This is a genomic window from Curtobacterium sp. VKM Ac-2861, assembly GCF_013204965.1.
Lineage (GTDB): Bacteria > Actinomycetota > Actinomycetes > Actinomycetales > Microbacteriaceae > Curtobacterium.
This window is the reverse complement of the sequence record NZ_JABMLA010000001.1, coordinates 230687-288357: the sequence shown is the minus strand read 5'-3', so window position 1 is coordinate 288357 and position 57671 is coordinate 230687. Positions and strand designations below refer to the sequence as shown.

General features: G+C 71.2%; 53 protein-coding genes and 2 tRNA genes (2 of these 55 running past the window's edge). 17 read left to right on the top strand and 38 right to left on the bottom strand.

All coding sequences use genetic code 11. The features are described 5' to 3' along the window. Positions 1 to 748: the 5' portion of a hypothetical protein gene (locus HQQ88_RS01260; protein ID WP_173168410.1), read on the bottom strand. Its footprint begins 152 nt before the window's first position; the window shows 748 of its 900 coding nt (coding positions 1-748); its start codon is at positions 746 to 748; the stop codon falls past the left edge of the window. A 259-nt stretch (positions 749 to 1007) separates the two neighbouring features. Here HQQ88_RS01260 and HQQ88_RS01255 point away from each other — a divergent pair, with 259 nt between their 5' ends. The 3 genes from HQQ88_RS01255 to HQQ88_RS01245 are packed head-to-tail and all read left to right on the top strand — an operon-like array spanning position 1008 to position 3124. Continuing rightward, entirely contained in the window at positions 1008 to 1535 is a 528-nt protein-coding gene (locus HQQ88_RS01255) for a hypothetical protein (RefSeq protein WP_111085686.1), read from the top strand. A gap of 60 nt (positions 1536 to 1595) precedes the next feature. Next, positions 1596 to 2576 (top strand): aldo/keto reductase, encoded by a 981-nt coding sequence (locus HQQ88_RS01250; protein WP_173168409.1) that lies wholly within the window; start codon positions 1596 to 1598, stop codon positions 2574 to 2576. Further along, on the top strand, positions 2573 to 3124 hold the full coding sequence (locus HQQ88_RS01245) for a hypothetical protein (protein WP_123292588.1): 552 nt from the start codon (positions 2573 to 2575) through the stop codon (positions 3122 to 3124). The genes HQQ88_RS01250 and HQQ88_RS01245 overlap by 4 nt, the downstream gene beginning before the upstream one ends. Positions 3125 to 3138: 14 nt before the next feature. On the opposite strand, the gene HQQ88_RS01240 is transcribed toward HQQ88_RS01245, so the two are convergent. Continuing rightward, the gene (locus HQQ88_RS01240) at positions 3139 to 4722 is read right to left on the bottom strand and encodes a phenylacetate--CoA ligase family protein (protein ID WP_367916962.1); all 1584 of its coding nucleotides are present in this window, start codon (positions 4720 to 4722) and stop codon (positions 3139 to 3141) included. Further along, positions 4719 to 5756: a hypothetical protein gene (locus HQQ88_RS01235; protein ID WP_173168408.1), complete on the bottom strand. Its 1038-nt coding sequence runs from the start codon at positions 5754 to 5756 to the stop codon at positions 4719 to 4721. The genes HQQ88_RS01240 and HQQ88_RS01235 overlap by 4 nt, the downstream gene beginning before the upstream one ends. Positions 5757 to 5859: 103 nt before the next feature. Here HQQ88_RS01235 and HQQ88_RS01230 point away from each other — a divergent pair, with 103 nt between their 5' ends. The 5 genes from HQQ88_RS01230 (at position 5860) to HQQ88_RS01210 (ending at position 10390) form a co-directional block, all read left to right on the top strand. Further along, positions 5860 to 6237, top strand: coding sequence for a holo-ACP synthase (locus HQQ88_RS01230; RefSeq protein ID WP_131920443.1), 378 nt, complete (start codon positions 5860 to 5862; stop codon positions 6235 to 6237). 124 nt (positions 6238 to 6361) lie between these two features. After that, positions 6362 to 6670: an acyl carrier protein gene (locus HQQ88_RS01225; RefSeq protein ID WP_123292585.1), complete on the top strand. Its 309-nt coding sequence runs from the start codon at positions 6362 to 6364 to the stop codon at positions 6668 to 6670. Then, a complete protein-coding gene (locus HQQ88_RS01220) occupies positions 6667 to 7842 on the top strand; it encodes an acyl-CoA dehydrogenase family protein (protein ID WP_207895428.1) in 1176 nt (391 codons plus the stop codon). The genes HQQ88_RS01225 and HQQ88_RS01220 overlap by 4 nt, the downstream gene beginning before the upstream one ends. Further along, positions 7839 to 8807: an amino acid--[acyl-carrier-protein] ligase gene (locus HQQ88_RS01215; RefSeq protein ID WP_131846202.1), complete on the top strand. Its 969-nt coding sequence runs from the start codon at positions 7839 to 7841 to the stop codon at positions 8805 to 8807. The genes HQQ88_RS01220 and HQQ88_RS01215 overlap by 4 nt, the downstream gene beginning before the upstream one ends. Beyond that, positions 8804 to 10390 carry an alpha/beta fold hydrolase gene (locus tag HQQ88_RS01210; protein WP_173168407.1) on the top strand — a complete coding sequence of 529 codons (1587 nt, stop codon included), beginning with the start codon at positions 8804 to 8806 and terminating at the stop codon, positions 10388 to 10390. Before HQQ88_RS01215 ends, HQQ88_RS01210 begins: the two co-directional genes overlap by 4 nt. A 172-nt stretch (positions 10391 to 10562) precedes the next feature. On the opposite strand, the gene HQQ88_RS01205 is transcribed toward HQQ88_RS01210, so the two are convergent. Together HQQ88_RS01205 and HQQ88_RS01200 are read right to left on the bottom strand one after the other, a co-directional pair. Continuing rightward, the gene (locus HQQ88_RS01205) at positions 10563 to 11489 is read right to left on the bottom strand and encodes an alpha/beta hydrolase (protein ID WP_173168406.1); all 927 of its coding nucleotides are present in this window, start codon (positions 11487 to 11489) and stop codon (positions 10563 to 10565) included. Between the two features lie 53 nt (positions 11490 to 11542). Continuing rightward, complete coding sequence (locus tag HQQ88_RS01200; RefSeq protein WP_111085695.1) at positions 11543 to 12031, bottom strand: peroxiredoxin; 489 nt, start codon at positions 12029 to 12031, stop codon at positions 11543 to 11545. A 240-nt stretch (positions 12032 to 12271) separates the two neighbouring features. On the opposite strand from HQQ88_RS01200, the gene aceE reads away from it, so the two are divergent. From aceE to HQQ88_RS01170, 6 genes are all read left to right on the top strand, one after another. Then, complete coding sequence (aceE, locus tag HQQ88_RS01195) at positions 12272 to 15016, top strand: pyruvate dehydrogenase (acetyl-transferring), homodimeric type (RefSeq protein WP_123292581.1); 2745 nt, start codon at positions 12272 to 12274, stop codon at positions 15014 to 15016. Between the two features lie 37 nt (positions 15017 to 15053). Continuing rightward, on the top strand, positions 15054 to 16268 hold the full coding sequence (locus tag HQQ88_RS01190) for a CdaR family transcriptional regulator (protein ID WP_111085717.1): 1215 nt from the start codon (positions 15054 to 15056) through the stop codon (positions 16266 to 16268). A gap of 78 nt (positions 16269 to 16346) precedes the next feature. Continuing rightward, positions 16347 to 17288, top strand: coding sequence for an ACP S-malonyltransferase (locus HQQ88_RS01185; protein ID WP_132100547.1), 942 nt, complete (start codon positions 16347 to 16349; stop codon positions 17286 to 17288). Then, on the top strand, positions 17285 to 18289 hold the full coding sequence (locus HQQ88_RS01180; RefSeq protein WP_111085698.1) for a beta-ketoacyl-ACP synthase III: 1005 nt from the start codon (positions 17285 to 17287) through the stop codon (positions 18287 to 18289). The genes HQQ88_RS01185 and HQQ88_RS01180 overlap by 4 nt, the downstream gene beginning before the upstream one ends. 120 nt (positions 18290 to 18409) lie before the next feature. Then, positions 18410 to 18658 carry an acyl carrier protein gene (locus tag HQQ88_RS01175; protein ID WP_017886710.1) on the top strand — a complete coding sequence of 83 codons (249 nt, stop codon included), beginning with the start codon at positions 18410 to 18412 and terminating at the stop codon, positions 18656 to 18658. An 83-nt stretch (positions 18659 to 18741) separates the two neighbouring features. Beyond that, positions 18742 to 19986 (top strand): beta-ketoacyl synthase, encoded by a 1245-nt coding sequence (locus tag HQQ88_RS01170; RefSeq protein WP_123292578.1) that lies wholly within the window; start codon positions 18742 to 18744, stop codon positions 19984 to 19986. A gap of 87 nt (positions 19987 to 20073) precedes the next feature. On the opposite strand, the gene HQQ88_RS01165 is transcribed toward HQQ88_RS01170, so the two are convergent. From HQQ88_RS01165 to HQQ88_RS01140, 6 genes are all read right to left on the bottom strand, one after another. Then, positions 20074 to 20574 (bottom strand): DUF3145 domain-containing protein, encoded by a 501-nt coding sequence (locus tag HQQ88_RS01165; protein ID WP_235035923.1) that lies wholly within the window; start codon positions 20572 to 20574, stop codon positions 20074 to 20076. A gap of 170 nt (positions 20575 to 20744) precedes the next feature. Continuing rightward, positions 20745 to 21575 carry a DUF1684 domain-containing protein gene (locus HQQ88_RS20030; RefSeq protein WP_173168405.1) on the bottom strand — a complete coding sequence of 277 codons (831 nt, stop codon included), beginning with the start codon at positions 21573 to 21575 and terminating at the stop codon, positions 20745 to 20747. Next, positions 21572 to 22696 carry an AI-2E family transporter gene (locus tag HQQ88_RS01155; protein WP_173168404.1) on the bottom strand — a complete coding sequence of 375 codons (1125 nt, stop codon included), beginning with the start codon at positions 22694 to 22696 and terminating at the stop codon, positions 21572 to 21574. Before HQQ88_RS01155 ends, HQQ88_RS20030 begins: the two co-directional genes overlap by 4 nt. A gap of 7 nt (positions 22697 to 22703) precedes the next feature. After that, a tRNA-Ile gene (locus HQQ88_RS01150) sits at positions 22704 to 22778 on the bottom strand. A 10-nt stretch (positions 22779 to 22788) separates the two neighbouring features. Beyond that, positions 22789 to 24000: a glycosyltransferase gene (locus HQQ88_RS01145; protein ID WP_173168403.1), complete on the bottom strand. Its 1212-nt coding sequence runs from the start codon at positions 23998 to 24000 to the stop codon at positions 22789 to 22791. Positions 24001 to 24147: 147 nt separating this feature from the next. Further along, a complete protein-coding gene (locus tag HQQ88_RS01140) occupies positions 24148 to 25059 on the bottom strand; it encodes a DMT family transporter (protein WP_173168402.1) in 912 nt (303 codons plus the stop codon). Positions 25060 to 25098: 39 nt separating this feature from the next. On the opposite strand from HQQ88_RS01140, the gene def reads away from it, so the two are divergent. Continuing rightward, positions 25099 to 25674, top strand: coding sequence for a peptide deformylase (def, locus tag HQQ88_RS01135; RefSeq protein ID WP_173168401.1), 576 nt, complete (start codon positions 25099 to 25101; stop codon positions 25672 to 25674). 59 nt (positions 25675 to 25733) lie between these two features. Here the strand turns inward: def and HQQ88_RS01130 are convergent, their stop codons facing one another. From HQQ88_RS01130 to dusB, 13 genes are all read right to left on the bottom strand, one after another. Then, positions 25734 to 26222, bottom strand: coding sequence for a hypothetical protein (locus HQQ88_RS01130; RefSeq protein WP_173168400.1), 489 nt, complete (start codon positions 26220 to 26222; stop codon positions 25734 to 25736). A gap of 64 nt (positions 26223 to 26286) precedes the next feature. Continuing rightward, the gene (locus HQQ88_RS01125; protein ID WP_367916961.1) at positions 26287 to 26994 is read right to left on the bottom strand and encodes a pentapeptide repeat-containing protein; all 708 of its coding nucleotides are present in this window, start codon (positions 26992 to 26994) and stop codon (positions 26287 to 26289) included. Continuing rightward, positions 26991 to 28523 carry a hypothetical protein gene (locus tag HQQ88_RS01120; protein WP_173168399.1) on the bottom strand — a complete coding sequence of 511 codons (1533 nt, stop codon included), beginning with the start codon at positions 28521 to 28523 and terminating at the stop codon, positions 26991 to 26993. Before HQQ88_RS01120 ends, HQQ88_RS01125 begins: the two co-directional genes overlap by 4 nt. A 97-nt stretch (positions 28524 to 28620) precedes the next feature. Further along, positions 28621 to 28693, bottom strand: a tRNA-Asn gene (locus tag HQQ88_RS01115). A 126-nt stretch (positions 28694 to 28819) separates the two neighbouring features. Then, positions 28820 to 29821, bottom strand: a complete 1002-nt coding sequence (locus HQQ88_RS01110) for a D-isomer specific 2-hydroxyacid dehydrogenase family protein (RefSeq protein WP_367916960.1) — start codon at positions 29819 to 29821, stop codon at positions 28820 to 28822. Then, positions 29818 to 30747 carry an ATP-binding cassette domain-containing protein gene (locus HQQ88_RS01105; protein WP_123292572.1) on the bottom strand — a complete coding sequence of 310 codons (930 nt, stop codon included), beginning with the start codon at positions 30745 to 30747 and terminating at the stop codon, positions 29818 to 29820. Before HQQ88_RS01105 ends, HQQ88_RS01110 begins: the two co-directional genes overlap by 4 nt. Before the next feature lie 175 nt (positions 30748 to 30922). Next, positions 30923 to 32599, bottom strand: a complete 1677-nt coding sequence (locus HQQ88_RS01100; protein WP_173168398.1) for an ABC transporter ATP-binding protein — start codon at positions 32597 to 32599, stop codon at positions 30923 to 30925. Beyond that, positions 32596 to 33600 carry an ABC transporter permease gene (locus tag HQQ88_RS01095; protein ID WP_123292570.1) on the bottom strand — a complete coding sequence of 335 codons (1005 nt, stop codon included), beginning with the start codon at positions 33598 to 33600 and terminating at the stop codon, positions 32596 to 32598. Before HQQ88_RS01095 ends, HQQ88_RS01100 begins: the two co-directional genes overlap by 4 nt. 2 nt (positions 33601 to 33602) lie before the next feature. Continuing rightward, entirely contained in the window at positions 33603 to 34679 is a 1077-nt protein-coding gene (locus tag HQQ88_RS01090) for an ABC transporter permease (protein WP_123292841.1), read from the bottom strand. A gap of 117 nt (positions 34680 to 34796) precedes the next feature. Continuing rightward, the gene (locus HQQ88_RS01085; RefSeq protein ID WP_123292569.1) at positions 34797 to 36428 is read right to left on the bottom strand and encodes an ABC transporter substrate-binding protein; all 1632 of its coding nucleotides are present in this window, start codon (positions 36426 to 36428) and stop codon (positions 34797 to 34799) included. A gap of 382 nt (positions 36429 to 36810) precedes the next feature. Next, complete coding sequence (gene dnaG / locus HQQ88_RS01080) at positions 36811 to 38724, bottom strand: DNA primase (RefSeq protein WP_173168397.1); 1914 nt, start codon at positions 38722 to 38724, stop codon at positions 36811 to 36813. Positions 38725 to 38810: 86 nt separating this feature from the next. Continuing rightward, the gene (locus HQQ88_RS01075; protein WP_173168396.1) at positions 38811 to 40124 is read right to left on the bottom strand and encodes a deoxyguanosinetriphosphate triphosphohydrolase; all 1314 of its coding nucleotides are present in this window, start codon (positions 40122 to 40124) and stop codon (positions 38811 to 38813) included. Continuing rightward, complete coding sequence (dusB, locus tag HQQ88_RS01070) at positions 40121 to 41275, bottom strand: tRNA dihydrouridine synthase DusB (RefSeq protein WP_123292566.1); 1155 nt, start codon at positions 41273 to 41275, stop codon at positions 40121 to 40123. Before dusB ends, HQQ88_RS01075 begins: the two co-directional genes overlap by 4 nt. A gap of 47 nt (positions 41276 to 41322) precedes the next feature. Between dusB and HQQ88_RS01065 the strand changes: the two genes are divergently transcribed. Continuing rightward, positions 41323 to 41808 carry a YbaK/EbsC family protein gene (locus tag HQQ88_RS01065; RefSeq protein WP_173168395.1) on the top strand — a complete coding sequence of 162 codons (486 nt, stop codon included), beginning with the start codon at positions 41323 to 41325 and terminating at the stop codon, positions 41806 to 41808. Positions 41809 to 41948: 140 nt separating this feature from the next. On the opposite strand, the gene HQQ88_RS01060 is transcribed toward HQQ88_RS01065, so the two are convergent. The 4 genes from HQQ88_RS01060 to HQQ88_RS01045 all read right to left on the bottom strand — a co-directional run bounded on the left by HQQ88_RS01060 (position 41949) and on the right by HQQ88_RS01045 (position 45578). Continuing rightward, positions 41949 to 42158 (bottom strand): hypothetical protein, encoded by a 210-nt coding sequence (locus HQQ88_RS01060; RefSeq protein ID WP_173168394.1) that lies wholly within the window; start codon positions 42156 to 42158, stop codon positions 41949 to 41951. Next, entirely contained in the window at positions 42155 to 42889 is a 735-nt protein-coding gene (locus HQQ88_RS01055; RefSeq protein ID WP_133938223.1) for a DsbA family protein, read from the bottom strand. The genes HQQ88_RS01060 and HQQ88_RS01055 overlap by 4 nt, the downstream gene beginning before the upstream one ends. A 140-nt stretch (positions 42890 to 43029) precedes the next feature. Next, positions 43030 to 44415 (bottom strand): glycine--tRNA ligase, encoded by a 1386-nt coding sequence (locus HQQ88_RS01050; RefSeq protein WP_123938268.1) that lies wholly within the window; start codon positions 44413 to 44415, stop codon positions 43030 to 43032. 107 nt (positions 44416 to 44522) lie between these two features. After that, a complete protein-coding gene (locus HQQ88_RS01045) occupies positions 44523 to 45578 on the bottom strand; it encodes an aminotransferase class V-fold PLP-dependent enzyme (protein WP_173168393.1) in 1056 nt (351 codons plus the stop codon). Between the two features lie 70 nt (positions 45579 to 45648). Between HQQ88_RS01045 and HQQ88_RS01040 the strand changes: the two genes are divergently transcribed. Further along, positions 45649 to 46620 carry a LysR family transcriptional regulator gene (locus HQQ88_RS01040; RefSeq protein WP_173168392.1) on the top strand — a complete coding sequence of 324 codons (972 nt, stop codon included), beginning with the start codon at positions 45649 to 45651 and terminating at the stop codon, positions 46618 to 46620. Positions 46621 to 46628: 8 nt separating this feature from the next. Here HQQ88_RS01040 and HQQ88_RS01035 read toward each other — a convergent pair whose 3' ends face one another. The 10 genes from HQQ88_RS01035 to ybeY form a co-directional block, all read right to left on the bottom strand. Continuing rightward, positions 46629 to 47426 (bottom strand): isoprenyl transferase, encoded by a 798-nt coding sequence (locus tag HQQ88_RS01035; protein WP_131846220.1) that lies wholly within the window; start codon positions 47424 to 47426, stop codon positions 46629 to 46631. Next, complete coding sequence (gene recO, locus HQQ88_RS01030) at positions 47423 to 48289, bottom strand: DNA repair protein RecO (RefSeq protein ID WP_131920522.1); 867 nt, start codon at positions 48287 to 48289, stop codon at positions 47423 to 47425. The genes HQQ88_RS01035 and recO overlap by 4 nt, the downstream gene beginning before the upstream one ends. Positions 48290 to 48574: 285 nt before the next feature. Then, complete coding sequence (gene leuA, locus HQQ88_RS01025) at positions 48575 to 50350, bottom strand: 2-isopropylmalate synthase (protein ID WP_123292557.1); 1776 nt, start codon at positions 50348 to 50350, stop codon at positions 48575 to 48577. A gap of 373 nt (positions 50351 to 50723) precedes the next feature. Next, positions 50724 to 52124: an ABC transporter permease gene (locus tag HQQ88_RS20025; RefSeq protein ID WP_173168391.1), complete on the bottom strand. Its 1401-nt coding sequence runs from the start codon at positions 52122 to 52124 to the stop codon at positions 50724 to 50726. After that, entirely contained in the window at positions 52121 to 52873 is a 753-nt protein-coding gene (locus HQQ88_RS01015; protein ID WP_111085736.1) for an ABC transporter ATP-binding protein, read from the bottom strand. Before HQQ88_RS01015 ends, HQQ88_RS20025 begins: the two co-directional genes overlap by 4 nt. A 111-nt stretch (positions 52874 to 52984) precedes the next feature. Then, positions 52985 to 53674 (bottom strand): response regulator transcription factor, encoded by a 690-nt coding sequence (locus tag HQQ88_RS01010; protein WP_111085737.1) that lies wholly within the window; start codon positions 53672 to 53674, stop codon positions 52985 to 52987. Further along, complete coding sequence (locus HQQ88_RS01005; protein ID WP_367916959.1) at positions 53671 to 54993, bottom strand: sensor histidine kinase; 1323 nt, start codon at positions 54991 to 54993, stop codon at positions 53671 to 53673. Before HQQ88_RS01005 ends, HQQ88_RS01010 begins: the two co-directional genes overlap by 4 nt. A 67-nt stretch (positions 54994 to 55060) precedes the next feature. Continuing rightward, entirely contained in the window at positions 55061 to 55999 is a 939-nt protein-coding gene (gene era / locus HQQ88_RS01000; RefSeq protein ID WP_123292554.1) for a GTPase Era, read from the bottom strand. Continuing rightward, a complete protein-coding gene (locus HQQ88_RS00995) occupies positions 55996 to 57315 on the bottom strand; it encodes a hemolysin family protein (RefSeq protein ID WP_173168390.1) in 1320 nt (439 codons plus the stop codon). Before HQQ88_RS00995 ends, era begins: the two co-directional genes overlap by 4 nt. Before the next feature lie 3 nt (positions 57316 to 57318). Beyond that, a protein-coding gene (gene ybeY, locus HQQ88_RS00990) for an rRNA maturation RNase YbeY (RefSeq protein WP_111085740.1) crosses the window boundary here: on the bottom strand, positions 57319 to 57671 show its 3' portion. Its footprint extends 109 nt past the window's final position; only the last 353 of its 462 coding nucleotides appear in the window; its start codon lies off the right edge, out of view; its stop codon occupies positions 57319 to 57321.

The following is a 57671-nucleotide window of genomic DNA, read 5'->3' as shown; positions in this document are numbered from 1 at the left end:
CGTGCTGGAAGGTCCGGCGGTCACGGTGGTGGTCACCGTCGTACTCGAGCGCGATCCGGAGCGTCGGCCAGGCGAGGTCTGCTCGGCCGAGGAACGAACCGCGGTCGTCTACGACGTCGACGTTCACCTCGGGTTCCGGGAATCCGGCGTCGACGACTCCGAGCCGGAGACGGGTCTCCATGGGCGACTCGACTCCGGTCCGCACCCTGTCGAGTGCGGCTCGTGCTCGTCGTGCCGAGCGACTCCCGGCAACGATCGCGGCCGCCAGTCCGTCGATGGTGGCGAGCCCGCTCGGACCGACGAGGTGGTCACCCAGGACGACGAGTTCGACGGCGGTCAGCACTGACGCGGATTCGAACCACGCGCGCGCTGGCGGACTGACCGGGATGCCGCGGACGAGTTCCGGCCGGAAGCCCTCGATCCGAAGCCGGTGCGGGATGACCTGGGGGCGGCGCATGATCGGCGCGGTCCCGATCGCCGTCACGTGCACGAGTTCGTCGTCGAGCCGTGACGGGAGCGGCGCTCCCCAGAGCCGAGCGGCCGTGGTGTGGCTGACGAACTGGTCGCTCCGGAGGACGACGGCGATCGCTTCCACGACCGTCACGGGGACGTCCGCTCGGACGCGGACGCCGTGGACCGGAGCCCTGAGGTCACGACGGGTCAGCCACGCAGGGCTCGCTCCGGCCGCGATGGCCTGCCGCACCAGGAACGGCCTCGGCGAGTGGTCGTGTCGTGCTCGGCTCCCCATGACGAGAGCATCGCGCACGAGGCGCCGGGCCCGACCGCGGTCGGACGCATCTGTGGAGAACGACGTGGGACGGGCCTCCAGTCCGAACCCGGAGGACGCGGTGAGGTTCCACGACATGCCGCGCGATGATCACCGAGGTGCCGATCCCGGGCGAACAGCGGCCCGAGATGCCGAGATTTCGGAACCTCGGGGCACACCGCGGAACTTCGTGGCACACCCGCACCCGAGAACCCCGGGGGTGGCGGGTACCCTCTCCCTCGTGAACGGTGCCGGTGTCCTCGACGAATCCGGGCGGCTGCGGCTCCTCGGCTCCGGGGTGACGGGTGCCGCGTTCGCGGTCGTCCTCGTCATGCTCGTGCTGTCGTCGTGGACCGAGGCGACCACCACCGTCCTGGTCTCCGTCGGCATCCCGTCCGCGGCGGCAGGTGCCGCGATCGCCGTGTACCTGCAGCTCCGGTCCTGGCGCGCCGAGGGCGGGTACGAGAACTCAGTCCTGGTCCGCGACTGGGTCGCCGAGGGCCAGATCCCGGTCGGAGTACCCGCCGAGCTGTGGATCCCGCTCGTCCAGGCGCAGGCCGACCGCGAAGGAGCCGGCTGGGGCAAGGTCGTCCTCGGCACGCTGTGGATCGCGATGACGTGGTCGATGCGTGACCAGCACGACGCCCTCATCACGACGATGTTGATCCTGCTCTGGGCCGGCATGGTCCTGTGGGCGGCGGTGTGGGTCATCCCCCGTGCTCGAGCGGCCCGTGCGCTGCTCCGCCGCGGCGTCTCCACGATCGGCTGAGCGACCGCGCGGGACCATCGGCTGAGCGACCGCCGGAGCCCGCTGACTACGCTCGGCGGCATGCAGAGTCGCACCCTCGGTCGCACCGGCCGCGAAGTCTCCCCCATCGGTCTCGGTACGTGGCAGTTCGGCGGTGACTGGGGTCCGGTGAGCGAAGCGGACGCGAACGCCGTGATGGACGCCTCGGTCGCGTCCGGTGTCACGCTCTTCGACACCGCCGACGTGTACGGCGACGGTCGCAGCGAGCAGCTCATCGGTTCGTGGCGCGCATCGAACCCCGACGTTCCGTTGACGGTCACGACGAAGATGGGTCGGCGTGCCGAGCAGGTCCCGGCGAACTACGTCGCGGCGAACTTCCGCGAGTGGGTCGACCGTTCCCGCACGAACCTGCGGCAGGACACGCTCGACCTGGTGCAGCTGCACTGCCCGCCGTCCGAGGTCATCGGCGACGACGCCGTGTACGACGCCCTCGACGCGCTGGTCGCCGACGGCTCGGTCGCCGCCTACGGCGTCAGCGTCGAGACGGCCGACCAGGCACTCGCAGCGATCGCCCGGCCCGGCGTCGCGAGCGTCCAGATCATCCTCAACGCGTTCCGGCTCAAGCCGCTCGATCGCGTGCTGCCGGCGGCCCTGGAGGCAGGGGTCGGCATCCTCGCGCGCGTCCCGTTGGCCTCGGGGTTGCTGTCCGGCAAGTACACGACGGAGACGTCGTTCGCCGAGGGCGACCACCGCAACTACAACCGCCACGGCGAGGCCTTCGACCAGGGCGAGACGTTCAGCGGTGTGGACTACGACGACGGCGTGCGCGCGGCACAGACCTTCGCAGCGTCGCTGCCGGACGCCGTCTCGGTGCCGCAGGCGGCGCTCGCCTGGGTCATCGCGCAGGACGGCGTGACCGCGGCGATCCCCGGAGCCCGCAACCCGGAGCAGGCCCGGTCGAACGCGGCGGCCGGCGACCTGCCGGAGATCGACGGCCTGGACGCCACGGTGCGCGACCTCTACGACACGTGGTTCCGCGCCACGATCCACGACCGCTGGTGAGGACCCGCGTCGTCGCGGTCGCGGTGGCCGCACTCCTGCTGCTGTCGGGCTGCGCAGCGCCGGGGGCGGGGGCGTCGCGCGACGCTCCGCCCTGGCCGCGGCCGACCGACCTGTCCGCCCGTGCCGACGCTGCGGGGCTGCGGAACGTGTGGGGCGAGCGGCTCGCCGAGCACGTCCACACCCACCTGACGATCCTCGACGGCGACACCCCGGTGACGGTCCCGGCGAACATCGGGCACTCGGACCGGGGGAAGTTCGCCGCCGAGATCCACACGCACGACACCTCGGGCATCGTGCACGTCGAGTCCCCCACCGAGCAGACGTTCACGCTCGGTCAGTTCTTCGACGAGTGGGGTGTCTCGCTCGGTCCGGAACACGTCGGCGGCCTGCGCGGCGAGCTCACGGTGTGGGTGGACGGGCGCCGGACGATCGGCAACCCACGCTCCATCGAGCTGACGAACCGGCGCGAGGTCGTCCTGATCGTCACGACGATCGGCGAGGTCCCGCGCCTGCCAGCCCCCTTCGACTGGCCGCCGCAGTACGGCTAGCCGGCACCGCCCGCTCACGCCTCCTTCGGCGCGACCCACGCCAGGTCGAGCTCCCACTGCTCCACGGAGCCGGCAGGCAACTGCCACACGTACTCGTTCTTGAGCTTCTTGCCGTCTTCGCGGAACGGCCCCGTCCGGTACGGGTAGAACGCCACCGTCGGCAGCGTGCCGGGCGGCGCCGTCCGGATCGCGTTCGAGAAGTCCTTGTTCAGCCGCCGCAGTTCGGCGATGACCGCGGGGCGCGCCGCGTCCGAGTCGAAGGACCCGGCGCCCGCAGCGAGCTGGAACGCGATGTGGAGCTGGCGGTCGCCCCGGTCGTCCTCGTAGCTGATGAGCCGGTGGTTCTCGACGGCCTCGAGCAGCTCCGGGTCGCCGTAGACCACGTCGCGCACGACGTCGGGTGCGACGACCGCGCCGTTGTAGTCGACGGACAGGTCGGACCGGCCGTAGTGGAACAGCAGCGGCAGGTCGAGCTCGGCGGCGGCGGCGAGCTCGTCGAAGCCGTGTGCGCGGAGCGCCTGCCGCAGTGGACGCATCCGCACGACGTGCCCGCGGTCGTGGATGTTGTACCGGATCCGCGGACTGATGTTCTCGGACCGGGTGATCGTGACGACGAGTTCGCCGAGTTCGTTCGTCTCGATCAGGTACCCGAACGGGTTGAACTGGAACACCATCGGCAGCACGCCGTACTCGGCCTGCTTCGTCAGCGCGGCGGACAGCTCGGGCGACGCCGCGATCGCCCGGCGCAGCTGCACGCTGAACGGCGTCTCGATGCCGAGGTTGATCTCCAGGTCGCTCGCCCCGTACGAGCCGAGGACGGCCTGCGCGTACTGCTCGATGTGGGCGCGCATGTTCTCGCTGATGCCCTCGCCACCGAACGCCGCGACGATCGTGTACTCGCTCCAGTCGAGCCGGTCGTCCTCGAACAGCGCCTTCAGGAACGGCGGGTAGCTGCAGATGATGTACGTGAAGTCGGTGCCGAACTCGCGCATCGTCTGCACGATCTTGTCGCGGTCGGGCCCGATCGACTTGATCATCGACGACTCGGTGAGCGACGCCGTCACGTTCATGCCGGTGGCCCACGCCCCGAGCGAGAACGCGTTGAGCACGAACGGCTGCTTCGGCAGGTCCTTCGCGGTGCGCGAGAACCCGAGCTGCAGCAGTTGCCGTGTGGCCTGCCGTTCGTCGGGACCGCGCACCCAGCTGGTCGGCGTGCCGCTCGACCCACTCGACTCGTCGACGACGACCCCGCGCCGTGGCAGCCGTCCGTCGACGCAGCGCTCGGGGATGCTCCACCGCTTGACGTACGACTCCTTGTCCATCTCGGGCAGCCCCGAGATCGCTGCGGCGATCCCGCCACGCGTGTCGAGACGGAACGGACGGGAGGCCCGCCCCGCCTCCGCCAGGAACGCCCCGTACGCAGGCACCCGCTTCGCAGCCCGCTCCACGGTCCGCCAGGCACGCCAGCGTCCGAGGGTCCAGCGGAGCGGCTCGATGCCCGGCGTGAGCAGGAGCTTGTGGGTGCCGACGCGCGGCATGAACAGCGCCACGAAGGTCTCGACGACCCAGACGACCGAGAACACCGCGGCGCGCTTCACCGTGCACCCCCGAGCGTCATGGCGGCCGCGGGTCTGCGGTGTGCCAGGGGTGGTGGCGCGCTGTGCCCGAAGCGGAAGAGCATCCACGCCATCCGGCCGTCGGACTCGTCGACGCCGGCCTGTTCGACGAAGGCGGCGTGCGAGCGCGGGTTCGTGATCACGGTGCCGAACGGGTGCAGGGCGATCCCCCGCGCGGTGAACTCGAGCCAGATCCGCATGAACACCCGGCCGGCCTCGACGTACTCGGCCGGCGTGCGGAACGGCCCTTCGAGCCAGCCGAGCTGCCGGACCCCGCGCATGGTCGACAGGTACACGCGCTTGAAGACCCCGCCGACGCCGGGGGCTTCCCACAGCCCGCGGTGCTCCATCGCGAACCGGAGCACCGGTCCGGGCATGAGCATCGTCTCGGCCGACAGACCGTCGCCGGTCGTCGCGGCCTGCCGCTTCGAGAACCGCAGCCAGTGCAGGATCTCGTCGTGCACGGCGTCGTGCTGCAGGTCGTCGAACAGCGTCTCCTGGTTGACGCGCACGATCTCGTCGACGGTCGGCCGGTCAGACGTGGTGCGGAAGCGCTGCCCAGCGGCCGACGCGATGGCGGACGCGGCCTCGATCGCTGCGTCGTCCACCAGGGTGGCGTCGTAGGGCCTGCGTGAGGTGCGCCGCGCGAGGAAGCGGGCCAGGGCCTCCCGGTCGTCCGCCGTGACCGCCCGCGGACGCAAGGTCACGCTGCCCAAGCGGTGCAGACGGTCATCGGCCGCGCCGTCCAGCCGGCCGAAGTCCATCTCGGCGTGGTCGAGCCGCTCCTGCACGGAGAAACCGTGTGCCCGGGCGACGACCTCGAGCCCGGCCAGGAACACCCCCGCGCAGACGTGCCCGAACGGGATGCCGAACGACTCTGCCGGCAGCCCCCGTCGCAGGTCGTAGAACACGGTCGCGGTGCGGTCGTCCTCGACGCGCACGACGATCGGTTGCGAGTTGTGCGGCGACGGGTAGTGTCGCGCGTCCTCGATGATGCCAGTCCACGGTGATGCCATCGGTTCCCCCTCGGTGGTCTCTGGCACCGATCATACGAACACCCTCCGACGCCCATGCCGCTGCCGGCATGCGGGGTCGCCGCGACCTGCGTAGCCTGCTGCCATGGGCACGATCCGGACCGGCACCGACCTCGCCGCGGTCGAGGACGTCGTCGCGGGCATCTCCGCCCACGGTGAGCGGTACCTGGACCGGCTCTTCACCGTGCGGGAGCGCACCGACGCGGGCGACGACCCGGAGCGTCTGGCGGCACGGTTCGCGGGCAAGGAAGCGGTGGTGAAGCTCCTCCGCCCCGCTCCGGACCAGGCGATCCCGCTGCGCGACGTGGCGATCGTCCTCGACGACCGCGGGGCGCCGACGGTCGAGCTGACCGGGGCCGCCGCCGCGCTGGCCGAGTCGGTCGGGTGCGGCCCGATCGCGGTGTCGCTCGCGCACGAGCGGGGGCTCGCGGTCGCGACGGCGGTCGCGCTGTCCGACCGCTGACGGGGCGCACCGGCACCACCACCCGCGCCACCCTGTACCACCGCACAGGGTCGTCGGACGCCGTGCGGTTTCGCGCACCCGCACGGCGGTTTCCCGAGGCCCGGTCTTCCTTATCGTTGCCGTCATGGACCAGGAACCACAGCTCTCCAGCACGACCGCACCGACGGCGACCACGACCGCGACGCTCGCCGACCCGGCGATCGAGCAGGCCGTCCGCCGCGCCCTCGCCGACCACGGGCGCCTGACCGTGGACGCGCAGGACGTCGCCTCGATCGCCGACCTGTACGCGCTCGGGCTGTCGTCGCACGCCACGGTGAACGTCATGCTCGCCGTCGAGTCCGAGCTCGACGTCGAGTTCCCCGACTCGGTCCTGAACCGGTCCACCTTCGCCACCGTCGAGTCGATCGTGGCCGCTGCGGAGCTCGCCTCGTGACCCTGACCATGGCGGCGACCGCGGTCGTCGACCGGTTCGCCGAGCGTGCCGCCGCCGTCGCCGCGGTCGCGGCGCAGTTCGCGGACGAGGTCGACCGCGACGCCCGTCCGCCGCGCGAGGCCATCGCTGCGATGCGCGAGTACGGTCTGCTCGCCGCTGCCGTCCCCGCCGAGCACGGTGGCGAGGGCGCTTCGGTGTCCGAGCTCTCCGCGATCGCCACCGAACTCGGTCGGGCCTGCGCCGCGACCGGCATGGTGTTCGCGATGCACCAGGGCCAGGTCATGGCGCTCTGGCGGCACGGCGGCGACGGTGCCGGCGTGCTCGAGACCATCGCTGCGGTCCGCGACGGCGCACTCGTCGCCTCGGCCACCACCGAGCGCGGTGTCGGTGGCGACGCCCGCCGTTCCACGTGCTCGATCGAGGCCACCGACGACGGCCGGATCCGCCTGCGCAAGGACGCGCCGGTGATCTCGTACGCCACCGAGGCCGACGCGGTGTTCGTCACCGCCCGCCGCGACCCGGACGCCCCGGCCTCCGACCAGCGGCTGCTCATCTGCCGGACCGACTCGATGGTGCTGTCGCAGACCTCCACCTGGGACACCATGGGGCTGCGCGGGACCTGCAGCAACGGCTGGATCCTCGACACCGAGACCACCGTCGACCGGGTGTTCCGCGACGACTACGCCGCCATCTCGGCGCAGACGGTCCTGCCGGTCTCGCACGTGCTCTGGGCCTCGGTGTGGCTCGGCATCGCCGCCTCGGCGAGCGAGCGCGCCCGGACCGCCGTCCGCAAGCAGGCCCGCGCCGCGATCGGGACGACCCCGCCCGGAGCACTCCGGCTCGCCGAACTCCTGGTCGACCTGCAGGCCCTCGCCGACTCCGTCCGGCACGCCGCCGAGCGGTTCGACGCCGCGGCCGACGATCCCGAGGTGCTCGCCTCGAGCGCCTACGCCCTCGCCGCGAACGCCCTGAAGATCGGGGCGTCCGAGCGCGTCACCGACATCGTCACGAAGGCGATGCGGATCGTCGGGATCGCGGGCTACGCGGCCTCCGGCCCGATGAGCATCGCCCGACACCTCCGAGACGCCCACGGCGCCGCCGTCATGGTGAGCAACGACCGTCTCCTCAAGAACGACGCCGACCTGGCCCTCATGACGGGAGTGATCCTGTGACCCTCACGGACCCCACCACCAGCACGACCAGCACGACCAGCCCCACCGCTCCGGACCTCGACGCCGCCCGCGCCGCACTCCGTGCCCGCCTGCTCGCCGACCGCGTGCTCATCGACCTCGGCTCTCCCGGGCTGTACGGCCGCACCGGCGTGTTCGAGCGCGTGTACACGGCGGTCGACGCCGCAGCCGTGCGCAGCCAGCAGGACCTCGACGCCGAGGTGCTGCGGTTCCCGCCGGTCGAGCCGCTCGCCGCGTTCGAGCGCACCGACTACATCGCGTCGTTCCCGGACCTCGCCGCGTCGATCTCCGGCTTCACCGGCGACGACCGCACGCACCGGGCACTGCTCGCCGCACGCGAGCGCGGTGAGCGCTGGGAGGGCTTCCTCGAGCCGGCCGACCTCATGCTCACCCCCGCGGTCTGCCACCCGGTGTACGGCCTGGTCGGCGACACGATCCCGCAGGAGGGCCGCTTCTTCGACATCGTCGGCGACTCCTTCCGCCGCGAGCCGTCGCTCGACCCGATGCGCCTGCAGGCCTTCCACATGCACGAGTTCGTGCACATCGGCACGCCGGCGTCGGCCCAGCAGCACCGCGACGGCCGGATCCCGGTGATGCGCGAGCTGCTCGAGTCGTTCGGGCTCGAGATCGACGTCGTCCCCGCCAACGACCCGTTCTTCGGCCGCGTCGGGCAGATGCTCGCCCGCAACCAGGTCGAGCAGGCGCTCAAGTTCGAGTTCGTCACGCCGGTCTACGGTGACGACCACCCGACCACGGCGATCAGCTCGGCGAACCTGCACGAGGACCACTTCGGCACCTCGTTCGGCCTCCGCACCGCCGACGGCGAGGTCGCCCACAGCGCCTGCATCGCCTTCGGCCTGGAGCGCATCACCATCGCCCTGTTCGCCGCACACGGCACGGACGTCGACGCCTGGCCGGCGTCGGTCCGCGCGGCACTCGAGCTGTGACGACGCTGCACGGATGGTCCGGTTCGCCGGCCGTCCGCGCCGCCGTGCAGCTGCCGCCCGCGGCGCGGGCCGGCGTCGTCATCTGCCCGCCGCTGGGACAGGAGGGCGTGATCGCGTACCGCACGCTCCGCCTGCTCGCAGACCGCCTGGAGGCCCGTGGCATCGCCTCGGTGCGCTACGACCCGTCCGGACGTGGTGACGGCGCACCCGACACCGACCCCGACGCGCAGGTCCGGTCCGCACGCCACACGGCCGCCGTGCTCCGCACGTCGGGAGTACAGCACGTCGCGTTCGTCGGACTCGCCTCCGCAGCCCTCGTCGCCGCGGCCGCCGCGGAGGACACCGACGCCCTGCTCGTCTGGGACGCCCCGGCGTCCGGTCGGGGCTGGCTCCGTCGGCAACGTGCCCTCGCGACGATCACGATCGGCAGCGAGCGGATCGTGGACGGCGTCGAGAGCCTGATCGGCATCGAGGTCGAACCCGACGAGGCGACGGCGCTCTCCGCCCTCGCCTTCGCGCCGCGCACCGGTCCGACCGTGGCGCTGGTGCGGCCCGAGACCCGCGCGCCGAAGGCCCTCGGACCCGTCGAGACCGTCGAGGTGCCCGGCAGCGCCGAGTTGCTCGACGGCACGAGCATCCACGCCCGGATCCCCGGAGCCGCGGTCGACCGAGCCGTCGCCTGGCTCGACGCCTGGGCGCCGACCGCTGCGGCGCCGGTGGTGCCGCCCGTGCTCGACGAGGTCCTGGACGTCGACGGCCGCGTGTCGGAGCGCATCGTCCACCTCGGCCCCGACGCGCTGTTCGCCGTCGAGACCGTGTCGTCCGCCCAGCACCACGACGCCCCGCTCGTCGTCCTGCACAACGGCGCCGCCGAACACCGGGTCGGCGCCACCGACTACCAGGTCGACCTCGCCCGTGCGCTCGCGCGAGACGGCGCCCGCGTCGTCCGGGTCGACCGCCGTGCCACCGGCGAGAGCACCAGCGTGCGCGAGGACGAACGCAGCTTCCTCTTCGCCCAGGAGTGGGTGGAGGACCAGTCCGCCGTCGTCGCCGACCTCGGCACCCCCTCGGACCGCCTGGTGCTCGTCGGCATGTGCGCCGGCGCGTGGCTCGCCGGTCGGTCGGCGGACGAGGCTCCGCGCCTGGTCGTCGAGATCAGCCCGAACGACTACCGCCGGCAGCCGGCGGCCCCCGGCAGCTACGAGGACGCCGTGCGGGCGATCGACGCCCCCTCGGCCGGTCGCCTGTGGGTCCGCCAGCGGTACAACGCCGTCGTGCCGAAGGCCCTGCGCGAGTGGATCGCTCGGCGGGACCGGGTCGGCGGCGTCGTCGAGCACGTCCGACCGCTCGTGGAGCACGGCACCGACGTCGTCGTGATCGCCGCCCCGGACGACGCCGCCCTGTTCGACCGGCTCGGCGGACAGAAGGCCCTGCGCCGCTACGGCGGTGTCGGTCGGCGCGGTTCGGTGTCGATCGTGCGGGTCGAGGACGGCGACCACTCGCTGTTCTCCCCCGTGATGCGTCGCGCCGTGCGAGCCGAGGTGCGTTCCCGCGTCGCGGCGACGTTCCCCGTCCCCGCCTGACCCTGGCGTCCCGACTCCGAACGACACCCTCGACGTCGTACGACAGCGAGGGTGTCGTAGCCGCGCGACCGCAATTGTTGCGGCCACGCGGGGACGACATGGTCGACGTCGTACGACAACCGCTTTGTCGCGCGGGGCGCGCCCGGATCGAGCGCATCGGCGCCGGACGCAGTCAGGCGAGCCCGAGCTCCCGGGCCACGGCGTCCGGGTGCTCGACGTGCGCGAAGTGCCCGCAGTCGTCGAGCAGCAGCGTGCGGACCTGCGGCACGAGCTCCCGCAGGGCCTCGAGGTCCGAGACGCGCGCGAACACGTCGTCGCGCCCGGCGATCGCGGTGACCGGGCAGGTGATCCCCCGCCAGCGGCCGAGGTCGTAGCCCGCGGCGGTCCGCGCCGCGTCGGTGAACCGGGTCGGCCGGAGTTCCTGGACGAAGGCGTCGAGCACGCTGCGGTCGAGGCGTCGCACGTGCGTGAACACGGGCGCGGCGAGCAGCGGCAGCAGCCCGACGCGGGACAGCGCCCGGAGCATCGGCCGCGCGGCCTCGCCGGTGATCGACAGGCCAGCACGCAGCAGGGTGAACGACGGCAGCGTCCGGAGCCCTCGGAGCGGGTGCCGTGCGGCGTCCGCGGTCGCGACGGTCGTGCCGGACACGAGGGCCACCGAGCGCACGCGCCGGGGTGCGACGACCGCCAGGTGCATGCCGACGAAGGCCCCCATCGAGTGCCCGACGACGTCCACCGTCGTGATCCCGAGCGCATCCAGCACCGTGACCAGCGACACGGTCACGTCGTCGAGGTCGAACGCACCGCTCGGCGCCGGCGACGATCCCCATCCCGGCAGGTCGACGAGCACCAGGCCACGGGCACCGACGCCGCGCGCCGCGGTCAGCAGCGGGGTCCACGTCGACCAGGAGCCCGCGACGCCGTGCAGCAGCAGGAGCGGGTCGGGACCCGGGCGGTGGTGCACCACGACGGGTCCGGCGGGCGTCAGGACCTCGGTGCGCCGGAGGTGCCACGTGGCGGGCGTGGGCGACACCGGGTAGGGGGCGTAGGCCTCGGTGGTGACCACACGGTCACGTGCGTCCGTGTCGATGGCGTGCACCGGGCCTCCTGTCCGCTGTCGACGCGGATGCGTCGCAGGAGGGATTCGGAACGCTAGCCGACCGGGACGGGTGCGGTGCAGGCGGCGAGGCGGTCAAGCGCGGCCTTGTACTCGGCGACGTCGCGCTGCAGGCCGGGCTCGGTGATGATCGAGGCCTTGATGCGGCCCTGCACGTCGATGACGAAGGTCGCGCGGGTGGCGAAGCCCTTGTGCTCGAGGAAGACGCCGTACTCCTTCGAGACCGCGCCGTGCGGCCAGAAGTCGGCGAGGAGCTCGAAGTCGTAGCCGTTCAACTCGGCGAACGAGCGGAGCGTGGCCTTGGAGTCGACCGAGATGCCGATCAGCTCGACGCGCTGGTCCTGGAACATCGCGACGTTGTCCTGCAGGGCGCAGAGCTCGTTGGTGCAGTTCGACGAGAACGCGAGCGGGAAGAAGACGAGTGCGACCGGGCGGTTGCCGCGGAAGTCGCTGAGTCGGACGTGCTCACCGAACTGGTTCGGGAGCTCGAAGTCCGGCGCGAGAGAGCCGATCTCGAGAGCCATCGGGACGTGTGCTTCTTCCTCGGGTTGGGGTGTACCCGTCGGGTCCGTGCGCACGCGGGTCGCGTGTGCACGATCGGCCATGCTACGCCGACCGCACCCGAATGGGAGCACCCGCCACGTGCACCGCACCATCAGCATCACCGTCGGTGCTGGGGCCTAGAGTGGACGGGGCCCCATCCGGTCGTGACCCGACCACCGGAGCCACCATGTCCACCACCACGAGAACGAACGAGGTCAAGGGTGACGGTGAACGACCAGGACCCGTACAGCACCGGGGCGAACGACCAGGACCCGCAGGAGACCGCCGAATGGCGTGAGTCCCTCGACGGATTGGTCCAGACCCACGGACACCAGCGCGGTCGCGAGATCATGCTGAGCCTGCTCAAGCGGTCCAAGGAACTGCACCTCGGTGTGCCGATGGTCCCGACGACGGACTACGTGAACACCATCGCGCCGGAGAACGAACCCGAGTTCCCCGGCGACGAGGAACTGGAGCGCCGGTACCGCCGGTGGATCCGCTGGAACGCGGCCATCACGGTGCACCGCGCGCAGCGTCCGGGCATCAGCGTCGGCGGCCACATCTCGACGTACGCGTCGAGCGCCGCGCTGTACGAGGTCGGCTACAACCACTTCTTCCGCGCGCAGGACCACGCGTCCGGCGGCGACCAGGTGTTCTTCCAGGGCCACGCCTCTCCCGGCATGTACGCCCGCGCCTACATGGAAGGACGTCTCGGCGAGGACCAGCTCGACGGGTTCCGGCAGGAGAAGTCCCACGCCGGCGGCGGCCTGTCGTCGTACCCGCACCCCCGGCTCATGCCGCACTTCTGGCAGTTCCCGACCGTGTCGATGGGCATCGGCCCGATCAACGCGATCTACCAGGCGCAGCAGGCCAAGTACCTCACCAACCGCGGCATCAAGGACGCCTCCGACCAGCAGGTCTGGGCGTTCCTCGGCGACGGGGAGATGGACGAGGTCGAGTCGCGCGGACAGCTCCAGGTCGCCGCGAACGACGGCCTCGACAACCTGAACTTCGTGATCAACTGCAACCTGCAGCGACTCGACGGTCCGGTGCGCGGCAACGGCAAGATCATCCAGGAGCTCGAGGCGTTCTTCCGCGGTGCGGGCTGGAACGTCATCAAGGTCGTCTGGGGCCGTGAGTGGGACGACCTGCTCGCTCGCGACACCGAGGGCGCGCTGCTCAACCTGATGAACCAGACGCCGGACGGCGACTACCAGACGTACAAGGCCGAGAACGGCGCGTACGTCCGCGAGAACTTCTTCGGGCGCGACCCGAAGGCGCTCGAGCTCATCGAGGGCTACAGCGACGACCAGGTCTGGAACCTCAAGCGCGGTGGCCACGACTACCGCAAGGTCTACGCCGCGTTCAAGGCCGCGACCGAGCACAAGGGCCAGCCGACGGTCATCCTGGCGAAGACGGTCAAGGGCTACGGCCTCGGCCCGAGCTTCGAGGGCCGCAACGCGACCCACCAGATGAAGAAGCTCACGCTCGACAACCTCAAGCAGTTCCGCGACGAGATGCGCATCCCGATCTCCGACGCGCAGCTGGAAGAGAACCCCTACACGCCGCCGTACTACCACCCGGGCAACGACGACGAAGCGATCCAGTACATGCACGAGCGTCGTCAGGCGCTCGGCGGCTACGTGCCGGAGCGTCGGACCAAGTACACCTCGATCACCCTCCCCGAGGACGCGAAGTACCAGGTCGTCAAGAAGGGCTCCGGCAAGCAGGAGATCGCCACCACCATGGCGTTCGCCCGACTGCTGAAGGACCTGCTCCGGTCCCCCGACTTCGGCAATCGCGTGGTGCCGATCATCCCGGACGAAGCCCGCACGTTCGGCATGGACGCGTACTTCCCGACGGCGAAGATCTACAACCCGAACGGCCAGCACTACACCTCGGTCGACCGCGAGCTGCTCCTGGCGTACAAGGAGAGCCCGCAGGGCCAGATCATCCACGTCGGCATCAACGAGGCCGGGGCCATGGCGGCGTTCACCGCGGTGGGCACCTCGTACTCGACGCAGGGCGAGCCGCTCATCCCGGTCTACGTCTTCTACTCGATGTTCGGGTTCCAGCGCACGGGTGACGCCATCTGGGCCGCCGGCGACCAGATGACCCGTGGCTTCATGATCGGCGCCACCGCCGGTCGCACGACGCTGACGGGCGAGGGGCTGCAGCACGCCGACGGCCACTCGCTGCTCCTCGCGACGACGAACCCGGCCGTGGTGTCCTACGACCCCGCGTACGGGTACGAGATCGGGCACATCGTGCAGGCCGGCCTCGACCGGATGTACGGCACGAACGAGGACGGCTCGCCGAAGCACAGCGACCCGAACGTCATGTACTACCTGACGGTCTACAACGAGCCGATCGTCCAGCCGGCCGAGCCCGAGGGCATCGACGTCGACGGCATCGTCAAGGGCATGTACCTGCTCAAGCCGAGCGAGCACGACGGCCCGAAGGCCCAGCTGCTCGCTTCCGGTGTGGCCGTGCCGTGGATCCTCGAGGCGCAGCAGCTCCTCGCCGAGGACTGGGGCGTCTCCGCCGACGTCTGGAGCGTCACGAGCTGGGGTGAGCTGTACCGCGACGGTCTCGACGCGGAGCAGCACGCGTTCCTCAACCCGAACGAGTCGCCGCGCACGCCGTACGTCACCGAGCGCCTGCTCGCCACCGAGGGGCCGGTCGTCGCCGTCAGCGACTTCATGCACCAGGTGCAGGAGCAGATCCGCCCGTTCGTGCCGACCGACTACGCCACGCTCGGCGCCGACGGCTTCGGCTTCTCGGACACCCGTCCGGCCGCTCGTCGCTTCTTCCACATCGACGGCCCCTCGGTCGTCGTGCGGACGCTGCAGCAGCTCGCCCGCCAGGGCAAGGTCGACGGCGCACTCGTCCAGCAGGCGATCGACAAGTACCGCCTGCACGACGTGACCGCCGGCACCACGGGCAGCGCGGGCGGCGAGAGCTGATCAGCAGGTGACGCCCGTCCAGCCGGACACCGAGGGCCTGTCGAAGGCCCAGAGCCAGGAGAGCGCGCGCGAGCGGGCGCTCTCCTGGCTCCGTCAGGTGTCCGGAGAACTCTCCACCGCCACGATCAAGCGGCTCGAGGACACCCTCCCCTGGTACAGCGAGATGCCGCCGGGGCGCCGCTCCGCCGTGGGCCTCGTCGCCCAGGCGGGCATCACCTCGTTCATCAGCTGGCTCGAGGGCACCGCGTCGACGCCGTGGATCGCCGCGGCCGACGTGTTCGGTTCAGCCCCGCGTGAGCTGCTGCGCTCGGTGAGCCTGCAGCAGACCCTGCAGCTCATCCGCGTGGTGGTCACCGTGGTCGAGGAACGCGCCGCCGACGACGAGATGCTGCAGGAAGCCATCCTGAAGTACTCGCGGGACATCGCCTTCGCGGCAGCGGACGTCTACGCCCGGGCGGCCGAGGCCCGCGGGCTGTGGGACGCCCGACTCGAAGCGCTCGTGGTCGACTCGATCCTGTCGGGCGAGTACGACGACGAACTGCCGTCCCGCATCGCGGCCCTCGGGTGGCACGGGCACGGCGAGGTCGCGGTGCTCGTCGGCACGGCACCGAAGCAGCTCGAGGTCGACCAGGTCCGCCGCACCGCGCGCCACATGGACGCCGACGTGCTCGTCGGCGTGCAGGGCTCGCGCCTCGTCGTGGTGATCGGGCGCTCGACCCCGCGGGACGACGTGCCCGAGGGGGAGGACCCGGTCTCGTTCACGGCCATCGCGCAGGCGCTCGAGCCGCTGTTCGGCGAGGGCCACCTGGTGCTCGGCAACGAGGTCCCCGGGGTCGTCGACGCCTCGACCAGCGCGAAGGCGGCCCTCGCCGGGTTCGCCGTCGCGCGGGCATGGCGCGGGGTCCCCCGTCCGGCGCTGGCCGACGACCTGCTGCCCGAACGCGCCCTGGCCGGCGACCCGCTCGCGCGGTCCGCCCTGGTGCAGCGCATCTACGTGCCGCTCAAGGACCAGTCCACCGAGCTCCTGCAGACCCTGTGGTGCTACCTGGACACCGGTCGGTCGCTCGAGGCCACGGCGCGCGAGCTCTTCGTGCACCCGAACACCGTCCGCTACCGCCTGCGCCGCGTCGCGGACATCATCGGGTGGGACGCCACGCACGCTCGGGACGCCCTGATCGTGCAGTCGGCCCTGATCCTCGGCGCGATGTCCGAATCGGCCACCGGTCGTCGCCGGATCACCCCACGCCGGTAGGGAACCGACAATGTCACGCGGGGTTTCGTGTGGGAAGCCCACACGGGCCCCGCGGTGCATGAGCGACAGGATTGTCCGGTGATCGTCGTCGTCGCGCCCGGACAGGGCTCCCAGACCCCCGGCTTCCTCGCCCCCTGGCTCGAGGACGCCGCCGTTCGTGAACGTGTCGGGCAGTGGTCCGAGTCGATCGGGGTGGACCTCGCCGCACACGGCACCACGTCGGATGCGGACACCATCAAGGACACCGCACTCGCGCAGCCCCTCATCGTCGCCGCCGGTCTCGTGACCGCCGACGCGCTGCTGGCCGACGGCCGCCGTGCGCTCGTCGGCGGGGTCGCCGGGCACTCGGTCGGCGAGTTCACCGCCGCCGCGGTCGCCGGGGTCCTCGAGCCGACCGACGCCGTGTCGCTCGTCGCCGAGCGAGGCCGGGCCATGGCGGACGCCGCTGCCCTCGAAGCGACCTCGATGGCCGCCGTGCTCGGTGGCGACGCCGACGCGGTCGCCGCAGCACTGCAGTCCCACGGGCTCGTCCCCGCGAACCACAACGGCGGCGGCCAGACCGTCGTCGCCGGCACGGCCGCCGGCATCGCCGCGCTCGTGGCGGACCCGCCCGCCAAGGCCCGCGTGGTCCCGCTCGCCGTCGCCGGTGCGTTCCACACCCACTTCATGGCCCCCGCGGTCGAGCGCGTGGCCCCGGTCGCCGCGGCCGCCACGGTGCACGACCCGACCCTGCCGATCTGGACCAACGCCGACGGCTCACGGGTCGACGACGGTCGCCGGTTCGTCGACCTGATGGTCCAGCAGATCGCGAGCCCCGTGCACTGGGACGCCGTGATGGAGTCGTTCGCGGCCGCCGGCGTCACCGGCATCATCGAGCTCGCGCCGGCCGGCGCCCTGGTCGGGCTCGCCAAGCGCGGCCTGCGCGGCACGCCGTCCGTCGCCATCAAGACCCCCGAGGACCTGCCCGCAGCGATCGACCTGCTGCAGCGCGCGGACCAGGAAGCAGACGCCACCGCATGACCGAACGTCCCGCACTCTCCCAGCGCCGCGGCCACGAGTTCACCCGGATCCTGGCCTTCGGCGCCGCCCGCGGCGAAAACGTCGTGCCGAACGACGACCTGGTCGGCCCGATCGACTCGTCCGACGAGTGGATCCGCCAGCGCACCGGGATCATCACGCGCAAGCGTGCCGGCAAGGACGTCGAGGCCGTCGACCTCGCCGAGACCGCCGCGCGCGAGGCGATCGAGAAGGCCGGCCTGTCCCCCGACCAGATCGGTGTCGTGCTGGTCAGCACCGTGACGCACACCGTCGCGACCCCGTCGATGGCGTCGCTGCTCGCCGAGCGGATCGGCGCGACGCCCGCCGCCGCGTACGACATCAGCGCCGCGTGCGCCGGGTACGCCTACGGCATCGCCCAGGCCGACTCGTTCATCAAGTCCGGCCTCGCCGACCACGTCCTGGTCGTCGGTGCCGAGAAGCTCAGTGACGTCGTCGACCCGACCGACCGCTCGATCTCGTTCCTGCTCGGTGACGGTGCCGGCGCGGCCGTCGTCGGCCCGAGCGACTTCCCCGGAATCGCCCCGACCATCTGGGGCTCGGACGGCTCGAAGTGGGACGCCATCGGCATGACGGCGACCTACAACGAGTGGGAGGCCGGCGCGCCCCGCCCGACCATGCGCCAGGCGGGCCAGACGGTCTTCCGCTGGGCCGTGTGGGAGATGGTGAAGGTCGCCCGCGAAGCGCTCGAGACCGCCGGTGTCCGACCGGAGGACCTCGCGGCGTTCGTGCCGCACCAGGCGAACATCCGCATCATCGACGAGTTCGCGAAGCAGCTCGGCCTGCCCGAGTCGGTCACGATCGCCCGTGACATCACCACCACCGGCAACACCTCCGCCGCGAGCATCCCGCTCGCCACCCACCGCCTGCTCGAGGAACACCCCGAGCTGTCCGGCGGGCTCGCCCTGCAGATCGGCTTCGGTGCCGGGCTCGTGTTCGGCGCCCAGGTCGTCGTCCTGCCCTGATCCCACCCGGCCGCGCATCCCGCGCGGCCAGCGACCACCCCGACGAGTCTCCGGGCGCGAGCACGCTGCGTGCCCTAGGCTGGTCCACGGTCAAACGACACCCCCCTCAAGGAGAAACTCATGGCCCTGTCCAACGAAGAAGTCCTCGCCGGCCTGGCCGAGCTGATCAACGACGAGACCGGTATCGCCACCGACACCGTCGCCGCCGACAAGTCCTTCACGGACGACCTCGACATCGACTCCATCTCGATGATGACCATCGTGGTCAACGCCGAGGAGAAGTTCGACGTGAAGATCCCGGACGAAGAGGTCAAGAACCTCAAGACCGTGGGCAACGCGGTCGACTACATCGTCAAGGCCCAGGCCTGACACGAGCTTCCTGAGCGCCGCGGCCAGCGGTCACCGTCGGCCGCGGCGCTCATCTTGTTCCCCAACGAAAGAACCGTCGTTCCATGACCAAGAAGACCGTCGTCGTCACCGGGATCGGTGCGATCTCACCCCTCGCCGCGACTGCCCCGGAAACGTGGGACGCGCTGCTCGCCGGCAAGTCCGGCATCACCCGCATCGAGGACCCGCGCTACGCCGAGCTCGAACTCCCCGTGGAGTTCGCCGGCCAGGCACGTCGGTTCCTCACCGACCAGCTCACCCGCCCCGAGTCGAAGCGCCTGGACCCCTCGTCGCAGCTGTCGCTCGTCGCGGCGCGTGAGGCGTGGGCCGACGCCGGCATCGACGCCGAGTCCGTCGTCCCCGAGCGCCTCATCGTCGACTGGGCGACCGGCATCGGTGGCGTGAACACCCTGCTCGACGCCTGGGACACCCTGCGCGAGAAGGGCCCGCGTCGGGTCCTGCCGATGACGGTCCCGATGCTCATGGCGAACGGTCCGGCCGCCGCCATCGAGATGGAGTTCGGCGCCCGTGGTGGCGCCCGCACCTACCTGTCGGCGTGCGCCTCGTCGACCGAGTCCCTGGCCGAGGCGTACCGCCACGTCGCCGACGGGGACGCCGACATCGTCATCACCGGTGGCGCCGAGGCCGCACTGCACCCGCTGCCCCTGGCGGCGTTCGCGGCGATGCAGGCACTGTCGCGCCGCAACGACTCCCCCGAGACCGCGTCGCGTCCGTACGACGTCACCCGCGACGGCTTCGTCCTCGGTGACGGCGCCGCGGCGCTCATCCTCGAGTCGAAGGAACACGCCGAGGCCCGCGGTGCGACCATCTACGCCGAGGTCGCCGGCGCCGGCATCACCTCGGACGCGTTCCACATCACGGCACCGGACCCCGAGGGCAGCGCTGCCGCCCGTGCGGTCCTGCAGGCCCTCGACCACGCCGGTGCCAGCCGCGAGGACGTCGTGCACGTGAACGCGCACGCCACCTCGACCCCGGTCGGCGACGTCGCTGAGTACCACGCCATGCGTCGCGTGTTCGGCGACCACCTCGACGACATCGTCGTGTCGGCGACCAAGGCGTCGACGGGTCACCTGCTCGGTGGTGCCGGTGCGATCGAGGCCGCGTTCACGGTCCTCGCGCTGCACAACCGTGTCGCGCCGCCGACGATCAACCTCAACGACCAGGACCCGGAGATCGTCATGGACGTCGCGCGCGAGCCGCGCGCGCTGCCCGACGGCGACCTCCTCGCGGTGAGCAACTCGTTCGGCTTCGGCGGCCACAACGCCGTGGTCGCGTTCCGCAGCGTCTGATCCGTCGCACCCTGCCAGGAGGCCCGTCCCGCGTCGTCGGGGCGGGCTTCCGTCGTTCCGTGGCACCGTCCAGTGCCCGACGACGGGTCAGCCGACGCGGTGCAGCCAGACGACGGGGTTGCCCTCGGCCGCGTGCCGGAAGGGCTCGAGCTCGTCGTCCCAGGCCTGTCCGAGCGCGAGCCGGAGCTCACGGTGGAGTTCGAGCGCGTTGCTGCCCGCGACCTCCATCGCGTAGCGGACGCGGTCCTCGGGGATGACCATGTTCCCGGTCACGTCGGTCTGCGCGTAGAAGACCCCGAGGTCGGGCGTGTGCATCCAGCGGCCACCGTCGGACTCGGTCGTCGGTTCCTCGGTCACCTCGTAGCGCAGGTGCTCCCAGCCGCGGAGCGCGGAGGCGATCGCGGCACCGGCACCGACCGCACCGGTCCAGGTGAACTCGGTCCGCCGGGCACCGTCCTGTGCCGGCTGGTCGAGCCACGAGAAGTTCACGGCGCGGTTCATCGCGCGACCTGCTGCCCATTCGACGTGCGGGCAGAGCGCGCGGGGTGAGGAGTGCACGTAGAGCACTCCTGTCGTCGTTCCGTTCACGGTTCCTCCGATACGTCAGGTGCGACTTCCCCATCGACCTGGTGCGGAGGATCCGAGCGGCTGCGAGCCACGGAACCATTCGGTATGCGATTGTGATGTCCCGACAGGACACGCCCATTATGCAGCGTTCCGGCTGGGAACGGCAAGGACCCCGCCGAGCGCGGTCCGGTTCAGTGCAAGACGGTGCCCGCAGCGTCGACGGGGTGCCGCTCGCCCGCCGTGATCGGCACGGGCACGCGGTTGTCGGCCGGCGGGATCGGGCAGGCGAACTGGTACGAGAACGCGCAGGGCGGCAGGACGAGCAGGTTCCAGTCGAGCTCGACCGGGCCCGCGGCGCCGGGGTCGTCGAGGTACAGGAAGCGGCCCATCGAGTAGGTGCTGCCGGGGTCGTCCTCGGCGAGGGCGCTCGTAGTGTCCTGCACGATGAGCTGCAGCCGTGGAGCACTCCGGAACGCGGCGGACCGGACCGCGACGAACCGCATGGTCGTGCTGCCGACGGCCGCCTCGATGTGCCCGGCGACCGACAGGGCGTCGCCGGCGGCGTCGCGGACGCTGCCACGGGCCTCCCGGTCGTCGCCCGCACCGGGGTCCAGCGGGACGTACGTACCGGAACCCACCCAGTCGTCGGACCGGGCGAACCGGGCGATGCGCGCGAAGCGGTGGATCGGCTCCGCTGCGGGGTCCCAGATGCGCAGCGTCGAGCAGGACAACGTGCCCGCGAAGCCGTCGGGGAACGCGACGGCGGATGGCACCACGGCGGTGTCACCGGCGACGAGCACCGTGCCGTCGACCGGGACGCCGTCCACGACGACACCGTCGGTGGCGGCGGCCGTCACCGTGAGGCCGCCGACCGTGGGTGCCCAGGTGCCGAGGACCGGCCACACCGGCTGCGGGTGGTCCACGTGCTGGGCGTTCACAAGGGCCAAGGGGCCACGAGGCCCGCGTGCCCAGCGATCGCGTTCGGCGACGTGGTCGGCGAAGCCGGCGGCGGCGTCCGTCACGCCAGCTCCTGCCGCGGGTAGATGACCTTCTGCACGATGATGATGATCGACGCGGCGACGGGTAGGGCGACCAGGGCGCCGAGCACGCCGCCGATCGTGCCACCGGCCACCGCGGCGATGACCACGAGGGCCCCGGGCACCTGCACGGCACGCGACATGATGCGTGGCGAGATGAGGTACGCCTCGACCTGCATGTAGACGAGGTAGTAGATCGCCGCGGCGAGTGCGGTCGCGGGCGACGCGAACAGGCAGAGCAACGAGATGACGACGGCGGCGCTGAGTGTGCCGACGAGCGGGATGAGCGAGCCGAGGAACGCGAACGACGCCAGCAGCACCGGCAGCGGCGCACCGATGATGAGCAGGAACACCAGGCTCAGGATGCCGTTGATGAGCGCCTGCGAGACCTGACCGACCACGTACCGACCGACGGCCTGGGTGATCTGCTCGCTGACGTCGATGAAGTTCTCGCGACGCGACGCCGGCACGAACCGGTAGGCCGCGCGCTTCATCCCGCGCATCGAGGCGAGGAAGTACAGCATCAGGATGAGGACGATGAGCACACCGGTCACCCCGGACAGGATGCCGCTGCCGACCGCCAGGATCCCGCCACCGACGCTGAGCAGGTTGCCCGGGTTCTCGACGAACGACTGCACCGACTCGAGCGCGTGGTCGATGTCGAACGACCCGGCGAACTGCTTCGACAGGTCCTGCACCCACTGCTGCTTCGAGATGTCGTCGACGACCTCGGGGAAGTTCTGGATCAGGTTCGTCGCCTGTTCCACCAGGATCGGGACGACCGCGAACACCACCCCGGCGAACACCCCGAGGACACCGACCACGACGATGGTGATCGCTGCCCACCGCGGGATGATCCGTTCGAGGAACGACACGAGCGGGTCGATGCCGAGCGCGAGGAACAGCGCGACCCCGATGTAGACGAGGACGGTGCTGAGCTCGCCGATGATGGTGCCGGCGAGGAGCGCGACGAGCACCCCGATGGCACCCATGAACCCGAGGCGGAAGGCGTTGACGCGCACGCCGGTGCCACCACGGTTCACCTGGAACGTGACGTTCGGCGTCGGACCAGCAGCGTCGTGGTCGTCCTCGCGCTTGCGTTTCATCTGCACGTAGGGCGGGCGGGACTTGAACCCGCGAATCGTTCGGTTATGAGCCGACTGCCTTGACCAGCTTGGCTACCGCCCCTCGACGACCGTCAGGCCACCGGTTCCCCACGATACAGCGCCTCGAACGTCGTGAGCGTGCGGTTGATGTCGTGTGCCTCGATCATGGCCAGACTGCGCTCTCGCATGGCCGTGTACTCCGCTCCCGACGCCGTGAGCACCGCCTCGAGCTTGGCGGCGAGGTCGTGCTCGTCGCCGGGGGCGAACAGGTACCCGTTGCCGTCGATGAGGTGGGGCAGCGCCATCGAGTCGGCGGCGACGACCGGCAGCCCGGACGCCATGGCCTCGAGCGAGGAGATGCTTTGCAGCTCGGCGGTGGAGGGCATCGCGAACACGGTGCCGTTCGTCAGGGCGGTGCGTTTGACCTCGTCCGAGACGAACCCGAGGAACCGGACGCGGTCCTCGAGCCCGAGCTCCTTCGCCAGGGCGGTCAGCTTCGGGATCATCTCGCCGTCGCCGACGATCGTCAGGGTCGCCGCGAGCGAACCGGGCAGCAGCGCCACGGCCCGGACCAGCACGTCGAGGTTCTTCTCCGGCGCCACGCGGCCGACGAACACGATGTCGTTGTTGACCGGACGGCCCTCGCGCGCGACGTACCGCGACGCGTCGATCCCGCACGAGATCGCGAGCACCCGCTGACCGGCGATGGCCTTCCGCAGGTAGTCGGCGGCCAGGTTCGTCGGCGTCGTGATGGTGTCGGCGAGCCGGTAGGTCTTCGCCGCGTCGCTCCAGGCGATCTTCAGCGCGAGGGGCAGCGTCCACTTGCCGAACGGCGTGTACTCGAGCAGGTTCTCGGGCATGAAGTGGTTCGTCGCGATGACCCGGATGCCGCGCGCGTTCGCCTCGGGGACGATCCCGCGACCGATGACGACGTGCGACTGGATGTGCAGGACGTCGGGCTTCACGGCGTCGAGGATCGGGCCGGTCCACTTCTTGACGCTCCACGGCCACACGAAACGGAGCCAGGCGTGCAGCGGCCACTTGTACGACTTCAGGCGGTGCACGACGAGGGTCACGCCCTGGTGCTCCTCGTCGAAGGTGCCGTAGTTGCGGCTCGAGGCCGGGGCGACGACGTGGACCTCGTGCCCGCGCTCGGCCAGGCCGACGGCGAGCTGCTCGGCGAAGGTGGCGGCGCCGTTGACGTCCGGCGGGAAGGTGTCCGCGGCGATCAGGATGCGCAAGGGTCGGTGTCCGCCCGTCGCACCCGTCGGTTCGGCGGTGGCGGTGGTGACGTCTCCTGACACGGCGGGCGTCGTCCTCTCGTGGGCGATTGCTGGTCGGACTGCCGACGGTACCGCACCTGCTTCCGCGGCCGCGTCAGCCGCGCGGAGGACCCCGTGGTACCGCGGGGTGACGCGGCGGCGGCGCTGTGCCGCCCCGCGACCCCGCGGTCAGGCGCGCGTCTGCGGGTGGTGCTTGGCGAGCAGGAACACCCCGGTGATGGCGATGCCGGCCGCGACCACGAACCCGGCGACCGCACCCCACGGTGCCCCGGACGCCTCGTCGAGCACGACCACGCCGATCCCGACGGCGACGATCGGGTCGATCACGGTCAGCCCCGCGATGACGAGGTCCGCCGAACCGGCCGAGTACGCGTTCTGCACGAAGTACCCGCCGAGCGACGCCGCGACGACCACCCCGATGATCGCGAGGACCGTCAACCAGTCGAACGTGCCGTTCACGAACCGGTTCAACACGACCTTGGCGAGCGTCGCGACGAACCCGTAGAGGATGCCCGCGCCGACGATGTAGTAGAGCGCGCTCTTGTGCTTGGCCACGAGTCGGAACGACACCAGCACCAGCACGAGCACCACGGCCAGGATGATCAGGACGGTCACCAGCTGCTGCCGGGTGATCGCGCTCTCGTGCCCGACGAACGCTGCGATGCCGACGAAGATCGCGACACCGATGATGCAGGTCCACACCGCACGTTTCGCCCGACGGCCCAGCGGCACGCCCGACGACCGGGAGGAGAACCACGTGGTGATCACGAGCGCGACCGCCCCGAGCGGCTGCACGACGATCAGCGGCGCGTACGTGATGCTGATGAGCTGCAGCACGACGGCGATGCCGAGCATCAGCGTGCCGAGCACCCAGTAGCCGCTCGACACCAGGCCCACGATGTGCCGGACGCTCAGTCCCTTCGACTGCCGCCCCAGCCGCGCCTCGACCCGCTGCACGCCCCGGCTCTGGAACTGCGCTCCCAGCGACAGGAACACCGCACCGATGAGCGCGACGGGGATCATGAGGGCCTGGAACGGCGTCAGGTTCACTGCGTCGGGCAGCTGGAGGTCCGTCGTCACGCGTCGAGGCTACCGTCCACCGCCGGATAACCTGGGTGAATGGCCGTTCTCCCGATCCGCATCACCGGCGAACCCGTCCTGCACGAGCGTGCAGCCGAGGTCACCGAGTTCGATGACGACCTCCGTTCCCTCGTCGCCGACATGTTCGAGACCATGGACCTCGCCCCCGGCGTCGGGCTGGCCGGACCCCAGGTCGGCGTCGGCAAGCGCCTGTTCGTGTACTCGTACACCGACGACGACGACGTACTGCACCGCGCCGCGGCCGTGAACCCGGTCCTCTGGATCAGCCCGCCGGTCCCCGAGTCGGTCGACGAGCTCGACGAGGACGACGAGTCCGAGGGCTGCCTGTCCGTGCCGGGCGAGCGCTTCCCGCTCCGACGCTCCGGCAGCGCGCTGCTCCGGGCGTTCGACGAGCACGGCGAACCGTTCGAGGTCCGGGCCGACGGTTGGCTCGCGCGCATCTTCCAGCACGAGTACGACCACCTGGACGGCTGGCTCTACGCCGACCGCCTGGTGCACCCCTACGCCAAGCAGGTCGCCAAGGCCATCCGCAAGAACAGCTGGGGCGGCCCCGGCCAGTCGTGGCTGCCGGGTCGCGACCACCCCGAGGGCTGACGGGCCGGTCCGGCCCGCGCGTCGCCTGCCGTGGTCGGCTGACGACCGGGAGGCCCGGCTCAGCTCCGGTACGTCGTCAGCGCGTCGCGCAGGTGGTCGGTCTCCGGGTGCCCCGGGCAGTACTGCAGGAGGCCGGCGGCGACGTGCGCTGCGCCGTCGTCGGCCACGGCCGACGTCCACGGGTCCGTGCCGGTCACGGCGCAGGTGCTCGCGAGCTCGACGAGGGTGGCCTCGCCCCGGGTCGCGTCGACAGCGGCCTGCTGCTGCGTCGACGGCACCGAGCCCGTGAGCCGCTTCGCGGTGCACGAGGTCCGCTCGTCCTCCCACACCGCCGAGTAGGTCGTGTAGGTCTCGCGGTCGCCGTCGTCGCACACGAAGGCGAACACCACCGGCGAGGCACCCGACCCGAGCCCGGTCTCCGAGCTCGTGGGCTCCTCTGACGAGTCGGTGTCGGGTCTGGCACCGCTGCACCCGACCAGCACGGGCGCGATGACCGCCGCGAGCAGCACGCCGAGGAGCACGGCGCGGGGCGGACGGGATCGGTGCACCTGTGAACGCTAACAGCAACTGCCCGGGATCAGTTCCGCGAGTCGGCTGCTCGTCCGGCCGTCCCTAACGCGTCGGACCGGTGACGGTGACGGTCGCCCGCTGGTCGAGCCGGCCACCGCGCGCATCGGTGCTCATGCGACAGCGCACCTCGGTCGTGCCGACCGGCGCCTCGACCACCTGTCGGACGCAGCTCGTCGATGTCACGCCGCGTGGCAGGTCGAGACGGATCCGCACCGCGACGGGCTGCCCGTCGGCGCTGCGGAGCGTCCGGTCGGCGAGCTCGAGCGGTGTCCCGCGGACCGTCAGTCCGCTGATCTTCGCAGCGGTGAGGTCGATGCCGTCGATGCGTGCGTCGCTGATGTCCGCCTTGGTGAGGACCGCTGCGTGCAGGTCCGCGTCGCGGAGATCGGCACCGGACAGGTCCGCGCCGTACAGGTCGGCGCCGCCGAGGTCCGCGCCACGCAGGTCCGCACCGCGCAGGTCGGCTCCGAACAGCACGGCATCAGCGAGGTCGGCCGCTCGGAGGTCCGCGTCGTGCAGGTCTGCGAGGCGGAGGTCCTCCGTGGCGAAGCCGGCACCCGCGAGGTCTTGGCCAGGACAGGTCGTCACGGAGCCGGACTGAGGCGCAGTGCGGACCGCGCACGAACCGACCCGGTGTGCACCGGCGCTCGTGCCGCCGGTCCGCGCGAACGCGGCCACGCCGATGACGACGAAGAAGAGCACGGTCAGCACGACGACCACCACGGTGCGCGTGCGCGCGGCCCCGGTCACCCTTCGACCCCTGTCAACCAACTCGGCAACGTCGCGCGCGCCCACCCGGAGTACCAGGCCGAGGAGTCGGCGTACGGGAAGAACGCGCTGATCGGGTTGTAGAGCACGAACAGGGCCACGCCGACGACGATCACGACCGTCCACGCGATCGCCGCGACCCGTCCGTGCAGTTGCCGGAGCCACGACCGCACCCCGAGCAGGATCACCGCCGCGGCCATCGGGAGCACCGGCAACAGGTACCGACCCGAGAACGCGTACTCCTGGCGCAGGTTGACGGAGGTGGCGGCGTTGAAGCACAGGACCGCGACGGTGTACGCCAGGGGCACGATCGCCAGCCACCACGTACCGGCTGAACGGAGGACCCGACGCAGTTGCGTGGCAGCGACGACGACGGCTGCGAGCACAGCGGTCGCGCCGAACAGAACGACGCCGAGGTTCGGACGCCACGGGAGCGTCGGCCCCCAGAAGAAGAACAACGACCGGAAGTACGTCGTGGCCCACGTGACCAGGAACCCCAGCGGGTGGAACGGTTCGAGCGACCCGTCGGCGGCGGCCAGGTCGTGGATCCGAGTGGCGTTGTAGTTCCGTCGGAAGATGTCGAACTGCATGCACGAGGCACGGCTGTGGAGCTCGGTGCAGTCCGGGTTCAACGCTCGGTACACGAGCAGGTTCACGCCGAACCGCTCGAGCACGAGGGCGAACAGGACCGCTCCGATCACGACGAGCGCGGTCGAGCGCGCTGGACGCTCACGGAAGCCGTTCACGGCACGCCGGATCGGGTGCCGGATCCAGCTGAACCCGTCGGTGCGGTACCGGAACAGCAGCGCGAAGAACGCCCCAGCCAGGACGAGCGGTGCGTTCGAGTACTTGAGCATGAGGACGAGCATCGCCGTGACCACGAGCCATCCGAGCGCGCGGAGGCCGCCGCCGCGCGCCACCGAGACGGCGACGGCCGCGAAGAGGAAGAACGACGCCATCGACGGCGCGTCGTAGCTGACGGTCGCGGCCATCCACACCGAGCGACCGGTGAACGCCGTGACGATCGTCGCGACGAGGCCGATCGACGCCGGGATGCCGGCGTTGCGGAAGACGGCGCGGAGCGCACACAGTCCTGCTCCGGCTGCGAGCACGTCGATGCACCTGAGCACCATCACGACGTGCTCCTCGCTCAGCCCGATCCCCGACGCAGCCCTCGCCGGGAAGGACATCAGGTAGTAGTAGAGGTACGCGGGGAACCGCGTGACCTCGCCGAGCTTGAGCGTCGAGGCGTCGACGTCGTGGAGGAACGGCCCAGCGGTCCACGGTCGTGCCGCGTAGAACAGGACGTTCCCGATGTGCCGGATCTCGTCGGGCGCTGCCGAGGACGGGACGTGGAGCGTGACGGCGAAGAAGAACCCCGTGAGCAGGAAGACCACGAGAACGGCGCCGAACGCCGCTCGCGAGGACAACAGGCTGTTCGCACGGTCAAGCAGACGAGCTCCCCGTCCCCGGACCTCGTACCCGGCGAGGGGCTCGTGGGTCAACGACATCGAACAGTGGCCTTCCGTGGATCTGGGTGCGCTGCGCCAGGTTAGCAGCGCGCCAGGAACGCAAAAGGCCCGGATCCGTGAGGATCCGGGCCAGACGCTCCCCGAGTTGGACTCGAACCAACAACCTGCCGGTTAACAGCCGGCTGCTCTGCCAATTGAGCTATCGAGGATCACTGTCCGCTGGCGAATGTCGTGCGAACAACGGGTAACAGCATAGCAGCACCGCGGCGCCCCTCACCGCATCGGACACGCCGCCCGGGCGCGCCGCGCTGTGGCCCCCGGTGCAGCACTGCTCCTCAGTACCCGGCGACCGGGTCGACGACGCCGACGAAGCCCTCGCCGCTGCCGTCGAGGAACGCTGTGGTGTTGAGTCGCACCCGCTCGGCGAGCAGCGGCGCGACCATCTCCGGGGTGTCCGCCTGGTGCGGCGTGATGACCGCGCCGGGCTCGGACCACAGCGGGTGGCCGTCGGGCAACGGCTCGGGGTCGGTGACGTCGAGCCCTGCGGCGGCGATCGCACCGGTGCGCAGGGCCTCGACCAGGGCGTCGGTGTCGACGAGTCCCCCGCGGGCGATGTTGACGAGCCGGGCGGACGGCTTCATGAGCGCGAACTGCCGCTCGCCGAAGAGCTTCGCGGTGCCCGAGGTCATGGCTGCTGCGATCATCACGACGTCGGCGTCGGGCAGGACCTCGTCGAGCTGGTCGGTGGTGACGGTGCGCGATGCGCCGGCGACCGGGTCGGCGGAGCGACGCACCACGGTGACGTCGACGTCGAACGGGGCGAGCAGGCGGATGTACTCGAGCGCGATCCCGCCGGCGCCGATCACGACGACGTTCCGGCCGTAGAGCGACACACCCTCGGGCTCGGTGGCCCACGAGTGTGCACGGGCACGCTTCTGCAGGACCCGCAGCGTCCCGAGCGTCAGCGCCAGGGCGTGCTCGGCGACGGGCTCCGCGTACGCGCCCTTCGCCGAGGTGAAGAGCACGCGGTCCCCGTGCTCCTGGATGAGGTGTGCGAAGGCGTCGACCCCGGCGAACGGCAGCTGCACCCAGCCGATCCCCGGTGCGGCGTCGAGCGCGTCGGCGAGGCCAGACGGGTCGCGGGGGTCCAGCCAGACGAGCCCGCGGGTGTCCGCGTCGAGCGACGCGACGGTCCCGCCGGCCTCGGTCACGGCGGTGACGTGCAGGTCGGTCGGGTCCGGCAGCACGGCGACGGGGCCGGACTGCGGTGCGTCGATCGGCAGCGGGGCGCCGGAGGTGGGGACGACGGCGCGGTGGCCTCGGGTGGCGGTGCTCACGGGTTCTCCTGTCGGTCCGTGCGGGGGCCGGTGCCGGCGGCGACCGGTCGGCGTGGCGCCGTAGAGCGGCGCGGGGCGGTGGGTGCCGGGCGACGCTTCACGCCGCGGGCCGCGGTCGCGGCCAGGGTCTTGACGTAGGGGTCGACGGGGTTGTCGAGGACCTCGTCGAAGGTGCCGAGGCCGACCAGCCGGGCATCGGCCATCACGGCGACGCGGTCGGCCAGGGCGCCGGCTTCGCGCAGGTCGCTGGACACCACGACGGCGGAGAACTGCCGGTTGCGTTGCAGGGTCGCCAGGGCCTCGAGCACCGACTGGCGCACGAGCACGTCGACGCCGCGGGCGGGTTCGTCGGCGACCAGGAGCTGGGGTTCGAGCACGAGGGCCCGCGCCAGGGCGACACGCTGCCGCTGCCCGCTGGAGAGCTCCCAGGTGTTCAGCCGCATCACGCCGAGCGGCAGGTGCACGGCGTCGACCAGGCGCGCGACGATCAGACCCGCCTCTTTCCGGTCGAAGCGGCGGTCGCGCTGGTAGATCGGTTCGGCGATGGCCTCGCCGACGGTGAGGTCCGGGCTGAGCCGGTCGGCGCCGTCCTGCGGCAGGTAGCCGATCCGGCCGCTCAGCCGCTCGAGCTTGCGGGACGAACCGCGCAGTCCGCGGGTCTTCTGGCCGAGGACGGTCAGTTCGCCCCCGACGATGTGCCGGCGCAGCGCACCGTCACCCTCGCCGTGCGACCCGAGCTGCCCCGCGATCGCGGCGGCGAAGGTCGACTTGCCCGACCCCGACTCTCCGAGCAGTGCGAGGATCTCGCCCTGCCGCACCGTCAGGCTGACCCCGTCGACCGCTCGGATCGACTCGGACCCCCGTCCGCCCCGGTACTCGATCGACACGTCGTCCGCGACGACCGCCGGTCCGTTGACCGCGATCATGGGTCCCCTTCCACGCCGCCCCCTGGCGGCGGTTCGCGACGGGCCGCGCTGGCAGGACCGTCGTGCGTACAGCTGTGGAGGCGACCATCCAGGAGGCCCGGCCTGCGTCGACGACGCTGGACGGGCCTCCTGGGCGGGTCGCGCCGGGTCGGGACCAGACGCGGGTCGCATCGGGTCAGGACCCGACGTTCTCCAGTTGCTCCAGCGTACGCCGTCGCTCGGCCTGCTCCGCAGGGTCCGGCACCGGGAGCGACGCCAGCAGGCGCTGCGTGTACGGGTGATGCGGCGCACCGAGGACCTGCGCCGTCGTGCCCACCTCGACCAGGTCGCCGCGGTACAGCACCGCGATCCGGTCGGACAGCGCGCCCACGACCGCCAGGTCGTGGCTGATGAACAGCGACGCGAAGCCCAGGTCCTGCTGGAGCTCGAGGAAGAGCTCGAGCACGCGGGCCTGCACCGACACGTCGAGCGCACTCGTCGGCTCGTCGGCGATGAGCAGCTTCGGCCGGAGCGCGAGCGACCGGGCGAGCGAGGCGCGCTGGCGCTGCCCACCGGAGAGCTCGTGCGGGTAGCGGTCCCCGTACGCCTTCGGCAGCTGGACCGCCTCGAGGAGTTCGTCGACGCGCTTACGGGCCGCACGCGGGCTCGACACCTCCTTGTGGACGACCAGCGGCTCGGCGACGCACTCGGCGATCGTGAGCAGCGGGTTGAACGACGTCGCCGGGTCCTGGAACACGAACCCGATGTCCTTGCGCAGGTGCTTGAAGTCGCGCTCCCGGTAGCCGAGCATCTCGGCGCCGAGGACCTTCAGCGAGCCGCCGGTGACCTTCGTCAGCCCGGCCATGGCGCGACCGATCGTGGTCTTGCCGGAGCCGGACTCCCCCACCAGCCCGAGGACCTCACCGGGACGGATCGCCAGGTCGACGCCCTTCACGGCGCGGAACGCGGGCGAACCGAGGCGGCCGGGGTACTCGATCTCGAGCCCCTTCGCCTCGACCAGCGGGGTGACGTCCTCGGTGATCGCGGCGCGGCGGGCGGTGCCCGTCGACGCCTCGAGCCGGGGCACGGCGGCGAGCAGCCGCTTCGTGTAGTCGGCCTGCGGACGCGCGAACAGGTCCGTCGCCGAGGCCTCTTCGACGATCTCGCCCTGGTACATCACGGCGACGCGGTCGGCCAGGTCGGCCACCACACCCATGTTGTGCGTGATGATCACGATCGCCGTGCCGAACTCGTCGCGGCAGCGGCGGAGCAGGTCGAGGATCTCGGCCTGCACCGTGACGTCGAGCGCCGTGGTCGGCTCGTCGGCGATGATCACCGACGGCTCGAGTGCGAGCGCGCTCGCGATGACGACACGCTGCTTCTGGCCGCCGGAGAACTGGTGCGGGTAGTGGTCGACGCGGGTCTCGGGGTCGGGGATGCCGACGCGGCCGAGGTAGTCGATGGCCTTCGCCCGCGCCTCCTTCTTGGACATGCCACCGTGGGCGCGGAGCCCCTCGGCGATCTGCCACCCGACGGTGAAGACCGGGTTGAGGGCGGTCGACGGCTCCTGGAAGACCATCGCACCGGCGGTCCCCCGCAGGCTGCGGAGCTTCTGCGCGCCGACGGTGACGACGTCGGTGCCGTCGAGCAGCACCGCGCCGCCGAGCGTCGCCGTCTCGGGCATCAGCCGGAGCATGGCGCGAGCCGTGACGGACTTGCCGGACCCGGACTCGCCGACCAGGGCGAGGACCTCGCCGGGGCGGACGTCGAGGCTGACGCCCTTCACCGCGTCGACGGCGCCGCCGTCGGTGGCGAAGGTGACGGTGAGGTCGTCGACGACGACCACGGGTGCGTTCTCGGTGTCGGTCGTCATGCGCCCGATCCTTCCGCGGTGGCCGTGTTGCGCGCGTCGCGCGTGGACACCAGCTGCTTCAGCCGTCGGCGCGCACGCAGACGGGGGTCGGAGATGTCGTTGAGGCTCTCGCCGATGAACGTCACACCGAGCACGAGCACCACGATCGCGACACCCGGGTAGACACCGGTCCACCAGACGCCGCTCGCGACGTCGGACAGCGCACGGCTGAGGTCGTAGCCCCACTCGGCGCCGGACGTCGGCCCGATGCCGAACCCGAGGAAGCCGAGGCCGGCCAGGGTCAGGATCGCGTCGCTGGCGTTCAGCGTCAGGATGAGCGGCAGGGACCGCGTCGAGTTCCGCAGCACGTGCCGGGTCATGATGCGCCACGGGTTCGTGCCCATCACGCGTGCCGACTCGACGAACGCGTCGTTCTTCAGCCGCACGGCCTCGGCACGGACCACCCGGAAGTACTGCGGCACGTAGACGACGGTGATCGAGATCGCCGCCGCGATGATGCCGCCCGAGTAGCTCGAGTTGCCGCCGGAGATCACGATCGACACGACGATCGCGAGCAGCAGCGAGGGGAACGCGTAGATCGCGTCGGCGACCACGACGAGGACCCGGTCGAGCCAACCGCCCAGGTAGCCGGAGACCAGCCCGAGCAGCACGCCGACGATGATCGACACGACGACCGCGACGATCACGACGAGGACCGCGGTCCGGGCGCCGTAGACCACCCGGCTGAAGACGTCGAACCCGCCGACGGTGGTGCCCCAGATGTGCTCGGCGCTCGGTGCGCCCGTGCGCGGGAAGCTCTCGCCGTCCGCGCCCTGCAGCTGGCCGAAGCCGTACGGGGCCAGCAGCGGCGCGAAGACCGCGACGAGCAGGTACAGGGCGCAGATGACCACGCCGACGATGAGCATGGCGCGCTGCCAGCCGGTGCTCTTGCGGAGCTGGACCACCACGGGCAGCCGCTTCCAGAGCGGCTCGTGGCGGTCGACGAGGGTGGTGTCGGCCATCGTCAGAACCTCACTCTCGGGTCGATCAGGGCGGCGACGACGTCGACGATGAAGTTGGTCACCGCGACGATCACCGCCAGCATCGCGACGATGCCCTGGACCGCGACGAAGTCACGGGCCGACAGGTACTGGTTGAGCTCGAAGCCCAGGCCGCGCCAGCCGAAGGTGGTCTCGGTCAGGACCGAACCGCCCAGCAGCATCGCGATCTGCAGGCCCATGACCGTGATGATCGGCACGAGAGCGGGGCGGAACGCGTGCGTCCGCACCAACCGCGACTCGCGGACACCGCGGGAGCGGGCCGCGTCGACGTACTCGGAGCCGAGCGACCCGATCATGTTCGCGCGCACCAGGCGCAGGAAGATGCCGGCGGTCAGCAGTCCGAGGGTCAGCGCCGGCAGGACGGCGTGCTGCAGCACGTCGCCGATGACCGCCGCGTTGCCGGTCCGCAGTGCATCGATGATGTAGATGCCGCTCGCGCCGGGGATGCCGTCGAGGATGAGCTCCACCCTGGTCGACGCGCGGTCGCCGAGCGGCAGCCAACCGAGCCACACCGAGAAGACGAGTTTGAGCAGCAGGCCGCCGAAGAACACCGGGGTCGCGTACGTCAGGATCGCGAGGGCACGGAGCAGCACGTCGGGCCACTTGTCGCGCGTGTACGCGGCCAGCATGCCGAGCGGGATGCCGAGCACGAGCGCGACGACGAGGGCGTAGAAGACGAGCTCGGCGGTCGCGCCGCCGTACTGCAGGATGATCTCGGTGATCGGCCGGTTGTCGGTCGACGCGTTGCCGAAGTCACCGCGCAGGATGCCGCCGAGGTACTCGAAGTACTGCACGAGCACGGGACGGTCGTACCCGGCGGCGTGCAGGCGTTCCTGCAGCTGCGTCGGGGTGAGTCGGCCGCCGACCGACGCGGTGATCGGGTTCCCGATGACGCGCATCAGGAAGAACACGAGCGTCACCAGGATGAAGACGGTCGGGATGATGAGGAGGAACCTGACGAGGACGTACCGGCCGAGTCCGCCGCCACTGCTCTTGGCACGACGTTGTGCCTGTGGCTTGGTCGGATCGGTGCCGTTCACGTCCTGGGTCGCCTCTGGGGTGCTCAGGGTCACGGGGAGGGGTGCCTTTCATGCCGGTGCGCAGGCACGCGGGCGTTCCTCGTGGGAACGCCCGCGGCCTGCGCGAGGGGCGTGGTGCTACTTGCTGAGGGTGGCGTACCGGAACTTGAAGGAGGCGTCGAGGGTCAGGCCCTTGACGTCCTTGCCGGCGACGGCGACGGACTTGCCCTGCAGCAGGGGCAGCGTCGAGATCTGCGATGCCTCGCGCTCCTGGGCCTGCTCGATCAGGTCGGCACGCTTGTCCGGGTCGGACTCCGCCTGCTCCTTCGCGATGAGGTCCTGGATGACCGAGTCGTCGTAGTGGTTCTGGACGAAGTTCTCCTTGGTGAAGAACGGCGACAGGTAGTTGTCGGCGTCGGAGAAGTCCGGGAACCAACCGAGCTGGTACTCCGGGTACGCGTCCTTGGTGCGCTCCTGGGCGTAGGTCGTGTAGACCGTCGACTGGATGTTGACGGTGAACAGACCCGAGTCCTCGAGCTGCGTCTTCAGCAGCGCGTACTCGTCGTCCGAGGCCGAACCGTAGTGGTCGGGCGCGTACTGGATGTCGAGCTGCACCTTGCCGGAGACACCGGCGTCGGCGAGGGTCTTCTTCGCCTTGTCGACGTCGGGGCCACCGTCGCCGTCGCCGTACATGTCCTTGAACGGCTGGACCGCACCGGTGAGGCCGTCCGGCACCATCGAGTACAGCGGCGTGAAGGTGTCGTTGTAGACCTCCTTCGCCAGGGCGGCGCGGTCGACCACGTCAGCGGCGGCCTGGCGCACGGCGAGGGCCTTCGCCTCGTCGGCGTCGTCCTGACCGGTGCCGAACGGCTGCGTCTTGAAGTTGAAGACCACGTAGCGGATCTCGCCGCCGGGGCCGTCGGTGACCTTGAGCTTGTCGTCCTTGCGCAGGTCCGAGATGTCGGTCGGCGTCAGGGAGCGGTACGCAACGTCGACGTCGCCCTGCTGCACGGCGAGCTTGAGGTCGGTCTCCTTGGTGTAGTAGTTGGCCGTCACCTCGGAGGTCTTCGCCTTGCCGAGCAGGCCGTCGTACTTCGGGTTCGTCTTGTACTGGATCAGCTGGTTCTCCTTGTAGGAGCTGATCTGGTACTGCCCGGCGAACGCCTTGCCCTTGACGATGTCGTCGGCGCTGGTGAGCTTCGTCGCGCTGAAGACGTCCTCGTCGACGATCGGGCCGGCGGGGCTCGAGAGCACCTGCGGCCAGGTCTGGTCGGCGTGGTCGAGGTTGAACACCACGGTCGTGTCGTCCGGGGTGTCGATGCTCTTGAGGTTGGCGAGCAGCGACTGCGGGCCGTTCTCGTTGTTGATCTTGAGTTCACGGTCGAACGAGAACTTCACGTCGCTCGAGGTGAGCTTGTTGCCGTTCGCGAACTCGAGGCCGTCCTTGAGGGTGACCTCGTACGTGGTCGGGCTCGTGAACTCCGCCTTCGTGGCGATGTCCGGCTCGACGTCCGGGCTGCCCACGGGCGTGTTCATCAGGAACGGGAAGACCTGGTTCTGCACGGCGAAGGAGCCGTTGTCGTAGGAGCCGGCCGGGTCGAGGGACGTGATCTTGTCCGTCGTCCCGATGCTCAGGCCGTTCAGCTCGGTGTCGCTCACGCTGCTGCTCGCGCAGCCGGTCAGCACCAGCGCCGTCGCTGCTGCTCCGGCGCCGAGCGCGATGCCGCGCCTGCCCCACGTGGCTGTGTGCTTCTTGAACACGGATGCCATGTTCGATGCCTCTCTTGAAGTTGGGTGCAAGTGTCCGGACCGGCGGGTGGTACGTCTGTGTGCCCGGCCAGGAACGCTCATTGGTATCACCCTGTCACGGAACAGATCGAACCGGGAGCGATTTGTTTACACCGCTGTAATGCAAGCACCCGTCGCGTGATGCATCATTCGTGCGCATCGACACGGCGCGCCGCACACGAAAGTTGCGCGCTGCAACCTGGGTGGTCCGGGGCTCGCCGACCGGTCACGACACACCGCCCGTCCCACCCCGAGCGGTCACGTCCCGTCGGCCGGACCCCGGCCGGCCGACGCCGTGCGACCACTCGACGCCCGACACGGCCGCGCGGCCGGCGCCCGGCACTCGGGCGGCGAGAGCGAGGGGCTAGGACGCCTCGGCGTCGGCGCGGAGCCGCATGCGCTGCGCGTCGATGTCCACGAGCTGCCGCTGGATCTCGGCGCGCCGCTCGGCCTGCGCGTGCGGGTCCGCACGCTGCAGTTGTCCGAGCAACGAGGCCTTGCGGGCGAGCAGGTCCCGCTCGACCAGGGCGACGACGATGCTCCGGCAGTACGCGGCGAGGTCCTCGGCGTTGCGGGCGGGGATCGGCGCGAGGGCCAGCTCGTGCGTCAGGGTGCGCAAGGGGGTCGGCACGTCGGCGAGCAACCGGTCGAGCCAGTCCCCCGCCCCGATGACGTCGACGTTGGCGACCACGGCGTCCCGAACGACGGCGAGCATCGGCGCCGAGAACGTGGCGGAGGCGGCGAGCCCGAGCAGCGGCGCTCCGACCGAGGTCGGCTGCTGCACCATCGCCATGACGGCGTCGCGCTCCATGCGGCTGATCGGGTCGTTCGGCAGCGAGCGGATCCCGGCGACGGGCTCCTCGACCACACCGGCCCCGTCGGTGGCGTGACCGGCGCGGCCGTCGCGCCCCGGGCCTCCTGACCGATCGTCCGTCGACCCCGCACGCCGACGCGCGGTCTCGACCGATCGACGGACCTCGGGCATGTCCATGCCGAGCCAGCCGGCGAGCTCGCGGACGTAGCCCTGCGTGAGCGAGCGGTCGCGGATGCCGGCGAGCACGGGCGCGGCGGCGCGGAGGGCACTGACGCGGCCCTCGACCGTCTCGAGGTCGTGGCCCTCCAACGTGCGGCGGATCATGAACTCGAACATCGGGCGCTTGTTCGTGATCAGGCGGCGGATGGCGTCGTCGCCGCGGGCGAGCCGGAGGTCGCACGGGTCGAGGCCACCGGGTGCCACCGCGACGAAGGTCTGCGCCGCGAACCGCTGTTCCTCGGCGAAGGCGCGGGAGGCGGCACGCTGCCCGGCCTCGTCCGGGTCGAAGGTGAAGACGACCTCGCCGTTGGCGTTCGGGTCGGCGCCGGCCAGGTCGCCGAGCATCGGGCGCAGCACCTTGATGTGGTCGACGCCGAACGAGGTGCCGCACGTGGCGACCGCGGTGGTGATGCCGGCGACGTGGCAGGCCATGACGTCGGTGTAGCCCTCGACGATCACGACCTGCTTCTGCTTCGAGATGTCGCGGCGGGCCAGGTCGAGCCCGTAGAGCACCTGGCTCTTGTGGTAGATCGGGGTCTCGGGCGTGTTGAGGTACTTCGGGCCCTTGTCGTCGTCGAGCAGGCGACGGGCACCGAACCCGATCGTCGCCCCGGTGACGTCGCGGATCGGCCACATCAGGCGACCACGGAACCGATCGTACGGCGACCGGTCGCCCTGGCTGACGAGCCCGGCCGAGGTGAGTTCCTCGAGCGTGAAGCCCCGACCGCGCAGGTGGTCCTTGAGCATGTCGAAGGACTTCGGGGCGAAACCGACACCGAAGTGCTGCGCCGCCGAGGGATCGAACCCGCGCTCCCCCAGGAACCGCCGTGCGGGGTCGGCCGCGGCGGTGGTGAGCTGCGCCGTGTAGAACTCGAGCGCGGCTTCGTTGGCCGCGATCAGCCGGGCCCGGGTGTTGTAGTCGGTCCGCGGCCCGTCGCCCTCTTCGTAGTGCAGGGTGAAGCCGATCTTCGCGGCCATGCGCTCGACGGCCTCGGCGAAGGTGGTGTGGTCCTGCGCCATGATGAAGCTGAAGACGTCGCCGTCCTCGCCGCAGCCGAAGCAGTGGTACCGGCCGACCTGGGGCCGGACGTGGAACGACGGGGAACGTTCGTCGTGGAAGGGGCAGAGCCCCTTCATCGACCCGACGCCCGCGTTCTTCAGCGTGACGTAGTCGCCGACGACGTCGGCGATGTTGACACGCGAGCGGACCTCGTCGATGTCGTTCCGCGCGATCCTGCCAGCCACCCTCTGATCCTAGTTCGTGGGACCGACCTCGGCCGACCGCGGCCCCGAGATGTGGACGAACCACCGAGGCCGACGGAGCACCCCGCTCACACCGGGATGTGGACCGCTTCCCGCTCGCCGACGACCAACCGCCGGTGCCAGGCGATCGCCCCCTGGTCCGTCAGGCTCGCGACCTGGTCGACCACGGCGCGGAGTCGGCCGTCATCGTCGGACGCCGCACGCCAGTCGGCGGCGAAGCCGGGCTCGAGGTCCGATGCACCCGACGCCGCGAGGGCGTCGAGCAGCTCGGTCAGGATCCGGCGCTGGTCTTCGTACACGGGCTGCCGGTCGCCCTGCGTCATCACGAATGCCGCCACGATCCCCTTGAGGACCGCGATCTCGCCGATGATCTCCGGCGGCGTCACGACGGACGCCGCGAACCGGACCAGGGACCCGGAGGCGTAGGACTCGCGTGTCGCGGCCGTCGCCGTCCGCGCGAAGCGTCCGATCAGCTGCGAGGTCAGGTTCTTGAGGTGCGCCGCGTCGCGGCGGGACCCGTCGTACGAGGTCATCCAGAGCGGCAGCGCCCGGAGGCGGTCGAACGCCTCGAGCAGTTCCTCGCGGCTCAGGTCGTCGCCCACCCACGCGTGCATCGCGGTGACGATGTCGTTCTCGCCGACGCGGTCACCGAGGGCCGCGACGTCGATGAACCCGGCGACGACGGCGTCCTCGAAGTCGTGCACCGAGTAGGCGATGTCGTCCGACAGGTCCATGACCTGCGCCTCGATGCACCGCTGGCGCCGCGGGGCCCCGGCGCGGAGCCACTCGAAGGCGTCGTGGTCGTCGTCGTAGAAGCCGAACTTGGTCCGGCCCGAGGACGACTCGGAGACGCCCTGCGCCGCCGGCCACGGGTACTTGCAGCTGGCGTCGAGCGACGCCCGGGTCAGGTTCAGCCCGAACGGACGGTCCCCGCCCCCGGCAGTGCCGGCATCGGCGCCCGGCCGCAGCCCGTAGACCTTCGGTTCGAGCCGGGTGAGCAGCCGCAGCGTCTGCGCGTTGCCCTCGAACCCGCCGATGCCGGCGGCCCAGGCGTTGACGGCGGTCTCGCCGTTGTGGCCGAAGGGCGGGTGGCCGATGTCGTGCGCCAGGCACGCGGTGTCCACCACGTCGGGGTCGAGGCCCAACGAGTCCGCGAGCTCGCGACCGACCTGCGCCACCTCGAGCGAGTGGGTCAGGCGGTTGCGGGCGAAGTCGAGCCCGGTCGTCGGGCTGAGCACCTGGGTCTTGGCGGCGAGGCGTCGGAGCGCGCTGGAGTGCAGCAGGCGTGCGCGGTCGCGGGCGAAGTCCGATCGGCGGTTGCCGTGCTCCTCCGGGAGCCAGCGCTCGGCGTCGGCCGGGCCGTACGAGGCGGTGGCGCTCATCCGCCGCTGTGGTGCAGCTCGGCGGCGGCGAGGACCTTGCGGAACTCGCTGTCGACGTCGCGGGACTCGAGCCAGCGGTCGGGCAGTGCGGTGCGCTTCGGGTTGCCGGAGCGACCGCGGGGGCCCTCGGCGCCCTCGCCCGGGTACGGTGCGTCGCGGTCGAGCTGCCCGAGCAGGTCGTCGATCTCCTGCAGGCTCGACGACAGCGCGAGACCGGACCGCACGTCGCTGCCGATCGGGTACCCCTTGAAGTACCAGGCCACGTGCTTGCGGGCGTCGCGGCAGCCGTGGTCTTCGGACCCGAAGAACTCGACGAGCAGTTCGGCGTGCCGACGGAACCCGTCGGCGACCTCGCCCAGGGTCGGCATGTACCGCAGCCCTTCGCCGCGGAACGCCGCCGCCAGGTCGCCGAACAGCCACGGGCGCCCGAGGCACCCGCGTCCGACGACGACGCCGTCGACGCCGGTCTCGTCGACCATGCGCAGGGCGTCGGCAGCCGACCAGATGTCCCCGTTGCCGAGGATCGGGATGTCGGTGACGGTCTCCTTCAGCGTCGCGATCGCCGACCAGTCGGCGTGACCGGAGTAGTGCTCGTTCGCCGTGCGGGCGTGCAGCGACACCGCGGCGACGCCGGCGTCCCGCGCGATGCGGGCGGCGTCGAGGTAGGTCAGGTGGTCCTCGTCGATGCCCTTGCGCATCTTCACGGTGACCGGCACGTTCCCTGCGGCGCGGACGGTCTTCGTGACGAGTTCGCGGAACAGCTCGAGCTTCCAGGGCAGGGCCGCGCCGCCGCCCTTGCGGGTGACCTTGGGCACCGGGCAGCCGAAGTTCAGGTCGATGTGGTCGGCGCGGTCCTCGCCCACCAGGATCGAAGCGGCCTCGGCCACGGTGTTCGGCTCGACGCCGTACAGCTGGATCGACCGCGGGGTCTCGGACTCGTGGTGCTGGATGAGCTGCATCGACACGGGGGTGCGTTCGACCAGTGCGCGCGACGTGATCATCTCGCAGACGTAGAGACCGGCGCCGTACTCGCGGCAGAGCCGGCGGTACGCCATGTTCGTGATGCCCGCCATGGGCGCGAGCACGACCGGCACGTCGACCTCGATCGGGCCGATGCGCAGAGGCCGTGCTGGGGCTTGTGTGATCGTCATACCTGTTCCATCCTCCCACGTCGGTGCTCGCCGGTAGCGTTCTCCACATGACGATCGACGCCAGCACCCGCTTCGACACCGACGCAGCAGCCCGCGGTCTGACGGTCGAGGTCGTCGAACGCCCCGCCGCGGACTCCCTGCAGCAGGCCGCCGAGCTGCTCGGCATCGACCCCGGTGACATCGTCAAGACACTCGTCGTGAAGCGCCACGACGGCGGCTTCCTGCTCGCGCTCGTGCCGGGCGGCCGGAGCATCGCGTGGAAGAAGCTCCGCACCGTCGTCGGCGTGAACAAGCTCTCGATGCCCGACGCGGCGACCGCGCTCCAGGCGTCGGGCTACGAGCGCGGCACGATCACGCCCATCGGAGCGACTGGCAACCTGCCCGTCTACGCCGACGAACGCATCGTCGGTCGACGGGTCGCCCTCGGCGCGGGCCGCCACGGCGCGAGTGCCTTCGTCGACGCCGACGACCTCGTCGCCGCGTACGGCGCGACGGTCGCCGACATCACCGACGAGGAACCGCAGCGCGACTGAGTGGTCCGTCGACCGACGGAACGCGCCCCCGCACAGCCGTCGCGCCCCGCAGAGTCGGGGCGCGACGACCGCACGGGGGCGCCAGACCAGCAGCGCGCGGCGCGGGACCAGCAGCGCGCAACGCGCGACCGACGAAACCGTCAGTCCGGCACCTCGGTCCAGTCGCCCTCGGCGCCGGCGAACGATCCGGCGTCGATCAGGCACGAATCACCGTCGCAGACCGGCGCACCGCCGGGCGTGACCAGCGTGAGCAGGCTGGGGCGCGCCTCCAGACCGGAGATCGCATCCGGGACCGACGGGGCGGACGGGAGGCCCGCCCCACCCCCGACGGTGACCGTCGCGCCCGTCATCGGGTCGCCGCCACGTCGGCGCTCGCGTCGTCCGCAGCGCGTTCGGTCGCCGAGGCGACCTCGTCCGGAGTCGTCCCGCGCAGCGCGACGACCTGCGTCAGCACCTGCTCGAACGCCGCCGGGTCCTGCGCACCGGAGACGCCGTACTTGCCGTCGATGACGAAGAAGGGGACGCCGTTGATGCCGAAGGCCTGCGCCTGGGCCTGGTCGGCACGGACGGCTGCGAGCTGCGAGTCGTCACGGAGCGTGGCGAGGACCTCGTCGCGGTCGAGCCCGATCTCGGCGGCCAGGTCGGCCAGCGTCGCGTCGTCGCCGACGTGCTCGCCGCGCTCGAAGTAGGCGGTGAACAGGCGCTCGACCATGTCGAGCTGCTTGCCGTGCTGCTTGGCGAGGTGGATGACCTGGTGCGCCTTCACGGTGTTCGTGTGGTGCATGGCCTCGAAGTCGTAGTCCAGCCCGACCGAGGCCGCGATGCCGGTGACCTGGTCGAGCATCTGCTGCGCCTGCTCGACGGGCATTCCCTTGTGGCTCGACAGGAACTCAGCCTCGGTGCCCTCGAAGTCGACGGGGGTGTCCGGGCTGAGCTCGAAGGAGTGGTACTCGACCTCGACCGGGCGGCCGTCCGCCGAGGCGCCGAACGCGGCGACGCCGGCCTCGAACTTGCGCTTGCCGATGTAGCACCAGGGGCAGGCGATGTCCGACCAGACATCGACCTTCACGGAGTCGTTCATGCTGATCCCAACGCGGACGTTGCGCGCGCATTCCCGCCGCACAACCAAAATCACCTCGCGCCGCGGGATCGCGCGGTTCGAGGTGATTTTGGTTGTGCTAGACGCATCCGCGCCGCGACGCCGCGACGCCCGCGAGACCCCTACGCGCCGAGCAGGCGCTGCGCCAGGTAGCCCTGCAGCTGGTCGAGGGCGACGCGCTCCTGCGCCATGGTGTCGCGCTCGCGCACGGTCACGGCCTTGTCCTCGAGCGTGTCGAAGTCGACCGTGATGCAGAACGGCGTACCGATCTCGTCGTGACGACGGTAGCGACGGCCGATCGCACCGGCGTCGTCGAAGTCCACGTTCCAGTTCTTGCGCAGGTCGTCGGCCAGGCCGCGGGCGACCGGCGACAGCTGCTCGTTGCGCGACAGCGGCAGCACCGCGGCCTTGACGGGCGCCAGGCGCGGGTCGAGTCGCAGCACGGTGCGCTTGTCGACGCCGCCCTTCGCGTTCGGTGCTTCGTCCTCGTGGTACGAGTCGAGCAGGAACGCCATGAGCGCACGGGTCAGGCCGAAGGACGGCTCGATGACGTACGGCACGTACTTCTCGTTCGCCGCCTGGTCGAAGAAGCGCAGGTCCTGGCCGGACGACTCGATGTGGTTGTTGAGGTCGAAGTCGGTGCGGTTCGCGACGCCCATGAGCTCGCCCCACTCCGATCCGGTGAACCCGAAGCGGTACTCGATGTCGGCGGTGGCGTCGGAGTAGTGCGCCCGCTCGCCGTCCGGCACGTCGAAACGGCGGAGGTTCTCCGGGTCGATGCCGAGCTCGGTGTAGAACGCGATCGAGTCGGCGATCCACTGCTCGTAGTGCTCCCCCGCCTCGGCCGGCGGCACGAAGTACTCGATCTCCATCTGCTCGAACTCGCGGGTGCGGAAGATGAAGTTGCCGGGCGTGATCTCGTTGCGGAACGCCTTGCCGACCTGCCCGATGCCGAACGGGGGCTTCATGCGGCTGGTCGTCACGACCTGCGCGAAGTCGACGAAGATGCCCTGCGCGGTCTCGGGGCGCAGGAAGTTCAGGCCCTCTTCGGACTCGACCGGGCCGAGGTACGTCTTGAGCATCCCGGAGAACTCGCGGGGCTCGGTCCACTCGCCGCGGGTGCCGCAGTTCGGACAGGCGATCTCGGCCATGCGGCCCTCGGGGTCGCGGCCCTTCTTGGCGACGAACGCCTCGATCAGGTGGTCCTCGCGGAACCGGTGGTGGCAGTGCAGGCACTCCACGAGCGGGTCGGTGAAGGTCGCGACGTGGCCGGAGGCCTCCCACACCTTGCGGGGCAGGATGACGGCGGAGTCGAGGCCGACCATGTCGCCACGGCCGCGGACGAACCGCTGCCACCACTGACGCTTGATGTTCTCCTTGAGCTCCACACCGAGGGGCCCGTAGTCCCACGCGGAGCGGGAGCCTCCGTAGATCTCACCCGACTGGAAGACGAAGCCGCGGCGCTTGGCCAGGGCGATGACGCTGTCGAGACGGGTGGGCTGTGCCAAAGAGTGCTCCAGAGGTCGCCGAGCTGGGTGCTCGGTGCGGAAACGGTCCGGGCAAGACTACCGGCGATCGTCGGCCGGGAGGCCCGCCCCGCGTCCGCCCGCAGCGCTCACCTCGCCGACGTGGCCGCCCCCACCCCGCCCAGTGCGGCCGCCACGTCGGTCACGTCGGACTCGTCGTTCCACAGGTGGAACGCGATCCGGAGTCGCCCGGCACGCCCCGACGCGGTGAGTCCGGCGGCGGTGAGGGCCCGGAGGGCCGACCCGTCGGCGTCCACGAACGTCACGATCGCCTGACCGTCGCCCTGCCGAGGCGACCCGAGGGCGTCGCACAGCCGATCTGCGAGACCGGTGGCGTGCCTCCAGACCGCCTGCTGGTCGAGCGCGACCGCGTGTTCGAGCGCGGCCACGGCACCGGGCCACGCCTGCCAGGCCGGCGAGACGTCGAAGCGACGGGCGTCGTCAGCCAGGCGCATGTCGGGGCCGTAGCAGGACGACCACACGTCCGCGCCGGCGTACCAGCCGGCCTGGACCGGGCGGAGCCGACCGAGGGCGGCGTCGGAGAGCGTCATGAAGGCGACGCCGCGCGGTGCGCAGAGCCACTTGTAGGCGTGCGTGAGCGTCACGTCGAACAGTGCCGCGTCGACGGGCAGGACGCCGGCTGCTTGCGTGAGGTCGCAGAGGGTCAGGGCGCCGACCTTCCGGGCCGCGGCGACGACCGGGTACGGATCCGTGACGGCACCGGTGGCGGACTGCACCGCGGACCACGCGACGAGGGCGGTGTCGGGCCCGACGGACGCGGCGAGCCGGTTGAGCGGGACGTGCCGGACGCGGACGCCTCGGTGCGCCTGGGCGAGGAACGGGAAGACGACCGAGCTGAAGTCGCCGTCGGGGACGACCACCTCAGCACCGTCCGACAGGGCGTCGGCGACGACCGCGGCCATCACCGAGGTCTGCGAGCCGGTCGCCACGTGGGACACCGGCACCCCGACGAGGGCGGCGAACAGCGCGCGGCCCTCCTCGACCAACGCCCCGTAGTGGGCCGGCGAGGTCTCGGCGCGGGACCACGCGTCGAGGTCGGCCCGCTGGGCGGCGATCGTGGCCCGGGTCGGCAGACCGGCGGTGCACGCCGCGAGGTAGCCACGGCCGGCGGGGAAGGAGTCCATGCGGACAGCGTCCCGGCTCGTGCCCCATCACACCAGGCCGGGTTCGTTGTGCAGCCGATAACATCGCGTGATGGACGACATCGATCCCCAGCTGCTCCGGATCCTCCGCGCCGTGGCCGACGGTGGGTCGATCACCCGCGCCGCCGCAGCGCTCGGGTCGAGCCAACCCGCGGTCAGCCAGTTGCTCGCCCGGGCCGAGCGGCGACTCGGGCACACCCTGGTGCTGCGGTCCGGGCAGGACGGTCGCGGCGGGCGCGGTGCCACCCTGACGGACGCCGGTCGGGTGCTCGCCGACCACGCCCTGCATGTGCAGGCCGCGCTGACCGCCGCGCGCGAGGACCTCGACGCCGTCGGTGGCCTCACCCGCGGCCGCGTGCGCCTCGCCGGGTTCCCGAGCGCGTCCTCGGCCCTCGTGCCCGCGGTGCTCGCCCGGCTGGCGTCGACGGCTCCGGGCGTGACGACCTCGTACGTCGAGGTCGAACCGCCCGAGGCGCTCGACCTGCTGCGGAGCGGGGAGGTCGACGTCGCCCTGACCTTCACCTACGTCGGCGACGAGGTCGGGTCCGCCCCGGACCCCGGGCTCGTCACCCGGGCGCTCGGGCGTGACCCGCTCGCGCTGGTGACGCCCTCCGTGTCCGTGGGGTCCGATGCTGCGGACTCTGGTGCCGCGGATTCCGGTGCTGTCGACCTCGCGTCGCACCGCGACGCCCGCTGGATCGGCGGCTGCCCACGGTGCCGCGGCCACCTGCTCGCCTCGTGTGCGACCGCCGGGTTCACCCCGGACATCGTGCTCGAGACCGACAACGCGGCAGCGGTGGTGGGGCTCGTCGCCGCCGGACTCGGCGTGGCCCTGCTCCCCCGGCTGGCGCTCGCGACGACGGTCATCCCCGCCGAGGTCCGGGTCGACCCCGTGGACGACGACCTGGCCCGCCGGGTCGAGGTCGTCATCGCCCGAGGGGCCGAGCGCGTCCCGAGCGTCCGTGCGGCCATGGACGCGGTGCGGTCGGCGGCGCACCTGCTCGACGGGCCGCTGCCCGGCTGACGGGTGCGTCAGGCGGTCGGGGCGTCGACCGCACCGCCGTAGCGACGGTCGCGGCGTGCGTACTCCTCGATCGCGCCCCACAGGTCCGTGCGCCGGAAGTCCGGCCACAGGCGGTCCAGGAACACCATCTCGGCGTACGCCGACTGCCACAGCAGGAAGTTGCTCGTGCGCTGCTCCCCCGAACTGCGCAGGAACAGGTCGACGTCGGGCATCTCGGGCACGTAGAGCCGCTTCGCCAGTGCCTTCTCGGTGACCTGGCTCGGCTTGAGGCGTCCGGCGGCGACCTCTTCGGCCATCCCCCGCACGGCGTCGACGATCTCGTTCCGGCCGCCGTAGTTGACGCACATCGTCAAGGTCAGCACGTCGTTGCGCGCGGTCATCTGCTCGGCACGGTCGAGCTCGTCGATGACGCTCCGCCACAGCCGCGGACGGCGTCCGGCCCACCGCACCTTGACGCCCCACTCGTTCAGTTGGTCGCGCCGACGACGGATCACGTCGCGATTGAAGCCCATCAGGAACCGGACCTCTTCCGGCGAACGCTTCCAGTTCTCGGTGGAGAACGCGTACGCCGAGATGTGCTTGACGCCGATCTGGATCCCGCCGGCGACGACGTCGAGCAGCGAGGCCTCGCCCGCCTTGTGTCCCTCGATCCGCGTCAGCCCGCGGCCGTTGGCCCACCGACCGTTGCCGTCCATCACGATCGCGACGTGGTCCGGCACGAACCGGGCTGGGATCGCCGGGGGCGTTTCACCGGTCCAGTCGATCGGGCGGAACGGCTCGGCGTCGTCAGGGCGGCGGGGGCTCATGCGGTGGGGGTTCCTTCCACGGTGCGGGTTCCTTCCGCGGCGGGATCGGGGTCAGGGAGTGCGGGTGCGGGGGTCGAGGCCACCGCGCGTGCCGTCGCCTCGGGTCCGTCGTGGGTCAGCGGCACGGGCAGCGGGTGCTCCGAGCGGTCGACGTGCGGCAGGGACCGGAGCGATCGTTCCAGGTGCCACTGGGCGTACGCCGCGACCACGCCGGAGGCCCGCGACCGCGTCCGTTCGTCGGTGGCGTCGACGCTCGCCCAGTCGCCGGCGAGCAGCGAACCGAGCACGCCGAGGGTCGCCGGGTCGAGCCGCGGCGTGCCGGGAGGCGCAGCCCGGTCGGCGACGACCCCGCCGAGCTGCACCACGAACGCGGAGTGCGGCCCGGGCTCCCCCGTGACCGCACAGTCGCTGAACGAGGGCGCCCACCCCGCGATGCTCATCGCACGGAGCAGGTAGGAGTCGAGCGTCGCGCTGGAGTGGTGCTCACCGCGCGACAGCGACCGCAGCGCGCCGACGAGCAACAGGTACTGCTGCAGCCCGGCGTCGGCCTCGCTCAGGCGGTCGGCGGTCTCGACCATGGCGCTGGCAGCCGTGTACGCGCCGTAGTCGGCGACGATCTGCGCCCCGTAGGCACCGAGGGACTCGGCCTGGGTGACGATGTCGAGCGACCGGCCCTCGTAGAACTGGGCGTCGACGACCATGAACGGCTCGAGCCGGCTGCCGAACTTCGACGCGGTCCGCCGCACGCCCTTGGCCACCGCACGGATCTTGCCGTGCTGCCGACTGAGCATGGTGACGATGCGGTCGGCTTCCCCGAGCTTGTGGGTGCGCAACACGACGCACTCGTCCCGGTACAGCGGCATGCCCCCAGTATCCCCCGCCCCGCCGACACCGCGCAGCGCGCAGCGCGCAGCCGCGCGCGCCGCGCGCAGGGGTACCGAGCGGAATCGGGCGTACCTGGTCGAAAGAAACGATCAGGTACGCCCGATTCGACTTGCCATCGCGCGTGACGGGGGAAAGACCGGGCACAGACGGGAGGCTCCCCACCGGGCACGGCCGGTCCGCCGCTGGCGCGTCGGCCCGGAACCGGCCGGCGTGGGCCCAGGTGCAGGACGGACCTGCACCGCGCCTCCCGGTCTGGTCGCGTCTCAGGCGGAGACGAGCTCCGGCGAGTCGGCGCCGGCAGCAGCACCGGCGCGCACCGCGCGGTTCACCGCGGACACGATCGCCTTGAGCGAGGCCGTCGAGATGTCGGCGTCGATGCCGACGCCCCACAGGCGCACGCCGTCGACGTCGAGCTCGACGTACGACGCCGCCTTGGCGTCACCGGAGGCGCTCATCGTGTGCTCCGAGTAGTCGTACAGCGTGACCTGGACGCCCTGCTCGGCGAGGACCTTGAGGAACGCGTCGATCGGACCGGTGCCCACGGCGTCGGCGGTGACGGAGCCCTCGTCGACGCGGAGTGCGACCGACAGCGAGGTCGTGCCGTCGAAGTCGCTCGAGGTCGCCGTCTTGGTGAGCTCGTACCGGCCCCACTTGTCGTCGTCGGTCGAGGCGGGCAGGTACTCGTCCTGGAACACGTCCCAGATGCGCTGCGACGAGAACTCGCCACCCTCGGTGTCGGTGTGCCGCTGCACGACGCCGGAGAACTCGATCTGCAGCTTGCGGGGCAGGTCGAGCGCGTGGTCGGTCTTGAGCAGGTACGCGACGCCGCCCTTGCCGGACTGCGAGTTCACGCGGATGACGGCCTCGTACGAGCGGCCGATGTCCTTCGGGTCGACGGGCAGGTACGGCACCGCCCACTCGATCTCGTCGATGTCCTTGCCCGCGGCGGCGGCCTTGGCCTTCATCGCCTCGAAGCCCTTGTTGATGGCGTCCTGGTGCGAACCGCTGAACGCCGTGTAGACGAGGTCGCCCGCCCACGGCTGACGCTCCGGCACCGGCAGCTGGTTGCAGTACTCGACGGTGCGCTTCACCTGGTCGATGTCCGCGAACGAGATCTCCGGGTCGATGCCCTGCGTGAACAGGTTCATGCCCAGCGCGACGAGGTCGACGTTGCCGGTGCGCTCACCGTTGCCGAACAGGCAGCCTTCGATGCGGTCCGCGCCGGCCATGTAGCCCAGCTCGGCGGCGGCGACGGCGGTGCCGCGGTCGTTGTGCGGGTGCAGCGACAGGATGACGTCCTGGCGGTGCGCGAGGTTGCGCGACATCCACTCGATCGAGTCGGCGTAGACGTTCGGCGTCGCCATCTCGACGGTGGCCGGCAGGTTGATGATGACCTTGCGGTCGGGGGTGGGCTCGAAGACCTCGAGCACGGCGTTGCAGATCTGCAGCGCGACCTCGAGCTCGGTGCCCGTGTAGGACTCCGGCGAGTACTCGTAGTAGACCGTCGTGTCGTGCTGCAGCGTCGCCTCGGCCGCCTTGCACAGCTTCGCGCCGGCCACCGCGATGTCGACGACACCCTGCACGTCGGTGCGGAAGACGACCTCGCGCTGCACGATCGACGTCGAGTTGTACAGGTGGACGATGGCCTGCTTCGCGCCGTCGATCGCCTCGTACGTGCGCTGGATGAGGTGCTCGCGCGCCTGGGTCAGCACCTGGATGGTGACGTCGTCGGGGATCGCGCCCTCGTCGATCAGGCTGCGGACGAAGTCGAAGTCGGTCTGCGAGGCGCTCGGGAACCCGACCTCGATCTCCTTGTAGCCCATGCCGACGAGCAGGTCGAACATGGCGCGCTTGCGCTCGGCGTCCATCGGGTCGATGAGGGCCTGGTTGCCGTCACGCAGGTCGACCGCACACCAGCGCGGGGCCCGCTCGATGCGTTTCGTCGGCCAGGTGCGGTCGGGCAGTTCGACCGAGATCTGTTCGTGGAAGGGGACGTACTTGTGGATCGGCATCCCGGAGGGTTGCTGCGTGTTCTGCATCGTTCGTCGCTTTCGTCGCGTGTTCGTGTGCTCTGGTGAGTGCGGCCACGACGGACTCCGCGACGAGGTGGGCCGGTGTGTCAGGCCTCGTCGCGGCAGCGAAGGAGGAGGAGTGCCGAGTACATCGAGTCCACGGTAGCACCGGCGGGCTGCTGTGTGACAAGCGCGTGACGCGGGGGCGGCCAGGCACGGTCCGAGCCGGACACCGGACGGGGGCGAGCGGTCACGACATGCCGCGGGTCGGCCGCCGAGCGGTCACGTTCTGTCACCTGAGCCGCGTCCAGGCGACAGTTCGTGACCATTCAACGGACGTGAGCGGCGTGGCACTGCGGTGCGGCACACGTCCGCCGCGTGGTGCGACCAGGGCGCCGCGTCAGTCGACCGCGAGCGCCTCGGTCGGGGGCACGCGCATCGCGCGCCGCACCGGCGCGATCGTCGCGACGACCGCGAGCACGAGGGCCCCGACGACGACGATCCCGATGGTGAGCGGCGGCAGCACGGGCGTGACCGGGTGCCCGAGCGACCCGAGCAGCGTCTGCCCGCCGACCCAGCCGTAGAAGGTGCCGAGCACGAGCCCCGAGACGACGGCCGCGACGACCATCTGCACGGCCTCGGTCACGATCATCCGGCGGACCTGTGCCCCGGTGAGTCCGAGCACCCGCAGCAACCCGAGCTCGCGTCGGCGCTGCAGGACCCCGAGTGCCAGCGCGTTGACGACCCCGACGGCGGCGATCACGGCCGAGAACCCGACGATGACGCTGACGACGGCGTTCAGCTGGACGAAGAAGTCGCGCTGCGCCTGCACCATCCCGGTCGTCATCTGGCCCTGTCCCATCTGCTCGAGCTGGGCCTCGAGCACGTGCTGCATGATCCCCAGTGCGACGGCGAAGGTGACGAGCAGGGTGACGCCGATGACGAGCCCGATCGTCGCCCGCGAGGACCGACCCGGCGCACGCATGGCGTTGCGGCCGGCGAGCAGGACGACGGGGTCGTGTGAGCCGATCCGGCCGATGAGCTGCAGCACCGGCGGCATCACGATGGTCCCTCCGACGGCGACGCCGGCGAACGACACGAACCCGCCGAGGGCAGCCGGCAGCACCGCGATCGGCGAGCTCGCGCTGACCGCGAGCCCGATGAGCATGAGCGCCGCGCCGCCGGCCATGAGCACGATGGCCCAGACCTTGCGGGCGGTGCCCGAGCGGACGTCGTCGTGGCTCGGTTCGACGCTCGAGGACAGCGCCTCGAGCGGGGTGACGGTCAGCACCCGGCGGGAGCCCGCTGCGAACGCTCCCCAGGTCGCCAGGACCACGGCCACGACCGGGAGCACGAGTTCCCACGGCAGGAGCGTGTAGTCGGTGTCGGGCAGGAACCCGTTGCCGCGCAGCACCACCACGAACACCGCGGACAGCCCGGTACCCACGACGGCGCCGATCAGTCCGCCGAGCACCCCGACGACCAGTCCGGTCCGGGTGATCCGGGCCCGGAGCGTCGCGCCGGTGGCACCGACGAGCCGCTGCAACGCGATGATGCGGGTCTGCCCGGCGATGAGGGTCGCGCAGGTGTTGGCGGTGACGATCGCGCCGACGTACAGCGCGATGCCGAGGAACAGCCACCCGACGACGGACAGGATCGCCCTGACCGGCCCGAGGTCGGCGAGCCCGGCGGCGCCGAGCGCCTCGGTCACGATGCCCGGGGCGATGACGAGTGCCGAGCCGAACGTGGTGCCGAGCGCCGCGACCAGCACGGTGGGGGCGAAGGAGCGGACGCCGTTCACGCTGCCGCCTCCATCCCCAGCATCGTGGTGGAGATCGCGCCGGCGTCCATCGCCGGGCGGTCGGCGACGACCCGGCCGTCGGCGAGGAACAGGATCCGGTCGGCGTTGGCGGCGGCGACGGGGTCGTGCGTCACCATGACGACGCTCTGGCCCCACTCCTGCACGGCCCCGCGCAGGATCGCGAGCACGTCACGGCCGGTGCGCGAGTCCAGGGCACCCGTCGGCTCGTCGGCGACGACGACTGCCGGCCGCGAGGCGAGTGCCCGGGCGATGGCGACGCGCTGCTGCTGCCCACCCGACAGCTGGTGCGGGCGGTGCGAGAGCCGGTTGCCGAGTCCGAGCTGGTCGACCAGGCGGTCGATCCACGCGCTCTCGTCCTTCGACGGCTTGTGCCCGCCGAGCAGGAACGGCAACCGGATGTTCTCGCTGACGTCGAGCGTCGGCACCAGGTTGAACGACTGGAACACGAACCCGAGCCGGCGGCGACGGAGCTCGGTCAGGTCCTTGTCGCCGAGCCCTGTGATGTCGACCCCGTCGATCTCGATGCGGCCCGCGGACACCGCGTCGAGGCCCGCGGCGACGTGCATGAGCGTCGACTTGCCGGACCCGGACGGCCCCATCACGGCGGTGAACTCCCCCGCGCCGATGTCGACGCTGACGTCGTCGAGCGCCGTCACCCGGCGTGCGGCGTCGCCGTAGTGCTTGGACACGTGGTCGAGTCGGATGATCGGAGCGTGGCTGGTGGTCATGCACCAACGATGACGTCCGGGAGGCCCGCCCCGCGTCCGTCGGGCGGCTCCTGTGGATGAGCCGCTCGGCTCGACTTCCTGTGGACGGGTCATCCGATCGGATGATGTCCGTCAGTCGGCCTTGCTCACCAGCCCGTGCTCGTGCGCGAACACGACGAGGCGCACGCGGTCGCGGAGTCCGAGCTTCGTCAGAACCCGCGAGATGTGGGTCTTCACGGTCGCCTCGCTGACGTACTCGTGCTGCGCGATCTCGCTGTTGCTGAAGCCGCGGGCCGCCAGGTCGAAGATCTCGCGCTCGCGCGGGGTGAGGTCGTCGAACGTCGCCGGCACGGTCGCGGCCTGCTCGACCGAGTCGTCGTAGCGCCGCAGGAGTTCCCGCGTCGCCGAGGCCGCGAAGACCGCGGTGCCGGCGTGCACGGTCCGCACGGCGGCGAGCAGGAACTCGGGGTCGGCGTCCTTCAGCACGAAGCCGCTCGCCCCGGCCCGGATGGCCTTCGCCGCGGCCTCGTCGAAGTCGAACGTGGTCAGGACGAGCACCTTCGCGCCGTCGGTGCCGGCCTGTTCGACGATGTGCGCGGTCGCCGTGATGCCGTCCATCACGGGCATCCGGACGTCCATGAGCACGACGTCCGGCCGGGTGCGCCGGACGAGTTCGACGCCCTCGGCACCGTCGCCCGCCTCGCCCACGAAGTGCAGGTCGGGTTGGGAGCCGATGAGCATCCGGATGCCGGTGCGGAAGAGTGCCTGGTCGTCGACGAGGGCGACGCGGATGCGGCCGTCGGCCGGCGGGGTGGTGGTCATCGGGCGGTGCGCTCCTGCTCGGTCGGACTGATGGTCGGGGCGGGGGCCGACTCGGCGGTCGGGCCCGCAGCCGGGCTCGCGGCCCGGCTCGCGGTCGGGCTCGCGGTCGGTGTGATGCGCCCGCGGGGCATCTGCCCGCTCGCGGGGACGGCGGGCATGCGGACGGCGACCTCGAAGTCGGGGCCACGGACACCGGCGGTCATCGTGCCGCCGGTCATGGTGGCACGCTCGCGCATGCCGACCAGGCCGTGCCCGGTGCCGGGACCCCGGGTGCCGTCGTCGGCGCGGCGGTTCACCACCGCGATCTCGACGGTGTCCGGGCGGTAGGTCAGTGATGCGTGCACCGGTGTGCCGGGCTCACCGTGCTTGTAGGCGTTCGTCAGGCTCTCCTGCACGATCCGGTACACCGCGAGCTGCGTCGTGGTGGGGAGGCCGGTCGGGTCGCCCTCGCGCTCGACCCGGACGTCGAGGCCGACCTGGCGCATCTCGCCGACGAGCCGGTCGATGTCGTCGATCTCCGGTGTCGGGACGGTCCCCTGCTCGTGCCGGAGCGCGCCGAGGAGCTCGCGGACGTCGCCGAGGGCCCGGCGGGCGGTGGTCGAGATGGTGCCGAGGGCCTGGTCGGCGACGGCGGGGTCGGCCTTCAGCGCGTAGCGGGCTCCGTCCGCCTGGGCGATGACGACCGCGAGCGAGTGCGCGACGATGTCGTGCATGTCGCGGGCGATGCGCACGCGCTCCTGTTCGACCGCGACCGCTCGGTCGGCACGGGCGGCGTCGCGTTCGGCGAGCAGCTGGGCCTCGCGGCTCATGCTCGCCGACCGGCGGGTGCGGACCACGAGGCCCGCCAACCACGGCAGGAGCAGCAGGAGCAGGACGACGGCGAAGTACGAGACCGTGACCTGCACCGACTCCTGGAACGGGGTCGACGCGGTCTCGATCGTCAACCGGTTGCGGTAGTCGTCGACGCCGATGTACAGGGCCGCGGTGACGGACCCGACGATGGCCGAGACGAGTCCGGCCAGCCGCACCCGCCGACTGCCGTAGGCGCTCGTCGTGTAGAGCACCGCGGCGATGAAGGCGTTCGAAAGGTCGGGCATCTGGCCCGTGACCATCTCGAAGACCGCGAACACCCAGGCGACGGCCAGTGCGAGTCCGGGCGACAGCCGTCGGAGCGCGAGGGCAGCGGTCATGCCGACGACCGTGACGATCGCGAGCGGGGAGTCCATGCCCCGCGCCGAGGTGATCAGCACGAGCGAGCCGAGCACCACGGCGATGACGACGTCGGTGATGACCTGCGCGCGCAGCATGGGACGGAACACGCGTCCACGGTACGGCGCTCGGCTCACGGGCGCGTCCCTCGTGTGGATGACTCCTGGCGCCGGACGCTCAGAAGCCGAGGCGTCCGAGCTGCTTGGGGTCACGCTGCCACTCCTTGGCGACCTTCACACGGATGTTGAGGTACACGTGCCGACCGCCGAGCAGCGACTCGATCTCGACGCGAGCGCGGGAGCCGACGTCCTTCAGGCGCTCCCCCTTGTGGCCGATGACGATCGCCTTCTGGCTGTCGCGCTCGACGAACAGGTTCGCGAAGATGCGCAGCGGCCCGTCGGCGTCGTCGTCCTCGTCCGGCTCGACGATGTCCTCGATCACGACGGCGAGCGAGTGCGGCAGTTCGTCGCGGACGCCCTCGAGCGCGGCTTCGCGGATGAGTTCGCTGATGCGCTCCTCGTCGGTCTCCTCGGTCACGGCCGACGAGTCGTACAGCTGGGGCGACTCCGGCAGCAACGAGGTGATCTCGCCGAGGAGGTCCTCGAGCTGCAGGCCCTTCGTGCCCGACGTCGGGATGATCGAGTCCCAGTCGCGGAGCCGGGAGACGGCCAGCAGCTGCTCGCCGACCTTGTCCTTCGAGGTGCGGTCGATCTTGGTGACGATCGCGACCTTCTTGGCCCGCGGGTACTGGTCGAGGGTGTCGTTGATGAAGCGGTCGCCCGGGCCGATCGGCTCGTTGGCGGGGACGCAGAACCCGATGACGTCGACGTCACCGAGCGTGGACTGCACCAGGTCGTTGAGCCGCTCGCCGAGCAGGGTGCGGGGACGGTGCACACCCGGGGTGTCGACGATGATGACCTGGCCGTCGGGCCGGTGCACGATGCCGCGGATCGCGCGACGGGTGGTCTGCGGCTTCGACGAGGTGATCGCGACCTTCTGGCCCACCAGCGCGTTCGTCAGCGTGGACTTGCCCACGTTCGGACGCCCGACGAACGAGACGAAGCCCGCGCGGTAGGGCTTGCCCGAGGCGGTGGGGGTGGAGTCGGAGTCGGTCATGCGTGCGTGGTTCCCGTCGTGGTGGTGGCGTCGTCGAAGGCGTCCTCGACACCCGCGAGGGCATGAGTGCGTTCGGCGAGCACGGTGATGAGGTGGCGGCGCTTGCCCTCGACCCGGTCGGCCGTCAGGACGACGCCGGACACCGTGACCGTGTCGCCGGAGACCGCCAGGTGGCCGAGCTCCTTGGTGAGCAGACCGCCGGCGGTGTCGACGTCGTCGTCGTCGAGCTCGATGCCGAACAGGTCGCCGAGCTCGTCGACGGGCAGTCGGGCCGAGATGCGCCAGAGGCCGGGCTCGACCTCGACCCGGTCGACCACGGCGCGGTCGTACTCGTCGGAGATGTCCCCGACGAGCTCTTCGATGAGGTCCTCCATCGTGACGAGACCGGCGACGCCGCCGTACTCGTCGACGACCAGGACCAGGTGGTTCTTCGCGACCTGCATGTGCCGCAGGGTGTCGTCGGCGGCCTTCGACTCCGGCACGAACTCGGCCGGACGCAGCAGCCGGGTGACCCGCTCACTGCCGGACCCCGGTCGCTCGTACAGCGCCCGCGACACGTCCCGCAGGTACAGGACGCCGAGGACGTCGTCGCTGTCCTTGCCGGTGACGGGCATGCGGGACACCCCGGCGGCGAGGAACTGCTCCATGCCCGCGGCGAGCGTGTCCGAGCCGTCGACCGTGAGCATGTCGGTGCGCGGCACCATCACCTCGCGCACGAGGGTGTCGCTGAACTCGAAGACCGAGTGGATGAGTTCGCGGTCCTCGTCCTCGAGCACGTTGCTCTCGGTGGCCTCGTCGACGAGGGACAGCAGTTGTTCTTCGCTCGACACCGTCGAGGCGCTGCGGCCGCGGCCCGGGGTCACGCGGTCACCGATCCGGACGAGCAGACCGGCGAGCGGACCGAGCACGATCCGGACGGCGCGGACCAGGCCGCCGGTGGACGCCAGCAGCCGTTCGGCGTGCGCCCGTCCGACGCTGCGCGGACTCGACCCGACGAGCACGAACGACACGGCCGTCATGATCGCGGCGGAGACGATGAGCGCCACCCACCAGCTGTCGAATGCCCGCACCAGGGCGATCGTGACGAGCACGGCCGCAGCGGTCTCGGCGAGCACGCGGAAGAAGTTCAGGGCGTTGACGTGCGCGCCGACGTCGTCCGCGATCGCCTCGAGCGCACGACGACGCTTGTTGCCGCGGGCGATCTCGTCGAGGTCGGCACGGGACACCACGGAGAGCGCGGCGTCGCTCGCGGCGAGGAGCCCGCCGAGCACGACGAGCCCGAGCGCGACCGCGAGCAGACCGACGACGACGAGCATCGGCTACCGACCCCGGCGCTGGGCCGCGAAGGCCGTCAGGATCTCGCCCTGCAGCCCGAACATCTCGGCCTTCTCGTCCGGCTCGGCGTGGTCGAACCCGAGCAGGTGCAGGATGCCGTGGCAGGTGAGCAGCAGCATCTCGTCGGTGCTGGAGTGCCCGGCGGTCTTCGCCTGTTCCTCGGCGACCTGCGGGCAGAGCACGATGTCGCCGAGCAGGCCGGCGGGCGTTGGGTCCTCTTCGGTGCCCGGTCGGAGCTCGTCCATCGGGAAGCTCAGGACGTCGGTGGGGCCGGGCTCGTCCATCCACCGCACGTGCAGCTGTTCCATCGCGCCCTCGTCGACCAGGACGATCGCGA

Bases quoted from the DNA above. Each gene is read 5' to 3' on its own strand.
- HQQ88_RS01035 (WP_131846220.1), bottom strand. From the start codon at position 47,426: ATGAGCCCCCGCCGCCCTGACGACGCCGAGCCGTTCCGCCCGATCGAC.
- HQQ88_RS01040 (WP_173168392.1), top strand. From the start codon at position 45,649: ATGGACGACATCGATCCCCAGCTGCTCCGGATCCTCCGCGCCGTGGCC.
- HQQ88_RS01045 (WP_173168393.1), bottom strand. From the start codon at position 45,578: ATGGACTCCTTCCCCGCCGGCCGTGGCTACCTCGCGGCGTGCACCGCC.
- HQQ88_RS01055 (WP_133938223.1), bottom strand. From the start codon at position 42,889: ATGAACGACTCCGTGAAGGTCGATGTCTGGTCGGACATCGCCTGCCCC.
- HQQ88_RS01225 (WP_123292585.1), top strand. From the start codon at position 6,362: ATGGACCAGGAACCACAGCTCTCCAGCACGACCGCACCGACGGCGACC.
- def (WP_173168401.1), top strand. From the start codon at position 25,099: ATGGCCGTTCTCCCGATCCGCATCACCGGCGAACCCGTCCTGCACGAG.
- HQQ88_RS00995 (WP_173168390.1), bottom strand. From the start codon at position 57,315: ATGCTCGTCGTCGTCGGTCTGCTCGCGGTCGCGCTCGGGCTCGTCGTG.
- HQQ88_RS01170 (WP_123292578.1), top strand. From the start codon at position 18,742: ATGACCAAGAAGACCGTCGTCGTCACCGGGATCGGTGCGATCTCACCC.
- leuA (WP_123292557.1), bottom strand. From the start codon at position 50,350: ATGCAGAACACGCAGCAACCCTCCGGGATGCCGATCCACAAGTACGTC.
- HQQ88_RS01250 (WP_173168409.1), top strand. From the start codon at position 1,596: ATGCAGAGTCGCACCCTCGGTCGCACCGGCCGCGAAGTCTCCCCCATC.
- HQQ88_RS01180 (WP_111085698.1), top strand. From the start codon at position 17,285: ATGACCGAACGTCCCGCACTCTCCCAGCGCCGCGGCCACGAGTTCACC.
- HQQ88_RS01120 (WP_173168399.1), bottom strand. From the start codon at position 28,523: ATGTCGTTGACCCACGAGCCCCTCGCCGGGTACGAGGTCCGGGGACGG.
- HQQ88_RS01230 (WP_131920443.1), top strand. From the start codon at position 5,860: ATGGGCACGATCCGGACCGGCACCGACCTCGCCGCGGTCGAGGACGTC.
- HQQ88_RS01015 (WP_111085736.1), bottom strand. From the start codon at position 52,873: ATGACCACCAGCCACGCTCCGATCATCCGACTCGACCACGTGTCCAAG.
- HQQ88_RS01060 (WP_173168394.1), bottom strand. From the start codon at position 42,158: ATGACGGGCGCGACGGTCACCGTCGGGGGTGGGGCGGGCCTCCCGTCC.
- HQQ88_RS01235 (WP_173168408.1), bottom strand. From the start codon at position 5,756: ATGGCATCACCGTGGACTGGCATCATCGAGGACGCGCGACACTACCCG.
- HQQ88_RS01010 (WP_111085737.1), bottom strand. From the start codon at position 53,674: ATGACCACCACCCCGCCGGCCGACGGCCGCATCCGCGTCGCCCTCGTC.
- HQQ88_RS01095 (WP_123292570.1), bottom strand. From the start codon at position 33,600: ATGGCCGACACCACCCTCGTCGACCGCCACGAGCCGCTCTGGAAGCGG.
- HQQ88_RS01200 (WP_111085695.1), bottom strand. From the start codon at position 12,031: ATGGCTCTCGAGATCGGCTCTCTCGCGCCGGACTTCGAGCTCCCGAAC.
- HQQ88_RS01085 (WP_123292569.1), bottom strand. From the start codon at position 36,428: ATGGCATCCGTGTTCAAGAAGCACACAGCCACGTGGGGCAGGCGCGGC.
- HQQ88_RS01155 (WP_173168404.1), bottom strand. From the start codon at position 22,696: ATGAAACGCAAGCGCGAGGACGACCACGACGCTGCTGGTCCGACGCCG.
- HQQ88_RS01065 (WP_173168395.1), top strand. From the start codon at position 41,323: ATGACGATCGACGCCAGCACCCGCTTCGACACCGACGCAGCAGCCCGC.
- HQQ88_RS01175 (WP_017886710.1), top strand. From the start codon at position 18,410: ATGGCCCTGTCCAACGAAGAAGTCCTCGCCGGCCTGGCCGAGCTGATC.
- recO (WP_131920522.1), bottom strand. From the start codon at position 48,289: ATGCCGCTGTACCGGGACGAGTGCGTCGTGTTGCGCACCCACAAGCTC.
- dusB (WP_123292566.1), bottom strand. From the start codon at position 41,275: ATGACGATCACACAAGCCCCAGCACGGCCTCTGCGCATCGGCCCGATC.
- HQQ88_RS01100 (WP_173168398.1), bottom strand. From the start codon at position 32,599: ATGACGACCGACACCGAGAACGCACCCGTGGTCGTCGTCGACGACCTC.
- HQQ88_RS01075 (WP_173168396.1), bottom strand. From the start codon at position 40,124: ATGAGCGCCACCGCCTCGTACGGCCCGGCCGACGCCGAGCGCTGGCTC.
- HQQ88_RS01105 (WP_123292572.1), bottom strand. From the start codon at position 30,747: ATGATCGCGGTCAACGGACCGGCGGTCGTCGCGGACGACGTGTCGATC.
- era (WP_123292554.1), bottom strand. From the start codon at position 55,999: ATGACCGACTCCGACTCCACCCCCACCGCCTCGGGCAAGCCCTACCGC.